Annotated in this window: 60 protein-coding genes (1 of these 60 only partly in view); 35 read left to right on the forward strand and 25 right to left on the reverse strand. The window is 61.4% G+C overall.

The genetic code is table 11. The features are described from left to right. Window positions 1-841: 841 nt before the first annotated feature. The 4 genes from Q0L30_RS25825 (at window position 842) to Q0L30_RS24685 (ending at window position 3125) form a co-directional block, all read left to right on the forward strand. Window positions 842-1270, forward strand: a complete 429-nt coding sequence (locus Q0L30_RS25825) for a hypothetical protein (RefSeq protein ID WP_367277864.1) — start codon at window positions 842-844, stop codon at window positions 1268-1270. Window positions 1271-1435: 165 nt separating this feature from the next. Further along, the gene (locus tag Q0L30_RS24675) at window positions 1436-2143 is read left to right on the forward strand and encodes a succinate dehydrogenase/fumarate reductase iron-sulfur subunit (protein WP_296663211.1); all 708 of its coding nucleotides are present in this window, start codon (window positions 1436-1438) and stop codon (window positions 2141-2143) included. 69 nt (window positions 2144-2212) lie between these two features. Next, complete coding sequence (locus Q0L30_RS24680) at window positions 2213-2566, forward strand: carboxymuconolactone decarboxylase family protein (RefSeq protein WP_296663213.1); 354 nt, start codon at window positions 2213-2215, stop codon at window positions 2564-2566. Beyond that, the gene (locus Q0L30_RS24685) at window positions 2550-3125 is read left to right on the forward strand and encodes a hemerythrin domain-containing protein (RefSeq protein ID WP_296663216.1); all 576 of its coding nucleotides are present in this window, start codon (window positions 2550-2552) and stop codon (window positions 3123-3125) included. The genes Q0L30_RS24680 and Q0L30_RS24685 overlap by 17 nt, the downstream gene beginning before the upstream one ends. Before the next feature lie 168 nt (window positions 3126-3293). Here Q0L30_RS24685 and Q0L30_RS24690 read toward each other — a convergent pair whose 3' ends face one another. The 5 genes from Q0L30_RS24690 to Q0L30_RS24710 are packed head-to-tail and all read right to left on the reverse strand — an operon-like array spanning window position 3294 to window position 7786. After that, window positions 3294-4043 (reverse strand): ABC transporter ATP-binding protein, encoded by a 750-nt coding sequence (locus Q0L30_RS24690; RefSeq protein WP_296663218.1) that lies wholly within the window; start codon window positions 4041-4043, stop codon window positions 3294-3296. Further along, window positions 4040-4777 carry an ABC transporter ATP-binding protein gene (locus Q0L30_RS24695; protein WP_296663221.1) on the reverse strand — a complete coding sequence of 246 codons (738 nt, stop codon included), beginning with the start codon at window positions 4775-4777 and terminating at the stop codon, window positions 4040-4042. The genes Q0L30_RS24690 and Q0L30_RS24695 overlap by 4 nt, the downstream gene beginning before the upstream one ends. 7 nt (window positions 4778-4784) lie before the next feature. Beyond that, window positions 4785-5720 carry a branched-chain amino acid ABC transporter permease gene (locus Q0L30_RS24700; protein WP_296663224.1) on the reverse strand — a complete coding sequence of 312 codons (936 nt, stop codon included), beginning with the start codon at window positions 5718-5720 and terminating at the stop codon, window positions 4785-4787. An 8-nt stretch (window positions 5721-5728) separates the two neighbouring features. Beyond that, window positions 5729-6592, reverse strand: coding sequence for a branched-chain amino acid ABC transporter permease (locus Q0L30_RS24705; RefSeq protein ID WP_296663226.1), 864 nt, complete (start codon window positions 6590-6592; stop codon window positions 5729-5731). A 51-nt stretch (window positions 6593-6643) separates the two neighbouring features. Further along, window positions 6644-7786, reverse strand: a complete 1143-nt coding sequence (locus Q0L30_RS24710) for an amino acid ABC transporter substrate-binding protein (RefSeq protein WP_296663229.1) — start codon at window positions 7784-7786, stop codon at window positions 6644-6646. On the opposite strand from Q0L30_RS24710, the gene Q0L30_RS24715 reads away from it, so the two are divergent. From Q0L30_RS24715 to Q0L30_RS24730, 4 genes are all read left to right on the forward strand, one after another. Continuing rightward, a complete protein-coding gene (locus Q0L30_RS24715) occupies window positions 7785-8006 on the forward strand; it encodes a hypothetical protein (protein ID WP_296663232.1) in 222 nt (73 codons plus the stop codon). The two genes, Q0L30_RS24710 and Q0L30_RS24715, sit on opposite strands and share 2 nt — an antisense overlap. 204 nt (window positions 8007-8210) lie before the next feature. Further along, window positions 8211-8579, forward strand: a complete 369-nt coding sequence (locus Q0L30_RS24720; RefSeq protein WP_296663236.1) for a cupin domain-containing protein — start codon at window positions 8211-8213, stop codon at window positions 8577-8579. 191 nt (window positions 8580-8770) lie between these two features. Next, window positions 8771-9649 carry an ADP-polyphosphate phosphotransferase gene (locus Q0L30_RS24725; protein ID WP_296663688.1) on the forward strand — a complete coding sequence of 293 codons (879 nt, stop codon included), beginning with the start codon at window positions 8771-8773 and terminating at the stop codon, window positions 9647-9649. A gap of 173 nt (window positions 9650-9822) precedes the next feature. Then, complete coding sequence (locus tag Q0L30_RS24730; protein WP_296663238.1) at window positions 9823-10530, forward strand: SDR family oxidoreductase; 708 nt, start codon at window positions 9823-9825, stop codon at window positions 10528-10530. Window positions 10531-10593: 63 nt separating this feature from the next. On the opposite strand, the gene Q0L30_RS24735 is transcribed toward Q0L30_RS24730, so the two are convergent. Continuing rightward, window positions 10594-11547, reverse strand: coding sequence for a LysR family transcriptional regulator (locus Q0L30_RS24735; protein WP_296663241.1), 954 nt, complete (start codon window positions 11545-11547; stop codon window positions 10594-10596). A gap of 204 nt (window positions 11548-11751) precedes the next feature. On the opposite strand from Q0L30_RS24735, the gene Q0L30_RS24740 reads away from it, so the two are divergent. Further along, a complete protein-coding gene (locus Q0L30_RS24740; protein WP_296663244.1) occupies window positions 11752-12216 on the forward strand; it encodes a RidA family protein in 465 nt (154 codons plus the stop codon). 139 nt (window positions 12217-12355) lie between these two features. Here Q0L30_RS24740 and Q0L30_RS24745 read toward each other — a convergent pair whose 3' ends face one another. From Q0L30_RS24745 to Q0L30_RS24760, 4 genes are all read right to left on the reverse strand, one after another. Next, on the reverse strand, window positions 12356-13453 hold the full coding sequence (locus tag Q0L30_RS24745; protein ID WP_296663247.1) for a nitronate monooxygenase family protein: 1098 nt from the start codon (window positions 13451-13453) through the stop codon (window positions 12356-12358). A 44-nt stretch (window positions 13454-13497) separates the two neighbouring features. After that, window positions 13498-13737 carry a hypothetical protein gene (locus Q0L30_RS24750; protein ID WP_296663716.1) on the reverse strand — a complete coding sequence of 80 codons (240 nt, stop codon included), beginning with the start codon at window positions 13735-13737 and terminating at the stop codon, window positions 13498-13500. Further along, window positions 13734-14942: a YbfB/YjiJ family MFS transporter gene (locus Q0L30_RS24755; RefSeq protein ID WP_296663249.1), complete on the reverse strand. Its 1209-nt coding sequence runs from the start codon at window positions 14940-14942 to the stop codon at window positions 13734-13736. The genes Q0L30_RS24750 and Q0L30_RS24755 overlap by 4 nt, the downstream gene beginning before the upstream one ends. A gap of 119 nt (window positions 14943-15061) precedes the next feature. Beyond that, complete coding sequence (locus Q0L30_RS24760) at window positions 15062-15988, reverse strand: LysR family transcriptional regulator (RefSeq protein ID WP_296663252.1); 927 nt, start codon at window positions 15986-15988, stop codon at window positions 15062-15064. Between the two features lie 775 nt (window positions 15989-16763). On the opposite strand from Q0L30_RS24760, the gene Q0L30_RS24765 reads away from it, so the two are divergent. From Q0L30_RS24765 to Q0L30_RS24795, 7 genes are all read left to right on the forward strand, one after another. Further along, a complete protein-coding gene (locus Q0L30_RS24765; protein ID WP_296663690.1) occupies window positions 16764-17438 on the forward strand; it encodes a c-type cytochrome in 675 nt (224 codons plus the stop codon). Between the two features lie 14 nt (window positions 17439-17452). Continuing rightward, entirely contained in the window at window positions 17453-18733 is a 1281-nt protein-coding gene (locus Q0L30_RS24770; protein ID WP_367277865.1) for a cytochrome c, read from the forward strand. 10 nt (window positions 18734-18743) lie between these two features. Continuing rightward, on the forward strand, window positions 18744-18926 hold the full coding sequence (locus Q0L30_RS24775; RefSeq protein WP_296663254.1) for a hypothetical protein: 183 nt from the start codon (window positions 18744-18746) through the stop codon (window positions 18924-18926). Window positions 18927-18940: 14 nt separating this feature from the next. Then, window positions 18941-19513 (forward strand): cytochrome C oxidase subunit II, encoded by a 573-nt coding sequence (locus Q0L30_RS24780; RefSeq protein ID WP_296663257.1) that lies wholly within the window; start codon window positions 18941-18943, stop codon window positions 19511-19513. Continuing rightward, window positions 19503-21128, forward strand: a complete 1626-nt coding sequence (locus tag Q0L30_RS24785) for a cbb3-type cytochrome c oxidase subunit I (RefSeq protein WP_296663259.1) — start codon at window positions 19503-19505, stop codon at window positions 21126-21128. The genes Q0L30_RS24780 and Q0L30_RS24785 overlap by 11 nt, the downstream gene beginning before the upstream one ends. Further along, entirely contained in the window at window positions 21125-21913 is a 789-nt protein-coding gene (locus Q0L30_RS24790; RefSeq protein WP_296663262.1) for a c-type cytochrome, read from the forward strand. The genes Q0L30_RS24785 and Q0L30_RS24790 overlap by 4 nt, the downstream gene beginning before the upstream one ends. 318 nt (window positions 21914-22231) lie before the next feature. Continuing rightward, entirely contained in the window at window positions 22232-22570 is a 339-nt protein-coding gene (locus Q0L30_RS24795) for a cupin domain-containing protein (protein WP_296663264.1), read from the forward strand. Between the two features lie 574 nt (window positions 22571-23144). On the opposite strand, the gene Q0L30_RS24800 is transcribed toward Q0L30_RS24795, so the two are convergent. Both Q0L30_RS24800 and Q0L30_RS24805 read right to left on the reverse strand, forming a co-directional pair. Further along, window positions 23145-23285, reverse strand: coding sequence for a hypothetical protein (locus Q0L30_RS24800; RefSeq protein ID WP_296663266.1), 141 nt, complete (start codon window positions 23283-23285; stop codon window positions 23145-23147). A gap of 96 nt (window positions 23286-23381) precedes the next feature. Continuing rightward, the gene (locus Q0L30_RS24805; RefSeq protein ID WP_296663268.1) at window positions 23382-23786 is read right to left on the reverse strand and encodes a DUF302 domain-containing protein; all 405 of its coding nucleotides are present in this window, start codon (window positions 23784-23786) and stop codon (window positions 23382-23384) included. A 247-nt stretch (window positions 23787-24033) separates the two neighbouring features. Between Q0L30_RS24805 and Q0L30_RS24810 the strand changes: the two genes are divergently transcribed. Continuing rightward, a complete protein-coding gene (locus tag Q0L30_RS24810; protein WP_296663270.1) occupies window positions 24034-24651 on the forward strand; it encodes a LysE family translocator in 618 nt (205 codons plus the stop codon). Between the two features lie 6 nt (window positions 24652-24657). Here the strand turns inward: Q0L30_RS24810 and Q0L30_RS24815 are convergent, their stop codons facing one another. Beyond that, complete coding sequence (locus tag Q0L30_RS24815; protein WP_296663272.1) at window positions 24658-26061, reverse strand: PLP-dependent aminotransferase family protein; 1404 nt, start codon at window positions 26059-26061, stop codon at window positions 24658-24660. 149 nt (window positions 26062-26210) lie between these two features. On the opposite strand from Q0L30_RS24815, the gene Q0L30_RS24820 reads away from it, so the two are divergent. The 3 genes from Q0L30_RS24820 (at window position 26211) to Q0L30_RS24830 (ending at window position 29282) form a co-directional block, all read left to right on the forward strand. Next, window positions 26211-27539 carry an aspartate aminotransferase family protein gene (locus Q0L30_RS24820; protein WP_296663274.1) on the forward strand — a complete coding sequence of 443 codons (1329 nt, stop codon included), beginning with the start codon at window positions 26211-26213 and terminating at the stop codon, window positions 27537-27539. Window positions 27540-27777: 238 nt separating this feature from the next. After that, on the forward strand, window positions 27778-28026 hold the full coding sequence (locus Q0L30_RS24825) for a hypothetical protein (protein WP_296663277.1): 249 nt from the start codon (window positions 27778-27780) through the stop codon (window positions 28024-28026). 164 nt (window positions 28027-28190) lie between these two features. Then, the gene (locus Q0L30_RS24830) at window positions 28191-29282 is read left to right on the forward strand and encodes an NAD(P)/FAD-dependent oxidoreductase (protein WP_296663280.1); all 1092 of its coding nucleotides are present in this window, start codon (window positions 28191-28193) and stop codon (window positions 29280-29282) included. A gap of 70 nt (window positions 29283-29352) precedes the next feature. Here Q0L30_RS24830 and pcaD read toward each other — a convergent pair whose 3' ends face one another. From pcaD to Q0L30_RS24845, 3 genes are all read right to left on the reverse strand, one after another. Beyond that, window positions 29353-30144: a 3-oxoadipate enol-lactonase gene (gene pcaD / locus Q0L30_RS24835; RefSeq protein WP_296663281.1), complete on the reverse strand. Its 792-nt coding sequence runs from the start codon at window positions 30142-30144 to the stop codon at window positions 29353-29355. 221 nt (window positions 30145-30365) lie between these two features. Further along, a complete protein-coding gene (locus Q0L30_RS24840) occupies window positions 30366-31025 on the reverse strand; it encodes a 3-oxoacid CoA-transferase subunit B (RefSeq protein ID WP_296663284.1) in 660 nt (219 codons plus the stop codon). Between the two features lie 13 nt (window positions 31026-31038). Continuing rightward, window positions 31039-31740 carry a 3-oxoacid CoA-transferase subunit A gene (locus Q0L30_RS24845; protein WP_296663287.1) on the reverse strand — a complete coding sequence of 234 codons (702 nt, stop codon included), beginning with the start codon at window positions 31738-31740 and terminating at the stop codon, window positions 31039-31041. On the opposite strand from Q0L30_RS24845, the gene Q0L30_RS24850 reads away from it, so the two are divergent. Together Q0L30_RS24850 and folE are read left to right on the forward strand one after the other, a co-directional pair. Continuing rightward, window positions 31730-31996 (forward strand): hypothetical protein, encoded by a 267-nt coding sequence (locus tag Q0L30_RS24850; RefSeq protein ID WP_296663289.1) that lies wholly within the window; start codon window positions 31730-31732, stop codon window positions 31994-31996. The genes Q0L30_RS24845 and Q0L30_RS24850 overlap by 11 nt on opposite strands. 61 nt (window positions 31997-32057) lie before the next feature. Then, on the forward strand, window positions 32058-32717 hold the full coding sequence (gene folE / locus Q0L30_RS24855) for a GTP cyclohydrolase I FolE (protein WP_296663291.1): 660 nt from the start codon (window positions 32058-32060) through the stop codon (window positions 32715-32717). Between the two features lie 60 nt (window positions 32718-32777). On the opposite strand, the gene epsC is transcribed toward folE, so the two are convergent. Next, window positions 32778-33707, reverse strand: coding sequence for a serine O-acetyltransferase EpsC (gene epsC / locus Q0L30_RS24860; RefSeq protein WP_296663293.1), 930 nt, complete (start codon window positions 33705-33707; stop codon window positions 32778-32780). Window positions 33708-33874: 167 nt separating this feature from the next. Beyond that, window positions 33875-34108 carry a hypothetical protein gene (locus Q0L30_RS24865; protein WP_296663295.1) on the reverse strand — a complete coding sequence of 78 codons (234 nt, stop codon included), beginning with the start codon at window positions 34106-34108 and terminating at the stop codon, window positions 33875-33877. 292 nt (window positions 34109-34400) lie between these two features. Here Q0L30_RS24865 and Q0L30_RS24870 point away from each other — a divergent pair, with 292 nt between their 5' ends. Beyond that, entirely contained in the window at window positions 34401-34763 is a 363-nt protein-coding gene (locus Q0L30_RS24870) for a DUF3005 domain-containing protein (protein WP_296663297.1), read from the forward strand. 538 nt (window positions 34764-35301) lie between these two features. Further along, a complete protein-coding gene (locus Q0L30_RS24875; protein WP_296663301.1) occupies window positions 35302-36006 on the forward strand; it encodes a LuxR family transcriptional regulator in 705 nt (234 codons plus the stop codon). Here the strand turns inward: Q0L30_RS24875 and Q0L30_RS24880 are convergent. Next, window positions 35990-36310 (reverse strand): helix-turn-helix transcriptional regulator, encoded by a 321-nt coding sequence (locus tag Q0L30_RS24880; protein ID WP_296663304.1) that lies wholly within the window; start codon window positions 36308-36310, stop codon window positions 35990-35992. The genes Q0L30_RS24875 and Q0L30_RS24880 overlap by 17 nt on opposite strands. A gap of 168 nt (window positions 36311-36478) precedes the next feature. Here Q0L30_RS24880 and Q0L30_RS24885 point away from each other — a divergent pair, with 168 nt between their 5' ends. Next, complete coding sequence (locus tag Q0L30_RS24885) at window positions 36479-37069, forward strand: acyl-homoserine-lactone synthase (RefSeq protein ID WP_296663307.1); 591 nt, start codon at window positions 36479-36481, stop codon at window positions 37067-37069. A gap of 219 nt (window positions 37070-37288) precedes the next feature. Here the strand turns inward: Q0L30_RS24885 and Q0L30_RS24890 are convergent, their stop codons facing one another. Further along, window positions 37289-38818, reverse strand: a complete 1530-nt coding sequence (locus tag Q0L30_RS24890) for an MFS transporter (protein WP_296663694.1) — start codon at window positions 38816-38818, stop codon at window positions 37289-37291. A gap of 449 nt (window positions 38819-39267) precedes the next feature. Here Q0L30_RS24890 and Q0L30_RS24895 point away from each other — a divergent pair, with 449 nt between their 5' ends. The 4 genes from Q0L30_RS24895 (at window position 39268) to Q0L30_RS24910 (ending at window position 45166) form a co-directional block, all read left to right on the forward strand. After that, a complete protein-coding gene (locus Q0L30_RS24895) occupies window positions 39268-39735 on the forward strand; it encodes a universal stress protein (RefSeq protein WP_296663309.1) in 468 nt (155 codons plus the stop codon). A gap of 170 nt (window positions 39736-39905) precedes the next feature. Next, a complete protein-coding gene (locus tag Q0L30_RS24900) occupies window positions 39906-40661 on the forward strand; it encodes a helix-turn-helix domain-containing protein (protein WP_296663312.1) in 756 nt (251 codons plus the stop codon). A 156-nt stretch (window positions 40662-40817) separates the two neighbouring features. Continuing rightward, the gene (locus tag Q0L30_RS24905) at window positions 40818-42095 is read left to right on the forward strand and encodes an SUMF1/EgtB/PvdO family nonheme iron enzyme (protein ID WP_296663314.1); all 1278 of its coding nucleotides are present in this window, start codon (window positions 40818-40820) and stop codon (window positions 42093-42095) included. Between the two features lie 401 nt (window positions 42096-42496). After that, window positions 42497-45166: an alkaline phosphatase D family protein gene (locus tag Q0L30_RS24910; protein WP_296663317.1), complete on the forward strand. Its 2670-nt coding sequence runs from the start codon at window positions 42497-42499 to the stop codon at window positions 45164-45166. A 240-nt stretch (window positions 45167-45406) separates the two neighbouring features. Here the strand turns inward: Q0L30_RS24910 and Q0L30_RS24915 are convergent, their stop codons facing one another. Further along, the gene (locus Q0L30_RS24915) at window positions 45407-46153 is read right to left on the reverse strand and encodes a glutamine amidotransferase (RefSeq protein WP_296663320.1); all 747 of its coding nucleotides are present in this window, start codon (window positions 46151-46153) and stop codon (window positions 45407-45409) included. 285 nt (window positions 46154-46438) lie between these two features. Beyond that, window positions 46439-47356 (reverse strand): LysR family transcriptional regulator, encoded by a 918-nt coding sequence (locus Q0L30_RS24920; protein WP_296663322.1) that lies wholly within the window; start codon window positions 47354-47356, stop codon window positions 46439-46441. A 79-nt stretch (window positions 47357-47435) separates the two neighbouring features. On the opposite strand from Q0L30_RS24920, the gene Q0L30_RS24925 reads away from it, so the two are divergent. The 3 genes from Q0L30_RS24925 to Q0L30_RS24935 are packed head-to-tail and all read left to right on the forward strand — an operon-like array spanning window position 47436 to window position 49394. Beyond that, window positions 47436-48359, forward strand: coding sequence for a carbon-nitrogen hydrolase family protein (locus Q0L30_RS24925; protein WP_296663325.1), 924 nt, complete (start codon window positions 47436-47438; stop codon window positions 48357-48359). Between the two features lie 23 nt (window positions 48360-48382). After that, window positions 48383-48973: a pyridoxamine 5'-phosphate oxidase family protein gene (locus tag Q0L30_RS24930; RefSeq protein WP_296663329.1), complete on the forward strand. Its 591-nt coding sequence runs from the start codon at window positions 48383-48385 to the stop codon at window positions 48971-48973. Between the two features lie 37 nt (window positions 48974-49010). Next, window positions 49011-49394, forward strand: a complete 384-nt coding sequence (locus tag Q0L30_RS24935) for a nuclear transport factor 2 family protein (protein ID WP_296663331.1) — start codon at window positions 49011-49013, stop codon at window positions 49392-49394. Window positions 49395-49495: 101 nt separating this feature from the next. Here Q0L30_RS24935 and Q0L30_RS24940 read toward each other — a convergent pair whose 3' ends face one another. From Q0L30_RS24940 to Q0L30_RS24950, 3 genes are all read right to left on the reverse strand, one after another. Then, on the reverse strand, window positions 49496-51112 hold the full coding sequence (locus Q0L30_RS24940) for an alkaline phosphatase D family protein (protein WP_296663333.1): 1617 nt from the start codon (window positions 51110-51112) through the stop codon (window positions 49496-49498). Between the two features lie 46 nt (window positions 51113-51158). Next, a complete protein-coding gene (locus Q0L30_RS24945; protein ID WP_296663336.1) occupies window positions 51159-52304 on the reverse strand; it encodes a glycerophosphodiester phosphodiesterase in 1146 nt (381 codons plus the stop codon). 394 nt (window positions 52305-52698) lie between these two features. Beyond that, on the reverse strand, window positions 52699-53337 hold the full coding sequence (locus Q0L30_RS24950) for a hydrolase (protein ID WP_296663696.1): 639 nt from the start codon (window positions 53335-53337) through the stop codon (window positions 52699-52701). A 257-nt stretch (window positions 53338-53594) separates the two neighbouring features. On the opposite strand from Q0L30_RS24950, the gene Q0L30_RS24955 reads away from it, so the two are divergent. The 3 genes from Q0L30_RS24955 to Q0L30_RS24965 form a co-directional block, all read left to right on the forward strand. Then, window positions 53595-54488: a LysR substrate-binding domain-containing protein gene (locus Q0L30_RS24955; RefSeq protein ID WP_296663341.1), complete on the forward strand. Its 894-nt coding sequence runs from the start codon at window positions 53595-53597 to the stop codon at window positions 54486-54488. Window position 54489: 1 nt separating this feature from the next. Next, the gene (locus tag Q0L30_RS24960; protein WP_296663344.1) at window positions 54490-55266 is read left to right on the forward strand and encodes a hypothetical protein; all 777 of its coding nucleotides are present in this window, start codon (window positions 54490-54492) and stop codon (window positions 55264-55266) included. Window positions 55267-55557: 291 nt separating this feature from the next. Next, a protein-coding gene (locus Q0L30_RS24965) for an EAL domain-containing protein (RefSeq protein WP_296663348.1) crosses the window boundary here: on the forward strand, window positions 55558-55560 show its 5' portion. The gene runs 1260 nt beyond the window's last position; 3 of the gene's 1263 nt are visible here — the first part of the coding sequence; the start codon lies at window positions 55558-55560; its stop codon lies beyond the right edge, outside the window.

A 55560-nucleotide genomic window follows, 5' to 3' on the forward strand; every position in this document is an offset into this window, starting at 1 on the left:
TACGGCTGGGACATGCTGGTGGTCGCGCTTGTCGCACTCGCTTTCTACTACTGGGGCGTCAGCTCGGGCTACCGCACGCCGTACCTCAAGGAACGCGAGGAACACGACGAAGTGCTCGAAGGCATTGCCATGCACTGAGCGCCGACGATCGGCATTCTGCGAATGCCTGGTCACATCGTGAAACACGAGTGAGCCGCGTCAGCTTCGCAACGCTTTTCGATCTCCGATACAACGGAGAATTGGAACTTCGGCGTTGCAAGCTGGCGCGTTTCGCATTGGTGGAAACGTGCGGAGGCCAAGCCGAATTGATCGCACCGGCGACAACGACTCTCCCCCTTCACGCTCACACCGCGTTCAAGCAGCAACGCCTCGAAATCACGCAGGCGGAAGTTGAAGCGAAAGCTCCAGCGAACGGCTCAACTGATAATCGCCGCCGGATACCAGTACCCCTGGCAGGGCGATTTCACCCTCTTCATATCCACGTCTTCCGTCGCCGCTTCGCCAACGTAACAGTGTCCCACCGGGCGAAACGCCCGCTGACCGGCCAGCGGCGCATATACGGGTGTTCAAGCAGCGTTACCGCGGATTATCGGCCGATGTTCCGCCTCTAGGCACATTCATCACGGTGTGATATATGTTGACGCACCGAAGAACACGCTCATCGTCTCGAAGTTGTGCGAGGAGGCTATTGCGCCGCGCCGCATCAGACGAAACACACCATGGCTTCCGTCATGCCCGGCCGGCTTTCGCTGCGCCCTTCCATCGCTTCGATCAGGTCATCAGCGGGTTGTTTTGACCTTCAGGCAACCAGTGTTCTGGATGACCTCCCAAGGGGGATCAAATGCGGAGCGCAACTCAAGAGTCGTCGAGCGACCGGGAAGTCCACCCCCACTTTTTTCCCGTTTACCGAATTGGCACGCGCGATGCCACGCCTAGTTTCGCAGTGCGATATTCAACCGCAATCCGTCAACAGCAATGCGTCAACAGCATCGCGGCAAAGATTCTCGATAACGGCACACACGCAACAACTGCACTGAACGTTCACGCCATTTCCTGGAATGGAGGATCGATGAAATTTGACATACTCGAAAAGCTCGACGACGGCGACATACTTAAAATATCGAAGGCCGTCATTTCCGTTGACCCTGACGCCAAGGTGGATACGGATATGCGAGAGAATACGGTGAACGTAGAGTCATGGCTTTACCCTGAGGAATTCCTCGTTGCCTTTTACGAGGTCGGATATGACGTTCGAATAGCTCGACGCTAGCACCGCAGTGTTCGCTTACGTGCCGCGCGGCGACGGTTGGCTTGCTCGCCGGCGGGGCTTTCTCAACGCGATCGCTCATCCTCATGTCTATGATCGAGGGGAGTAGATCGACGCAGGGAACAGCGTGCACCAAAAGCGAAATCTCTTCCACTGAGGAGGTACATCGTGAGTGGTACAAGAATTTTCGAAATCTTCCGCTACGATCCCGACCGGGACTCCGCGCCGTACATGCAAAAGTACGAGATGGAGATCACCTCGGATGACCGGATGTTGCTTGACGTGCTTGTCCGGCTCAAGGCCCAGGACGAAACACTCAGTTTCCGGCGTTCGTGTCGTGAAGGCGTATGCGGCTCGGATGCGATGAACATCAACGGCAAGAACGGGCTCGCCTGCATCACCAACCTCAACGACGTTCCCCGCCATATCGTCCTGCGGCCGCTACCCGGCTTGCCCGTCGTTCGCGACCTGATCGTGGACATGACCGCGTTCTTCAAGCAGTACCACTCGATCAAACCCTACCTGATCAACAACACGCCCCCACCCGAGCGTGAAAGGCGCCAGACGCCAGAGGAACGCGATCAGCTCGACGGCCTCTACGAATGTATCCTGTGCTCGTGCTGTTCCAGCGCATGCCCCTCGTTCTGGTGGAATCCGGATAAATATGTCGGCCCTGCGGGCCTCCTTCAGGCCTACCGGTTTCTGGTCGATACCCGCGACGAGGCGACCGGCGAGCGACTCGACAACCTCGAAGATCCGTACCGCCTCTTTCGGTGCCGTTCAATACTGAACTGCGCGGACGTCTGCCCTAAAGGCCTGAATCCGGCCAGGGCGATAGGGCAAATCAAGACCATGCTTGCGCGCCGGACGATCTGAGTACGGCGTGCGAGGATATCGATTGCTAACGTTCGCATTTTTCGCAGAAGGTGAATGATGGAAAACTCAATGTATCCGCAACCAGGCCCGGAAATTGCGAAACGACGCCGGGAACTCGCACCAGAACCGCTCGCTGCATTCAGGGCTTTCAGTAGCAGCGTATTTGCAGACGGCGAGCTGCCGGTGAAGACAAAACAGCTCATCGCCGTGGCCGTCGCGCACGTGACGCAGTGCCCCTGGTGCATTCGTGGTCACACGAAAGAAGCCCTGAAAGCCGGCGCATCGGAGAAAGAAATCATGGAAGCGATCTGGGTCGCGGCCGAGATGCGTGCGGGCGCAGCTTACGCACATTCGGCGCTCGCACTCGATGTCATGAAAGAAGAGGCGCAATCGCGCGAGGCCAACCATGGCGAGCATCGTTGACAACCTGATCGCCGAGCACCGTCGTCTGGAGCGACTGGTTTGCCTGCTCGAGCGCCAATCGATACTTCGCGACGAACGGGCCGCGACGAACAGCGCACTGCTCGTGGATGCCCTGTATTACCTGACGCGCTTTCCCGATGTGAACCACCATGCCCTGGAGGACCGCATTATCGGCAAGCTGCTCGAAAAGCAGGCGCTGGATCCACAACTGGGCAACGAGCTGTCCGCCCAGCACGCGACACTGGCGCTTCTGGGGAACGAGTTGATTCGAGACCTCGAATCGATGGTGCGTGATGAAAATATGTCCAGAGACCTTCTGGAGTTTCGTATCCGGCTGTACGCGGAACGGCTGCGGCATAACATGGCGTTCGAAGAACTCACGATATTCCCGGCTGCGACGCGCCATCTGGATGCCGATGACTGGTCTTCAATTCGGCAGGCAAGCCCGGACCGGCCCGCCGACCCGCTTTTTCAGACACCGGTAAATGAGCGCTTCGTGCAGTTGCATCGCGTAATTGCGACCGAAGCCGATTGCGGATGCGAGGAAGGCGACGTGTAGAGCCCTGACTGCGAAGGCGGGACAGCATGCAGCCTGCGCGATCCCGCTTCAAGCCATGATCTATCTTTGAGCGCTTCTTGTTGCCGAATATCGATTAGCGGCCGGAAGAACACCCGTGCGAAGTTGGGTGGATAGTTGCGTGGATAGATGCGTGGACAGATACGCCCATCAAACACCGAGATACGCCGCCTGGATTTCCGGGTTGTTGAGCAGCGTCCCCGCCGGCCCTTCAAGCACAATGCGCCCCGTTTCGAGCACATAACCGCGATCGGCGTGCTCGAGCGCCAGGTGGACGTCCTGTTCGATCAGCAACACCGTCACACCGCTCGTGCGCACCTGTTGCAAAATCTCCATGAGCTGCAGCACCACGACCGGCGCAAGGCCGAGGCTCATCTCATCGACCATCAGCACGCGCGGCGAAGACATCAGCGCACGCGCCATCGCACACATCTGCTGTTCGCCACCCGACATGGTGCCGGCGATCTGGCGGCGACGTTCCTTCAAACGCGGGAACATCGCGTACATGCGCTCCAGATCGGTGGCAATTGCGCCCCGGTCGTTGCGCAGATTCGCGCCCATGAGCAGGTTGTCCTCGACCGTCATCTGGTCGAACAGCTGCCGCCCCTCGGGTAGCTGGGTGAGGCCGGCGCGAAAAATCTGGTCGCTCGTTGAGCCCGCAACGGACACGCCGTTGAACACGATGTCCCCTGAGCCGACCGGAATCAAGCCCGAGAGCGCGCGCAGCAGCGTGGTCTTGCCCGCGCCGTTACTGCCCACGAGTGCGACGAGTTCGCCAGCGTGCACGTCGAGCGACACGCCCGCGAGCACAGGCGCCTCGCCGTAACCCGCACTCAGATCCGTCACATGAAGCAGCGGCATCGCGCCCGTTGCACGGCTGTCGGCCACGATCGCATTCATGATTTGCGCTTCCCCAGATAAGCCTCGATCACCGCCGGATCGCTCAGTACGGCATCGCTCGTCCCTTCCGCGATGCGCTCACCGTGGTGCAACACCATCACACGATCGCTCAGGCTGCGTACCGCCTTCATGACGTGCTCGATCACGAGGATGCTCAAACCCTCGCCACGCAGCGACCGGATGACATCGATCACTTCATCGATCTCGACCAGATTCAGCCCCGCCATTACCTCATCGAGCAGCAACATGCGCGGCGACATGGCGAGCGCCTTGGCCAGTTCGAGCCGCTTGCGATCGGGGCCGCCGAGATCGTCGGCACGCTGGTCGACGCGCTTTGCCAGGCCCACGCGGTCAAGGCAGGCACGCGCTGCCTCGCGTGCCTGCGCGAGCACCTTCGTGTTCGTGCGGCCGAACAGCGCGCCAATCGCCACGTTATCGAGCACCGACAATCCGGGAAAGGGCCGCATGATCTGGAAGGTACGGCCAATTCCCTGGTGTGCGCGCCGGAATGCCGGGAGATGAACGATACTGCGCCCCTCGAAAACGATACTGCCCTCGCTGGGTGCGATCGTGCCCGAGATCATGCTCAACAACGTGGTCTTGCCTGCACCGTTGGGGCCGATGAGCCCGAGCACTTCGCCGTGCCCGAGCGTGAAGCTCACGTCCTTCACCGCCGTCAGGCCTGCGAAACGGCGCGTGAGGTTGCGCACTTCGAGAATAGGTTCGCCGCTCATGACGCACTCACAGTTTGTTGCGGCGGATGTTGTCCGCGAAATAGCCGAGACCGAGGCGCGCAATGCGCTGACGCAGATCCGCGAGACCGCGCGGCATCGCCACCACCGCGAGAACGATGACGACGCCGAAAAACAGTGCCGCGATGCTCGTGACCTTGGCGGCAAGCACCTCCGAAATGGCGGACAGCAGGAAAGCGCCGACCACCGGCCCGAACACGGTTCCCGGCCCGCCGAACACGGTCATGATGATCATCTTCACGTTGAGCGTGAGATCGAATGCACCGGCGGGATCGAGGAAGGTAATCCAGTACGCGTGCACACCGCCCGCGAGACCGGCGAATACCCCTGCGATCACGAAGGCCAGCACCTTGTACAACGTGGTGTTGATGCCCATAACCGCCGCGGCGCCCTCATTCTCGCGGATCGCGATCAGGCCATAACCGAAGCGGCTGCGCGAGAGCCACCACACCGTCGCCGTCGCCGCGACCAGCAGGCCCAGGGCAGTTTCGTAGAACAGCAGATTATTGTTCAGCATCGGCAACACCAGGCCGATATTGGCGCCGGCGAAGCCGATATTCGAGACGATTGCGCCCGCAACCTGTGCGAGCCCGAGCGTTGCAATGGCGAAGTAGTGACCCTTCAGGCGCAACACGGGAACGCCAATCAGCAATGCGAACGCCACGCAGAACACCACGCCGAGCGCCATGCCCGCCACGAAAGGCAGATTCAGTTGCACCATGGCGATCGCCACGCCATACGCGCCCAATCCGTAAAAGGCCGATTGCCCGAACGACGCGTAGCCTGTGTAGCCGCCGAGGATATTCCAGCTCTGCGCGAGTGTGGCGAGCAGTAACGCATCGATCCCGAATTGCAGCAGAATGTCGGATCCCCACCAGGGCAGCGCGATCAGTGCGACCAGCAGCACCGGCCACAGCCACTTCATCAACATCCTCATACCGTCCGCCCCAGCAGCCCCGTGGGCCGCACAATCAGAACCAGCACCAGCAAACCGAAGCTCACCGCATCGACGAAGGTCGACCCCAGCCACAGCGACGTAAACGCCTCGACGATACCGAGCACCAGCCCGCCGACGATCACGCCGAGCGGAGACTCGAGACCGCCAATGATCGAAATGGCAAAGCACTTGGCGGTGAGCGTCGCGCCGATATAGGGATTGAGCTGCGAGACCATGCCGTACAAGCCGCCGGCCACCCCGGCGAGCGCCGCGCCCATGGCGAAGGTCAGTGCATAGAGATTGCGCGGCTCGACACCATAGAGACGCGCTGCCACGAGGTTTTGTGCCGTGGCCCGGATGCGCCGGCCCATGCGCGTTTGCAACAGCAGCGCCCAGATTCCGAGCGTCAATGCAATGGCGATGACGAAGGCGCTCAGGTTCACCAACGGCAGCGTGACCCCGGCGAATGCCACGTTGCGGCCGGCGTAAGACGGATTGATCGTGCGAAAATCCGCGCTGAAAATGATTTGCGCGAGATAGGTCAGCACCACGTTGAGACCAAAGGTGATCAGCAGCGTATTGAACATCGGCCCGCGAATCACGAGGTTCAGTATCCCTCGCTGGATCGCGTAGCCGATGACGAACAATACCAGTGCCGCCACCGGCAACAGCACGAACGGATCGATGCCCGTCTGCGTATAGAGCACCCACACCACGTAACCGCCCAGCATGATGAAAGCGCCGTGTGCAAGGTTGACAATGTTGAGCACGCCCCATACGAGCGACAGCCCCAGTGCCATCAGCGCAAACAGACCTCCTTGCAGCACCCCGTTAAGCAATACTTGAAACAGCAGTTGCATCGATCCCTCTCGGTGGCAGACCGGGTATAAGCGCGGGTATTGGCGAGGGTATTAGCGTTTGTCCCACGGCTGCATCGGATAGAGCGGCTGCGCGAGGAACTTGTTGGAGTAGATCGCTTTCACCCCGCCGTTCTGCACCTGAATGACCTGTTGCGGCAGGCTGATCTGGCCGTTGTCGGCGAACTTGATCTGACCGTAAAGGCTGGGGAAATCCACCTTGGCCAGTGCATCGCGCACCTTCTTCGGTTCGACGGAACCAGCCGCTTCGATTGCATGGACCAGCGCCTCCACGTCGGCCACACCACTGGCAGCGTGATAGTCGGGCTCGTAGTTGTACTTTGCCTTCCATGCCTTCGCGAACTGATCCGCGTCACCGAACCAGGCGTCCTTTTGCTGTGCCGAAGGCATCCACGAGGTCATACCGAACGCGTAATTGGCATCGGCGCCAATCGACTTGCGAAAATCCGCGCTGGGTACGCCAACGGTGAAGGAATACAGCATCGGCGAGTAATTCAGGCTCTTGGCCTGGCGGATGAAGTTCAGAACCTCCGTTTCGTGGCCTGCCACAAGCACGGATTGCACCTGCTTGTCCTTCAACTGCGCGATGATCGAACCAAAATCCGATGAATTCGATGCGTATTTTTGCTCGAAGACCAGATCGAGACCGCCCTGCTTCAGTTGCGGCCGCGTACCGTTGGCCACCGAAACGTCGAAGGCATCGTCGGCGAACAGCAACGCGACCTTGGTCGGCACCGGCTTGAGTTCCTTGAGCATCGCGATCGTCGAGCCGAAATAGTCGCTCGCGGCGGGCAGCGTGCCGAATACGTACTTGAATTTGCGCGCAAAGATCTGGTCGGAAGCGCCGCCGCCCTGCACCATCGGCACTTCGTATTTCTCGGAGACCGCCGAGTCAGCAAGCGCGAAATTGCTCGCGAATGGCCCGAGCAGCAGATTGACCTTGTCCTGGCTGACGAGCTGCACATACTGGCGCACGCTGAGATTCAGATCCGACTGATTGTCGTAAACCTTGAGCGCGAGCTTCTCCTTTTTGCCGCCTACATTCACGCCGCCGGCGGCGTTGATCTTGTCGATCGCGAAATTGTAGGCATCGACGTAATAGCGGCCCGTATTGGCGTCCGATCCCGTTTGCTGTACCGACGCACCCAGCACGATATCGGCACGGGCCTGCATCATGCTGAAACAGCAAAGGGCAGCTGCGCTGGCGACCTTGAAGTTCATTGTCTCGTCTCCTCGTTTATCCGAATTCGAGGCCCCGCTCGCTGATTTTAATCAAATACGACTTCGCGAGATGGATCGCCTCGTTTCAGAACGTATCCCGGTTACGTTCCGCACCTGCTGCAGGGTGACCGGTGCGATGACGCGGGCTGTCGCGATCCAGATCAACCTTATTTGAAGTGGTTAATTCATGTTGGGATGGAGGTTACGAAGATGGAACGGCAACAGCTAGCCAGGACAATTACCTGGGTCGAGGTGTCACACATGAGACAAACATCTGTCACGCTCCAGCGGAGCCTGGCTCGACGCTGCGCGGGGTTCGGGACTAGCATGAGAAACCGGCAATCGCGAACGTACGCGAAACGTCCCGAGGAGGTGCCTCATGAAATGTCTGCGCATCTACGCCGACGCCAATGGCGAGTCCCATTTCGAGGATCGGGATATTCCGCTCACGCCGCTCGAATTGTTTCCCGGCATCCCGCCAATTTATCTGTCGGCATGGGAACCGGCGAAATCAGTGCGATTCGGCTGGGTGCCTGCCGGCCTGAAAGTGGCGGACTGGCATACCACGCCGGTCCGTCAATTCGTCATCTGGCTGACGGGCTGGGTCGAGTTCGAGACGAGCGATGGTGACTGCCGACACTGCGAGCCTGGCACGGTCGTGCTCGTGGAGGACACAATCGGCAAAGGCCATCGCTCGCGGCATTCCGACGAGGGGCAGTTCAACGTGTTCATCCCGCTCGGGGATTGATCGCGGTTGCAGCGTTAAGCGCCGCCATGCTGCCCCGGCGTCTTTCAGGTTCCGGTTGCACCGCCGGACATAAGGCGCCCTTCAGGGCCGGCTCAGATCAACCGGTTTCGGATCAACGCCTCGAACGTCGAATGATGCTAGGCTTAAAAGCCTGTTCCCGCTCGCAACGATGTCACCCTCGAAGAGGCTTCATGAAAATTCATTCCGATGATTTCCGGGTACGCGAAGGTCAAACCATCGAACTCAAGAAATGGCCGACACGCATCAAGCCCCTGTGCGAATCGAAGGATGAGTATCGAACGTCAATGGCCGAGCACGTCAAAAAGCTGAGTGAACATCAACAGAAACTTTATGCCGACAATCGCTTCGCGGTGCTGTTTGTTTTTCAGGCGATGGATGCCGCCGGCAAAGATGGTTGCATCAAACACGTCATGTCCGGCGTCAATCCGCAAGGATGCCAGGTGTTCAGCTTCAAGCATCCGAGCGCGCAGGAGCTTCAGCACGATTTCCTTTGGCGCACCGCCCGCGACCTGCCGGAGCGCGGCCGTATCGGCATCTTCAACCGCTCGTATTACGAGGAAGTGCTGGTCGTACGCGTCCATCCGGACATACTGAGCGGCGAAGGCCTGTCGCCCGAAGCCGGATCGGGTAAATCCCTCTGGAACGGACGCTATCGTTCGATCTCCGAGTTCGAAGCGCATCTTTACCGCAACGACACGCGTATCGTGAAGTTTTTTCTTCACCTGTCGAAGGAAGAGCAGCGCAAGCGTTTCATCGAACGCATCGACGATCCGAACAAGAACTGGAAGTTCAGTGCATTCGACATGGAAGAACGGAAGTATTGGGCGAACTACGTGGACGCCTACGAAAGATGTCTCTCCACAACCAGCACGGAGCAGTCGCCCTGGTACATCGTCCCTGCGGACGACAAGGATGACGCCCGGCTAATCGTTTCCCAGATCATCCTCGATACGCTCGGCGCGCTGAAACTGAGCTACCCGGATACCACCGCGGACCGGCATGCGGAGCTGCTGAAGATCCGCGAGCAATTGATGAACGAGACAACGTAGCGCCAACCGCGTTGCGGTCCATGGCGTGCGGCGCTCAATTGTTCCTGTAGCGCAAGACTCTTTGTCCATGGTGGGTGTTCGAAGTCGCAAGGGATGCGTCTAGAGTGGCTCTCCATCGAATCCGTCGATTCGACCGGCCGCGAAGCCGGGTCACTCACTCTGCGAGACACATCATGAGCACTTCCAGGGTCATCATCGTCACGGGCGCGTCGCAAGGCATCGGCGCGGAAACCGTCAAGGCGTTTCGCGCGCAAGGTCATCGCGTTGTCGCGACCGCGCGTTCGATTACGCCGACGATCGAATCCGATTACATCGCCATCGCAGGCGATATCGCCGATCCGGCCACCGCACGCCGCGTGGTCAATGCCGCAGTCGAACATTTCGGTCGCGTCGACACGCTCGTCAACAACGCGGGCGTCTTCATCGCCAAACCTTTCACGCAATACACCGCTGAGGATTACGCGGCCATCACGAGCGTCAATCTGAACGGCTTCTTCTACATCACGCAGTCTGCCATTGCTGCGATGCAGAAGCACGGCAGCGGCCACGTCGTCTCCGTGACGACGACGCTTGCCGAGCAGGCGAACAGCAATGTGCCTTCGGTGCTCGCCTCGCTCACCAAGGGCGGTTTGAATGCGGCCACGAAATCGCTGGCGATCGAATACGCCCGCGCCGGCATTCGCGCCAACGTCGTTTCGCCGGGCATCATCAAGTCGCCGATGCATCCGGTCGCAGCGCACGAAACGCTCGCGGCGCTGCATCCGGTTGGCCGCATGGGCGAGATGAGCGATATCGTCAACGCGATCCTTTATCTTGACGCGGCACCGTTCGTGACGGGCGAAATCCTGCACGTCGACGGCGGCCAGAGCGCCGGTCACTGAGCCAGTCGGCAGGCACGCGCACCATCGCGCCCCGCCGCCGCAACGGCGGCGAGGCGCGTACGGTCATGCACGCTTGCGCGGCGCCCGGGGCGCCAGCTTGCCAGCGGGTTGCACCAGTTGCTCGACGAGAAAGTCCACGAATGCCCTCACCCGCGACGATAAATAACGTCCGTGCGGATACAACAGGATGAACGGCCGCGAACGCCCGCCGTGTTCGCCCAGCACTTCGACTAGCCGTCCCTCGCGCAAATCCTCTTCCACGATAAAGCGATACGTCTGGAACAATCCCGCACCGCTGCGCGCGAGCGTGACGCCTGCGAGCGCGTCGCCCGAGGTTCCGAAACTGCCTTTGGTCACGACGTCGATTTCGCCGGAAGCGTCGGCGAACGTCCATGCAAGGTTGCGTCCGCTGCTCGGCAATTCGAACTGGATGCATTCGTGCGCGGCGAGATCATCGAGGGATTGGGGAACGCCCGCGCGTTTCAGGTAAGCCGGTGCCGCCACAACGATCATTTCGGCGTCTTCGAGCTTGCGCGCGATAAGGTTCGAATCATCGGGCGCACGGCCACGTATCGCGAGATCGAAACCCTCGTCCGCGAAGTCGATGTTGCGATTGCTCAGATGCGCCTCGACCTGCACCTTCGGAAAACGCTCGCGAAACGCGGGCAAAAGCGGCAACACGCGGTAGTGGCCGTAGGGTGTCGGCATGCTGATCCGCAGCACGCCTGCGGGCGTCGTCTGCTGGCCCGTCACCTCGCGTTCAGCGTCGACAAGCTGCGAGAGCGCCTGGCGGCACTGTTCGAAGTAGCGCTGTCCCGCGTCGGTCAGGCGGATTTGACGCGTCGTGCGCACGAAGAGCCGTGCGCCCAGGCGCTCCTCCAGCCGCGCAACCGAGCGGCTCACCGCAGCCGGAGTGACGCTCGCCGCATTCGCCGCCAGCGTGAAGCTGCCCAGTTCCGCCGCAAGGCAAAAGAGTTCGATGCTGCCCAGCAGCAAGTCGTCGAATTTTCGTTGCATGCTGCGTCCTCCCCCTCTTCTTCTCACGCCATCGCGCAGCCTGGTGAGTCAGCCTGAAGCACCGCGCCGCATTCGTTACATCGTGTCGCGACAGATTCGCAGCAATGCCATTTACCTGCGTCCGTCGCGTGCGTACATTGGCTATCGGGCAATGCGGCACGCCATTCACTTCACGCTCACGACAGCATCGTCAAGGAGTACACCATGTCCATCGAACAGAAACTCGCCGACCTCGGCCTCACCTTGCCCGTCCCGCCGCAACCGCTCGGCAGCTATACGGCGACGAGCGAAGCCGGCAATCTGCTCTTCATCTCCGGCCAGGTGCCGCTCGTCGACGGCAAGCTGGCCTATACGGGACGCGTCGGCGAAGCCTTGACGGTCGAAGACGGCAAGCTCGCCGCCCGCATCACCGCGCTCAACGTGCTCGCGCAAATCAAGAAGCACCTGGGCGGTTTCGAGCGGCTGCATCACATTGTCCGAGTCGAAGGTCACGTGAGCAACGTCGACGGCTTCTACGACCAGCCTGCCGTACTCGACGGCGCATCGGATCTCTTCGCAGCGGTGCTCGGCGATAAGGCAGGCCACGCACGCTCAGCGTTCTCGCACACCCAGTTGCCCGCCAACGTGCCCGTCGAACTCGTCGTCATCGCGCAGATCCTGCCGCGATAACACCCAGGCTGCCGTCGGCCGGCCCGGCCCGGCGACGGCCTTGCGTACTTGCCCACCACAGCCAAAACCGCGCGTTCGATCCCATCGATGATTGGATGGACTCAAACGCGCGGGCGCGTCGCAAGACACACGCGACACGCTAGATCACGATCTCACGCATCTCGTTCACGCACGCGCGCATCTCTTCGTCGAGCTTCGCGACCAGCTCCGCCGCAGGCAACGCGCGCGAAAGCGCCGCAGCCTGCCCGGCCCATTGTGCGCCGTAGCCGAATTCGCCCTTCGCCTTGGCCGCCGCAATGAGCGCCTTGCCGATGTCGTAGGCAATCGGATACGCCGGAGTTTGCGGCGCGCGCGGATCGTCGCCGAGTTGGGTGAAGCGGTTCACGACGCTGCGTGCGGCCCGCCCGGAGATGGCCTTCGTGAAGGTCGTGTGCCGTGCCGAGTCGCCCAGCAGCGCCCGGCGATATCCCTCGTCGATCGGCGACTCCGCGGACGCGACGAACGCGGTTCCGAGCTGCGCGGCCTGCGCGCCGAGCGCGAGCACCGCAACGATGCCCGCGCCGTCCATGATGCCGCCCGCCGAGATGATGGGCAGATGAGACGAGCGAACGAGCAGCCGCGTGAGCGCGAACGTGCCGAGCCGGTCGTCGGCATCCGGATTGAAGACGCCGCGATGGCCGCCCGCCTCGATGCCCTGCGCGACGATCGCATCGACACCCGCTGCTTCCACCTGTCGGGCTTCATCGAGGTTCGTTGCGCCTGCAAACAGCGTGATGCCCGCCTGCTTGAGTTCGGCGATCACGTTGGCCGGCGGCAGCCCGAAGTGGAAGCTGACCACCGCGGGCTTCTCCTCGATCAGCACTTTCTGCATCTCGCGGTCCACGAGGAAGCTCTGATTGATTTCAGCCATCGCGGCGGGCGGCGTCGCGCCGTATTTCTCGAACACGGGCGCGAGCCAGTTCGTCCATGCGCGCTCGACTGCCTCGTTCGCTTGCGCGGGCTGATGGCAGAAAACGTTGACGTTGAATGGCTTGTCGGTCAGCGCACGCGTCGCGCGAATGGCCGTGCGCGCACGCTCGGCATTACTGCCACCGAAGCCGAGCGAGCCGAGCCCGCCCGCGTTCGAGACGGCCGCCGCCAGCTCGGGCGTGCTTACGCCCGCCATGGGCGCCTGAATAATCGGCTTCTCGATGCCCAGCAGAGTCAGCAAGGTTCGCTTGCCGGATGATTGGCTCATTTGTCCTTCTCCTCGAATAAAGGTCCGCTTTTCACTGGCAGCGGCTACCGTCCGCGCGCCCACTGCGCGAGTCCGGCACACGCAACGAGTCGCGCAGCCGTGACGAAAAACACCGAATGCAAGCCGAGATGCACGCCGCGATTCACGCCGCGATTCACGCCGATCACGCCGCCCGCGAGCGGCATCCGTGCGGCGATTATCGCCTTCGACGCCGACGCATAGCCGCCCACGAGTCCGGCGTTGAGTGCATATCCGGCCGACGACGCAGAGGCCGGCGTGTTCATTCGGCCCTCAACGCGCCGAACAGATCGACGGCCAGTGCGACGACCAGCGCAACCGCACCGATGACGAACAGCATCGTGTAATCGCCGCCGGTTTTGGAGAACACGAACGAGAGGCCGTAGGCGGCGACCGCCTGCATGATGGCGAAGCTCGTCGTCGCGCGGCTCCAGGCGGCCTTGATCTCGGACGGGTGATGCATGAGCAGCTCGTTTGCGCGGCCAAGCGCGAGCGGGACGATGCCCGGCGTGAACGCGCCGACCACAACACTCGATACCATGAGTCCGACCGGCCCGAGGCCAAGCGCGGGAATCGCAACCGCCGCGGCCTGCAAGAGCCAGGCGGCGCGCAGCGCGGCGCGAAAACCCGCACGATCGGCGAGATGGCCGCACGCGAGCGGCCCGATGATCGCGCCGATTCCATACAAGACCCAGTACTGCGCGCCTGCGTCGACACCCTTGCCGAGTCCGCGCGCCACGTAGTCCACGAGAAAGATCATGTGCGGCACGAGACCCACGGCGTTCAGACCGTACTCGATATAGAGCAGGCGGACGCCCTTCGCGGGAAACGTTCGCGCATGAGCATGCGCGTGGTGCGCCGCCGCCGCGTGAACCGGTGCGTCGGCTTCCGGCCAGCCGTTCCAGGCGACCATCGTCAGCAGCAGCGAAACGACGGCGAGGCCCAGCCAGGTCGCGGTCAGTCCGTGGCGCAGCAGAATCGGTACGATGGTTCCCGATGCCGCAATGCCTAGCCCGATCCCCGTGAAGATCCCGCCGCTCGCGAAGCCGCGGCGCGACGGCGGCACGTGGGCGAGGATCGTCGGCGCAGCCAGCACCATCAGCGCGCCGCCCGATACGCCCGAAACGAAGCGCCAGAGAAAGAACCACAAGAACGAAACGGGCGCGGCGCACGCGACGAAAGCAATCGTCGCGAGCAGCATCAGCGCGCGCAGCACCGTCGCGGGCTTCGCCCAGCGAGCCAGTTGTCCGGCCACGAGCGCACCGGCCAGATAACCGCCGAGGTTCGCCGCGCCCAGATACGCCGCTGTCGTCGCGGGAAACCAGTGCGCGCCGATGATCGCGGGCAAAAGCGGCGTATACGCAAACCGCGCGAGGCCGATGCCGATCAGACTCGCCCCGGCGCCGGAAACGGTGGCGCGCCAGACGTTGAAAGGCGTCGCTGCGCGTGATGGGATTGCTGCGGGCTGCATGTGGCTCTCCGTGCCATTGGCGCCGCTCGGGGCGCTCGTCGTCGATGAGACCGAGTCTAGATTGGTGCTGGAATAGGGGGAATCCCCGCTATCCGGAAGCCATTCTTCCGCGCGGCGGTTCAATCGCGGTTGGTGACGCGCTGCAATTCAGCGAAGTGCGCGCGCAGGCGCGGCGTCGCAAAATCGACGAACGCGCGCACCTTCGGCACAGCAAGCCGGCCGAACGGTGTCAGCAGATGAATCGGCAAAGGCGCGTGCTCGCTGTCGCGCAGGACGATCTTGAGCGCACCCGTCCGCACGTGTTCGGCGACGTGATAGGAAAAGACGCGCGTGACGCCCTGACCGGCCACGGCCGAAGCCAACGCACCGCGGATCGTGTTGACGATGAAGCGCGGCGCGAACTGGACGACCTGCGGAATCGCCGCGCGGCCCTCGGTCGGAAAGCTCCACGAATCCAGCCCGAAGTGCGTCATGGAGATGATCCGGTGCTCGGCGAGATCGGCGGGCTCGTGGATGGCGGGATGGGTGGCCAGATAGCCGGGCGACGCCACCACCACGCGCCGCACTTCGCCGATGGGAACCGCCACCAGCGTCGAATCGGTGAGATGCGCGAAGCGCAGGGCCACGTCGATGCCCTCGTCGATCAGGCTCACTGGACGGTCGAGCAGTTGCAGACGGATCGACACCTCCGGGTGGCGGTCGATGAATTCGTCGAGCAGCGGGCGCAGCACGTCTTCACCGGCGGCGACCGGCGCGGTCACGTTGAGGAGGCCGCGCGGCGCGGAGCGCTCGTCCGCCACCAGCATGTCGGCTTCTTCGAGATCCGCGAGGATGCGCCGGCAGGCCAGCGCGTAACGCTCGCCCGCCTCGCTGAGCTTGATCGTGCGCGTCGTGCGATAGAGCAGCGGCGTGCCGGTATGCGCTTCGAGGAACGCGATGGCCCGGCTCACCGCCGCGGGCGAGCGGCCCAGCCGTCGGCCAGCGCCCGCAAGACTGTTTTCGTCCAGTGCGGCGATGAATACCTTCATCGCATCGATTCGATCCATATTGTGTCGTCGCTGACAGGGCCCGATGGAGTCTAACCCAAGGCGAACCCGCACCCCACCGCTGCCCCTGGCGAACGTGTGGTCGGCATTTGTCAGATGTATGGCGAATGTATGGCCGATTATTTGACGGATATCACGCTTTTCAGGTCTGGCATTACAAATAACAAACTGTCTGGCGACGTCGATGCGTAATACCTAACATGACCAATAAGTCCATAGCCCGGTCGCAGCCGGTTGACAGGTTCCCTGAGTCAAATACGTGTAACACTGATATGAATGCAGTGAGCATTTGGCTGATCGGGCAATTTTCAGCGCAAGAAGCCGGATTTTTTGCGCCGACATGCATGCTGCAAGGCAGCGTCAACAATCTGTTAACTATGCGGTTGGGATGCGGCGGATCAATGCCGGTAACGGGTGCGCAGGGTGCGGCAAATAGTTGCATCGCAATAAACGGCCCATTTCGGCGAAACTCGCACACGGCGTCCGGTACACAACTAATACGTAAGCGAACGTTTCTGGGTACGCTATATAGTGTTTGCAAACATAAAGCGATGATCTACCGCACGGCGATAGCGTTTTGTCTTTTTCGCATTACGTTCTACCGCTAAATGTCAAATTTCTCGGATAATGTTTCACAGCAAACACGCAACAAAAACGGAACTAAACACATAGCGTGATGGGGCGCAGCGCTTCTTCGAAACGCGGTTGCATCAGGCTTTGTGCCATCACAACCCTTGCGAGGGCATCTTTGAGAAAACAAATCAGCCTGTTAGTCATGGCGCTGCTTGGTCCGTGCGCGCCGCTCCTCGCGGCGCAACCGCCTACGGAGCGCGCACCTGACACGATGCAGGCACGCGTGCTCGGATGTGCCGCCTGTCATGGCGAGCATGGCGAGGGCACCGATAACGACTACTTCCCCCGTCTCGCCGGCAAGCCCGCGGGATACCTCTACAACCAGCTGATCGCGTTCCGCGACGGTGGACGCAGTTATCCGCCGATGAATTATCTGCTCGCGTATCTGCCCGACGACTACCTCAAGTCCGTCGCCGAGCACTTCGCGCAGGAGCGCCCGCCCTACCCGGCGCCCGCCCAGCCGAAGGTCGATGCAGCGACGCTCGCACTCGGCGAGCAGCTCGTGAAGCACGGCGCACCGGATCGCAAGATACCGGCCTGCGCAGCCTGCCACGGCGACACGCTCACGGGTATGCGTCCGGCGATTCCGGGCCTCGTTGGCCTGCATGCTGATTACATCAGCGCACAACTGGGCGCATTCCGGTTCGGCACGCGCCGCACCGCAAGCCCCAACTGTATGCACGACATCACCTCGCACCTCGCGGACCGCGAAATCACGGCGATCTCAGCATGGCTCGCCGCCCAGCCCGCACCTGCGGATCCGACGCCTGCGGCGCCTTCGCACCTGCCGCTCGAATGCGGCAGCGTTCCTAACTAAGCCGAGGCCTCGACGTGCGAAAACTTCGATCCCTCATCCCGTTCGTCCTCGCAACGCTGTGCGCGAGCACGGCGCCCGTGCACGCCCAGCCCGCCGCACCCGCCGCGTCCACCACCGGCAGCCACGCTGAAGTCATCGCGCGCGGCGAGTACCTCGCCCGCGCGGGCGACTGTATCGCGTGTCACACGGTCCCCGGCCAGAAGCTGTTCGGCGGCGGCCGCGCGATGGAAACGCCGTTCGGCACGCTGTACACGCCGAACATCTCGTCGGACAAGACGAACGGCATCGGTGCCTGGAGCGCCAACGACTTCTACACCATGCTGCACGACGGCAAGTCGCGCGACGGCTCGCTGCTTTATCCGGCCATGCCCTTCGCGTCGTACACGAAGGTCACCCGTGCCGACTCCGATGCGATCTACGCGTATCTGATGTCGACCGCGCCGGTGAGCCAGCCGAACCGCGAGCACGACATGCGCTTCCCGTATAACGAGCGCTCCCTGCTGCTCGGCTGGCGCACGCTGTTCTTCCGGCCCGGCGAATACAAGGCCGATCCCACGCAGTCGGTGGAATGGAACCGCGGCGCTTACCTCGTCGAAGGCCTCGGGCACTGCACGATGTGCCACACGGCCATCAACGCGCTCGGCGGCAATTCGCCGTCGAAGCGGTTCGAGGGCGGCCTGATCCCGATGCAGAACTGGTACGCACCGTCGCTCACGTCGAACAAGGAAGCGGGCCTCGGCGAGTGGAGCATCGACGACATCGTCGGACTGCTGCACGCCGGCGTGTCGAGTCGCGGCGCCGTGTACGGGCCGATGGCGGAAGTCGTCTACGACAGCTTCCAGTACCTCTCCGAAGACGACGTGCGCGCTGTCGCGGTCTATCTGAAGTCGCTGCCGGGTCACTCGGGCGAAGTCGATACGTCGCCGCGCAGCAGCTTCGTCACCGAAGAAGCGAACCGCCTCGCGCCGCTCGGCAAGAAGATCTACGACGCGCAATGCGCGGCCTGCCACGCGACGGACGGCCGGGGCAAGCCGCCGAGCTTCCCGCCGCTCGCAGCCAACCAGTCGATTCAGATGAATTCGGCCGTGAACCCGATCCGCATGGTGCTCAACGGCGGCTATCCGCCCGGCACCCACAAGAACCCGACGCCCTATGGCATGCCGCCGTTCGCCCAGTTGCTCTCCGATGAGGAAGTCGCAGCCGTGGTGACGTACATCCGCACGGCATGGGGAAATTACGGCACGCCGGTATCCGACCGCGAAGTCAACGCGTTGCGCTCGGCGCCGCTCTTCTGAGGCATTCACGATGATCGAAACTCCTGTACCAGAAATTCCGGGCGGTCCTCCCCAGGACCAGCGCGTCGATGAAATCGTGCAGCGCGGGCCGGGCGGCGCGCTCGCCCTCGCCGGTATCGCGACGGCCATCGTGTTCGCACTCTGGTTTATTTTCTATTTCGTCATTTTCTTGCCTCGCGGCATTATTCAATAACCTGAGCCGGGTCCATGTCGAACCAAATCGATTCCCACGCCAGCGCCGAAGTCGCGGCCCGCGTGGAGCGCCGCTGGGCGGTGCTCATGGTCGCGCTTGTGTGCGTGCTCATCGCGATGACGGTCTTTACCGGCCTGCATTGGGCGATGATGCCGCCCTCGCGCGTCGAAACCATTAACCCGGCCACGCTGCACGTGTCGGGCGAGTTTGTCGAATCGAACCTCGGTAGCGCAGTCGAAACCGACGGTTCGGTCACGGTGCGTCTCATCGCCCAGCAATACTCGTTCACGCCGCAATGTCTGGTTGTGCCCGCGGGCGTGCCGGTCACGTTTCGCGCAACGAGCGCCGACGTCGTGCACGGCTTTCTCATTACCGATACCAACCTGAACTCGATGGTCGAACCCGGCTACGTATCCACGTTCCGCACGGAATTCAGCCAGCCCGCCGATCACCTCATGCCCTGCCACGAGTATTGCGGCACGGGACACCAGGGCATGTGGGCGCACGTCAAGGTCATCGACAAGGACACATTCATGAAGATGGCAACCCAGGCCGGAAACGCGCGGAGACTCAGCTGTGTTAAATAACAAGCGACTCATACTGTCTCACTTCTGGCTCGCGTTCATCGTATTCGGCGTTGCGCTCCTGCTCGGCGCGTGGCAGATGTATGTCCGCAGCCCGCTGCATCCGTGGATCCATGACCCCGAGCTGTACTACCGCTCGGTCACCGAACACGGCACCGTGATGGGCTACGCGTTTCCGACGCTGATCGCGATGGGCTTCGGCTACGCCGTCACCGAACTCGCGCTCAAGCGGCCGCTCATCGGCGTGGGCTGGGCATGGCTCGGCTTCATCCTGCTCGCGCTCGGCGCCGTCACGGCGACCGTGCCGGTCTCGCTGGGCCTCGCTTCCGTGCTCTACACGTTCTATCCGCCGATGATCGGCAACGTGTTCTACTACCTCGGCGTCGTGCTCGTGGTGGTGGGCTCGTGGATCTGGGTTGCGCTGATGGGCGTGAACTTCTCCGCATGGAAGCGCGACAACCCGGGCAAGCCGGTGCCGCTCGCCATGTTCGCCACCACCGCGGGCGCGTTCCTGTGGGGCTGGACGGCCGTCGGCGCCGCGCTCGAAGTGCTGTTCCAGATCCTGCCGGTGGCATTCGGCTGGCGCACGACCATCGACGCGGGTCTGGCACGCGTGTTCTTCTCCTGGACGCTGCACGCGATCGTCTACTTCTGGCTGATGCCCGCGTACATCGCGTACTACACGATCGTGCCGCGTGCGATCGGCGGCCGGCTGTACAGCGATTCGATGGCGCGCATCTCGTTCGTCATGTTCCTCGTCATCGCGATGCCGATCGGCATGCACCACCTGTTCGCCGATCCGCAAGTGGGTTCGGGCTTCAAGTTCGTGCAGTCGGTGTTCACGGCGCTCGTTTCGGTGCCGACGCTGCTGACCGTCTTCACGATCTGCGCTTCCGTCGAAATCGCGGGACGCCTGCGCGGCGGCAAGGGCACCTTCGGCTGGATCGCGAAGCTGCCCTGGAAAAACCCGCAGATGCTGGCTGTGGCGCTCTCGTTCGTCATGCTCGGCTTCGGCGGCGCCGGCGGCCTCATCAACATGAGCTACCAGCTCGACCAGCCGATCCACAACACGCAGTGGATCACGGGCCACTTCCACCTGATCTACGGCGGCGCGATCGTCATCATGTACTTCGCGATCGCCTACGATCTGTGGCCGCACCTGACGGGCCGCGCGCTCGCCAACTGGCGCCTCATGCGCTGGCAGCTGTGGCTGTGGTTCATCGGCATGATCGTCACGACGTTCCCGTGGCACCTCGTGGGCCTGATGGGTATGCCGCGCCGCATGGCCTATTTCGACTACACGAACCCGGCCATCGCGCCGCAGGCCATCCTTGTGGTGATGTCGGTGTTCGGCGGACTGATCCTCGTGGCCTCGGCAATCCTGTTCTTCGTCGTGCTGATTCAGGGCCACCGCAGCCCGAAGGTGGAACACGAGGAATACCGCTTCAGCACGCCGGTTCACGAATCGCCGAAGTTGCCTGTCGCACTTAACAGCGTCGCACTGTGGATCGTGCTCATGATCGCGCTGACCGTTACCAACTATGGGTTCCCGATCGCTCAGCTGCTCTCGCACGGCGATACGAACGTGCCCGCTATCCGGATTGGAGCGCAACGATGAATGAAGAATCGCTGTTCTCCCTGAAGAACGCGTGGTTCCGCGCGGCGGTCGGTTTGACGATCGTGTGCTTCGTCATCTCGGCACTGATCGGCTTTGTGTGGCTGCCTTCCGTGAAGAGCGATCCGCAGTTCCAGGGCATCTGGAACGCGATCTGCAGCGCGGCAGGCGTACCGCGCCAGTGGCACCCGGTCGAATCGGCAGTCCCGCCGACCGTCAAGCTGAGCCGCGTCGAACTCGAGTCGCATCTGTTCGACGACGCCTCGGGCCTGTCGATCGGACGCGGCGCGACGCTCGCGCTGCGCTGCACGATGTGCCACGGTCCGCACGGCATTAGCGAAGCGAATTCGCCGAATCTTGCCGGACAGTCCGCCACCGTCGTGTACAAGCAGTTGCAGGACTTCCAGAGCGGCGCGCGCGTCAGCGCCGTCATGTCGCCGATGTCACGCGACCTCTCCGATCAGGACATGCGCGACATCGCCGTCTACTACGCGTCGCTGAAGCCCGCTGCGCCCGTGCGCGGCGATGCGCCCGCGATCGTCGCGGTCGGTGCGCCGCTGCGCAACATCCCGGCGTGCGCGTCGTGTCACGGCGGCGTCGATCACAAGATCGGCAGCCCGTGGCTCGACGGACTGCCCGCGGCCTATGTCAAGGCACAGCTGGCGGCGTTCGCCGACGGCTCGCGGCACAACGATATCTCCGAGCAAATGCGCAATATCGCGCGCAACATGACGCCCGAAGAGATCGCCGCGGCAGCGGCCTGGTACGCCGGGCAGCCGCACCCCTGATCCCGCGCGGCATGCCGCGCCGGTATCGAGGATGAGCAGGGCACGATTTCCACACAGAACAGCGTGACTGGAATCGTGCCCTGCTGTTTTATCTTTCGCTTTACGCCTCGCTTCGCCTCTCGGTTTATCTCCCGACATCCGGCACATCCCGCACATCCGGCAAGAAGCAAATCCGACTCACGTTGCAGCGCTTCGCAAACAACGCGAAGATCACACTTACCGCTACACTTGTTTCGTGCGCGCGCAACGCGCTGTTTTTTTTGCCGGCCATCGGTGCGCACAGCACAACAGGCCGGTGTCATCCAATGAGAGACTCTTATGGCCATTCCGCATGCAACACCTGGCGAGCCGTTCGATGTGCGGCCGCTCGGCAACGCGCTTAAAGACGCGAAGTCCACAACGCTGATCCGTGGCAACCAGCTCGAAGTCATCCGGCTCGTGCTGCCCGCAGGCAAGCACGTCTCCGAGCACCAGGCGCCCGGGGAAGTCACCGTGCAATGTGTGGAGGGTTTGGTGCGCTTCATCGTGAAGGGTGAACCGCGCACGATCCACGCAGGCGACATGCTGCTGCTCGAAGCAGGAACGCCGCATGCGCTGGAGGCGCTCGACAGCGCGTCGCTGATCGTGACGATCCGTCTCGCAACCGACAAGGCCTAAATCCGATCGCAGCCTGCGGTCTGCGTTTTGTGTGAGTTTCGTGCGCGTTTTGTGCACATTCGATCCGCCTGTCACGCGAACAGATGGCGAAGCGGGCTTCGCCGTCGTCGCAATTCCGGAGCCGCTGGCCCGCCCGGCACGGCTATTGCACTCTCTCGCGCACGAGCTATAACAGAATCGGCAGTTCGGACATTCTCTGCGTGCTCCGCCCCTCCTCCTTTTGCCGCGCCGCGCTGTGCCGCCCACGTTGCGTGGGCGCATCCCCGTGAAGCAGTTGGCTAACACGTTCGGCAGCCGTGCCGCCGAGCCGGCATCCCGACATTTCTTTCGAATGCGCGAGGCACTGTGGCGCGTGCCTCGCGCGCGCCGGCCGGTGCCGCCCGCACGGGCGACGCGTCCGGTCGCATGCGGCGCGTTGAAGAAGGAGTGTGAAGATGAATACCCGTTTGGCGTTGACCGCCTTGTGCGTCGCCGCTCTGGCAAGCGGGACGCCCGACACCGCTCATTCCCGGGGTAAATGGGCTCCGCAACCGCAGGCGCGCCAGGCCATGACGAACGACGCGGACGCATCGGCTCAGTCCAGCACCGACATGTCGTATGGCGGCACAGCCGAAACCCACAGCGTGTCCGGGCCATCGCGCACGGGCAAGGTGTGCTGGCCGCAGTCGAAGTGCCCGATTCCCGTCACCCATTGAGGCACGGTCGTCTGCCACATCGGTCATGTCCGTCACGTCTTTCACCGATGGCGGTCACGCTCGTGCGTGCCGCTATCGGGCGAGGCGCTGCCTGACGCTCTCCCGAGCGCCGTGAATTACTGCAACGCTTCCTGCAGCAACGTGGGCACGTGCAGCAGAGGTGCAACCACACCGGTCGGGATACCGTAAAGCCCGGTGAGCGGCCGTGCGACGTCGTAATAGTCCACGTGCGTGCGCCGCTCGTCATCCTCCCAGACCACCAGACGCAACGGCAATTCGAGCGCCGCATGCGGGTTCGCGGCCATCACCGGCGTGCCCGCCTTCGGATTGCCGAACAGGATGAACCGGGTGCGGCGCAACTGGAGCCCGACTTGCGCCGCGGCGGCGCGCTGGTCGACGTCGGCAAACACGACGGCGCCTGCCGTCGTCAGCGCGGTCTTGAGCTTCGCGAGCGTCGTGTCGACATCGTAGGCGCTCACGAACGTCAAGACGGATGCTGGGAATTGCTCGTGACCGGTCATGGCGAAGATCCTTCGTAGGGGCACGCGTGCGCCCGGCACGGGTGGTAGATGAACAGATATGCGACTGCCGCGCTTCGCGGCGCCGCTTCAGACGGGACTTTATCCCAAAACGCGCACCCGATGGCCCGCGCTGCGACACCCCGTCACCGCCCCGATCCGTACTGCAACAAACCCTGTGAACTGTACCGGTACTGTACTGAAAACAGCAGATAGACTGGCTCGAAATCGTTACCCGGAGCCGCGGATCATGTTGCCTGAATTCCTGAGTGCCCTCCCTGCGGGCATGCTTTTCGCCCTCGTCACGTCCATCACGCCTGGCCCGAATAACACCATGCTGCTCGCTTCCGGCGTCAACTTCGGCTTTCGACGCACCGTGCCGCACATTCTCGGCATCAGCGCCGGGGTTGTCGTCTTGATGCTTTCGGTGGGACTCGGCCTCGGCGAAGCTTTCCGGCACTTTCCGGCGCTCTACACCGTGCTGGAAGTCGTCAGCGTGGCCTATCTGCTGTATCTGGCGTGGAAAATCGGCACATCGGGCGAGCTCGCCGTGCGTCAGGGCGAGCATCGGCCGATGCGCTTCTACGAAGCCATCGCGTTTCAGTGGGTCAATCCGAAGGCGTGGATGATGGTCCTCACGGCGGCCAGCACGATCCGGCTGTCCGGCGATTTCGGCATCAATGCCGTCATCATGGCCGCGTTGTTCTACGTGGTCGGCCTGCCGTGCATCTGCATCTGGGCCGCGTTCGGCACCGGCGTGCGGCGCTTTCTCTCGAATCCGCTGCGGCTGCGCGCGTTCAACATCGCCATGGCGCTATCGCTCGTGCTGTCGATGTACCCGCTGTTCGCACACCTCGGCCGACATTGATTGCGTTCAACACACGCCGCCAATGAATCGCCAGAGCGCGTCATCCGTCGAGTACGGCGCGTTGAAGCGAAACCATGCGCTGGGTTCGTCGTCGGGCCGGAAATACGAGCCCGGCGCGAGCCAGATGCCGTCGCGCAACGCAGCCGTGGCGATCGCAGCCGCACGCTCGGCTTCGACACTCAGGCGCGCCCAGACGAAGAGGCCCGCGCGCGGTCGATGGAAAATGTCGAGGCCCAGCGCGTCGAGCCGCTCCTCCACCACAGCGTGCGCGGCTTTCAGGCGCTCATTCACAAGTTCGACGTGGCGCGCGTAGCGCCCCTCGAGCAGCACCTTGTCGACAATGCGCTCGATCGTCTCCGACGACGTCAGCCCCACCGCCATCTTCGCGCGCGCCAGCTCACGCAGTACGTCGCGCTCGGCGACCACGTAGCCGCAGCGTAGCGAAGGCGTGACGGTCTTCGAAAAACCACCCACGTAGAGCACGCGCGCGAGTCCGGCCATCGCGGCAAGAATCGGCGCACCTGCGGGCGCGAGTTCGCGGCTCACATCGTCCTCGACCACCCACATCTGATGCCGCTCGGCAATCTGCAGCAGGCGGAACGCGTTCGCCATGGTGAACGTCGCGCCCGTGGGGTTTTGCAGCGTCGTGTTCACGAAGATGGCCTTGGGCCGATGCGTGGCGGCCTGATGCTCCAGCGCCTCGATGTCGATCCCGGCAGGCGTGCGCGGCACGCCGTGAACCGTCAGCCCCGCGAGCTTGAGAATCTGCAGGAGGTTGCAGTATCCGGGGTCTTCGACGAGCACCGCATCGCCGGGACGCAGCAAGGTGCGCACGATGAGATCGAGCCCCTGCGTAGCGCCCTGGGTCAGGAGCACGTTGTTCACTTCGGCAGGCAGGCCGTGGCGGTCGAGTTGCGCGGCGATGCGTTCGCGCAGCGGCGCGAAACCGTATGGATGGCCGTAATCGCCCAGGCGCGCGGCGGGCACCCGGCTCATCGCGCGCAGCGCATGATGCAGTCCGCTTTCGTTGATCCACTCGCTCGGCATCCACCCGCAGCCGGCCTTGATCGGCACGGAGTGATCGGCGAAGACATCCGAAAGCAGCCAGGTCGCCGTGAGCGTGGGCGGCTGCCAGCGGGCCGGGCTCGCCTGCGCGGACTGTGCACGCGACACGACGCGATAACCCGAACCGCGCCGGGCCACGACGAGCCCCATCGAGACGAGCCGGTTATAAGCTTCAGAGACTGTATAGGTCGAGAGATCGTGCGACTGCGCGAGTTGGCGCACCGACGGCAGTTGCGCGCCCGCGCGCAGCGACTGCCCTTCGATCGCCCCGGCGAAGGCGTTCACGACTTGCTCGACGAGCGTGGCGGCGGCGCGGCGGCCGCGCTCCAGTTCGAATTCAATCATGGGGAAATAGCCGCGCCACAGGCGCGCAGCGACCAATACAGTTGACGGGATTGATCCAGCACGGTTAGCGACTCAGTATAGAGACTGTATATGCCGCCGTTCAAGTTGCGACGCTACAGTTTCACGTACCAACCTCAGGAGAAGACGGAATGACTTCGCGCCCCGCCATCGACGATCTGTCGTCGTTCTGGATGCCGTTTACGGCCAACCGCCAGTTCAAGGCGGCGCCGCGCCTGCTCGAATCGGCTAAAGGCATGTATTACCGCACCACCGATGACCGCGAGCTGCTCGACGGCAGCGCGGGCCTGTGGTGCGTGAACGCCGGCCACGCGCGCGACGAGATCGTCGCCGCAATCGCCCGGCAAGCGGCCACGCTCGATTACGCGCCGACCTTCCAGATGGGCCATCCGCTGGCATTCGAGGCAGCAGCCAAGGTCGCGGAACTGATGCCGGCCGGGCTCGACCGCATCTTTTTCACGAACTCGGGTTCGGAGTCGGTGGACACGGCGCTGAAGATCGCCATTGCCTACCACCGCGCGCGCGGCGAAGGCCAGCGCACGAAGCTGATCGGCCGCGAGCGCGGCTATCACGGCGTGGGTTTCGGCGGCATCTCGGTTGGCGGCATCGTCTCGAACCGCAAGGCGTTCTCGGGCCAGTTGCTGCCCGCGGTCGATCACCTGCCGCACACGCACAACCTCGAACACAACGCCTTTTCGAAGGGGCAGCCCGCCTGGGGCGCGCATCTCGCGGACGAACTCGAACGCATCGTCGCGCTGCACGATGCTTCAACTATTGCCGCCGTCATCGTCGAACCGGTGGCGGGTTCGACCGGCGTGCTGATCCCGCCTCAAGGCTATCTCCAGCGTCTGCGCGAGATCTGCACGAAGCACGGCATCCTGCTGATTTTCGACGAGGTCATCACGGGTTTCGGGCGCCTCGGCAAAGCGACGGCCAGCGAGTATTTCGGCGTGACGCCCGACATCATCACGATGGCGAAGGCGATCAACAACGCCGCCGTGCCGATGGGCGGCGTGGCGGCAAGCCGCACGATCCACGATGCGATCGTGAACAGCGGCGCGCCCGGCGCGATCGAACTCTTCCACGGCTATACGTACTCGGCGCACCCGCTCGCCGCGGCGGCCTGCGTGGCGACGCTCGACCTCTATCGCCGCGAGGGTCTCTTCGAACGCGCGCACGCGCTCGCACCGAAGTTCGAAGCAGCCGCGCATGCGCTGCGCGACGCAAAGCACGTGAAAGACATTCGCAATCTCGGTCTCGTCGCGGGCATCGAGCTCGAATCGCGCGATGGTGCGCCCGGCGCACGCGCTTACGAGGTCTTCCTCAAGTGCTTCGAAGCCGGCGTGCTGATCCGTTTCACTGGCGACATTCTTGCGTTCTCGCCGCCGCTGATCGTCAGCGAAGAAGAGATCGAGCGTATCTTCGGCACCGTGCGCACCGTGCTGGCCTCGGTTCAGTAAAGCCCGTGCTGGCGGGATGTCGCGCGTGAGCGCGACGCCGCCCGCCGGAATCATCGAGGCGACAACGTACCCCCTGGCGGCCCCGAAACGGGCCGCCTTTTCTTTGATGGCCGGATTCCACGGCGCCGATTCCCGCGCGCACTTATACCCATAATCAAAGCGCGAGGCACGTCATGGGCGTATCGTTTGACTATCGCCGATGCAACGCCGCCGTCGCGCGGCTCGTGGAGGGAGTCGAATGAAATCGCCAATCCGCGTAGGGACGCACATCGAGGGCGTTCACTGGGTAGCCGAATACACCGAAAACACAGGCCAGATCCGCGTGTTTCGCAACGGCCAGGAAGTCGAAACGTTCGATGCGCCTGCTTCGATGTTCGGCGAGGAGCGTGAAGCGGGCTCGGCGAGCGACGCCGCCAGCCGCGCCGAGGAAGCCGCACTGCTCGCCACGCTGCGCCGCTACGTTGCAGAGGGCGAGCCGGAAGAGTAAGGCTGCCGGGGGGCACCGAGGCGCACGCGCGGCGCGTGCGTCGTGCTCCCGCCTGCGCTACGCGCTCACACAGCCCGCACCAGCCGGAACAAGCCAACACAACCCGTCTTGAAACCAAATTCGCCGACATTAGCCGACATAAGCCGCCTCCAGGGAGTCCATGTATGAACGACACCACGATTCGTCCGCTGCAGTTCGCCACGCCCGCAGAAACCTCAGGACCCATCGAAACCGATGCGCTGATTATCGGCGCGGGTCCGATCGGCCTCTTTCAGGTGTTCGAACTCGGGTTGCTGGAGATTCACGCGCACGTCGTGGATTCGCTTCCCGTGGTGGGCGGACAATGCGCCGAACTGTATCCGGACAAGCCGATTTACGATATCCCGGCGATTCAGGTCTGCACCGGCCGCGAGCTCGTGCAGGCGCTCCTGAAGCAGATCGCGCCATTCACGCCGACGTTCCATCTGGGCGAGGAAGTGCAGGTGGTGGAGCGGCGCGCCGACAAGCGCTTCTACGTGCAGACGAGTAAAGGCACGCAATTTCTTGCGAAGACCATCTTCATCGCAGCCGGTGTCGGTTCATTCCAGCCGCGCACGCTCAAGGTAAGCGGCATCGAAGCGTATCGCGACAAGCAACTGTTTTATCGCGTGCGCGATCCGGAAATGTTCCGCGACAAGAACATCGTGATTTGCGGTGGCGGCGATTCGGCGCTCGACTGGGCGCTCCAGCTCGTCGACGTCGCACAGAGCGTGATCCTGCTGCACCGTCGCGATGAATTTCGCGCCGCGCCGGCCTCAGTGGCGAAAATGCAGGCGCTTTGCGATGAACTGCGCATGCAGTTTATCGTCGGTCAGATCACCGGTTTCGACGAAGAAGGCGGCAAGCTTGCACGCATCAAGGTTGCGGGCAGCGACGGCGTGACACGCTCGCTGGAACTCGATTGCCTGCTCGTGTTTTACGGCCTCTCGCCGCAACTGGGGCCCATCGCACAATGGGGCATGGAAATCGAGCGCAGGCAATTGCCCGTCGATACCGCGCGCTTCGAAACCAGCGTGCCCGGCATCTTCGCCGTGGGCGACATCAGCACCTATCCCGGCAAAAAGAAGCTCATTCTGTCCGGCTTCCACGAAACCGCACTCGCCGCCTTTGGCGCGGCGAATTACGTGTTTCCGGAGAAGAAGATCCAGTTGCAGTACACGACATCGAGCACGCGCCTGCACGAGGTGCTCGGTGTCGCATCGCCCGCATCCGACTAGGCGGCCGAAGACACGCGCTTCAGGGATTCGGGCCGCATGCCGCGGCCCGCTTTGCCTCGCCCGTCGCCGGTTAGCGCGATTCGAGGAGAAAATCGACCACCGTCTTCGTGAACCGGTCCGCCTGTTCGATGTTCGAGATGTGCGCCGAATCGAGTTCGACATAGCGCGCACCCCGGACCGACTCCGCAAGTTCGCGACCCTGCGCCGGCGTTGCAGCGACATCGTGCGTGCTCGCGATCACCAGCGTCGGCGCGGTAATCGAGCGCGCCTCGACGCGCAGATCCGCCGTGTTGAGGGCGTCGCAATTCGATGCATAGCCTTCGCTGTCCGTATGCACGAACACGTCGCGCACCTGCGCAAATACAAGCGGATTGCGCGCGATGAACTCCGCCGTGAACCAGCGCGGCAGCACGGCGTGTGCGAGCACGGTCATGCCTTCGTTGCGCGCGCACGCAGCACGCGGCTCCCATACCTCGGGCGAGCCGAGCTTCGCGGCCGTGTTGCACAGCACGAGGCGGTCGATACGGCTCGCGTAGCGTGCGCCGAGGCCCACGCCGGTCAGGCCGCCCATCGACAGCCCCGCGAAGTGCGCACGTTCGATGCCGAGATGATCGAGCAGGCCGATCACATCGCCCGTCAATTGCCCGATTGTGTACGGTCCGTGCGGAACGTCGGAGCGGCCATGGCCGCGCGTGTCGTAGCGCAGTAGCCGGAAGTGCTTCGAGAACGCGGCGATTTGCGGTGCCCACATCGAAACGTTGCTACCAAGCGAGTGCGACAGCACGAGCCACGGTGCGGCGCGGTTCGTCGCTCCGTCGACGCGGTAAAACAGCTTGGTGTCGTTGACGGCTGCATGGGGCATTCGAACTACTCCTCGTGAATCTGCGAAAAATTGGGGAGAGCCTACCGCAAATACGGCGGCAGATACGGCGCAAGTATTGCGTCGGCGAACGCTTAGGCCACACGCGTCAAATCATGTTGCGATTGCAACGAGCCAGCCTGCCCGCTTCAAAACGCCGATGGCGCGGCGCCGGCGACGCATGCCGCCCGACGCCGCGCCATCGCGGCCATGCCCGGGCCTGCTCAAGCCGCGCGCCGCATCTGCGTGGCATCGACGAGCGGTACGCCAGTCAAATCGCGCAGCGCATCGATGCCGATATCCGTATAGATCTCGCGCACGGCCAACCCGACGGGCGTCACGTCGAACGCAGCGACGTCGGTATACACGCGAGCCACGCACTGCACGCCGGTCACGGGATACGAACACTCGGCGACCAGCTTGCTTTCGCCCTGCTTCGTGAGCAGTTCCATCATGACGAAGACCTGCTTGGCGCCGATCGCGAGATCCATCGCGCCGCCCACGGCGGGAATGGCATCCGGTGCGCCGGTATGCCAGTTTGCGAGATCGCCCTTCACCGAAACCTGAAACGCGCCGAGCACGCAATAGTCGAGATGGCCGCCGCGCATCATCGCGAAAGAATCCGCGTGATGAAAATACGCACCGCCGCTGAGCAGCGTGACGTGCTGCTTGCCCGCGTTGATCAAGTCGTCGTCTTCCTCGCCCGGCGCAGGCGCGGAGCCCATGCCCAGCAGGCCGTTTTCGCTGTGCAGGAAGATCTCCCTGGCCGGATCGAGGTGATTGGCCACCAGTGTCGGCACGCCGATGCCGAGATTCACATACGCGCCTTCGGGAATGTCACGGGCCACCCGCTGGGCCATCTCGTCGCGATTCAACCGGTTCATTGTCTTGTCTCCCTCAGGCTGCGTGGCCGCTTTGCTGCGCTTGACGAGTCGCCTGCGGCACTTCGATCACGCGCTGCACGAAAATCCCGGGCGTCACGATCACTTCGGGATCGAGACTGCCGAGCGGCACGACTTCCGAAACCTGGGCGATGGCGACCTTCGCCGCGCTCGCCATGATCGGGCCGAAGTTGCGCGCCGTCTTGCGGTAGACGAGGTTACCCCAGCGGTCGCCCTGATACGCCTTGATGAGCGCGAAGTCGGCGTGCAACGGCGATTCGAGCACGTAGTGACGGCCATCGATGACACGCGTCTCCTTGCCTTCGGCCAGCCTCGTGCCGTACGCGGTCGGCGTGAAAAAACCGCCTATGCCCGCACCGGCTGCGCGAATGCGCTCGGCCAGATTGCCCTGCGGCACGAGCTCGAGTTCGATCTCGCCCGAACGATAAAGCGCATCGAAGACGTATGAATCGGTCTGGCGCGGAAACGAGCAGACGATCTTGCGTACGCGCCTGCTCTTGAGAAGCGAGGCCAGCCCGACCTCGCCATTGCCCGCGTTGTTGTTGACGATCGTGAGTTCGCGCGCACCTTGCTCGATGAGCGCGTCGATCAGTTCCGCCGGCATGCCGGCCGCACCGAAGCCGCCGATCATCACCGTGGCGCCGTCGTGTATATCGGCGACAGCGGCTTGAAGCGAGTCGAAAATCTTGTTGATCATGCCTGTTCCTGAACGCGACGGGCGCGACGGCCAAGCTAGCCGCTCGGTGGAAAATGTTCGATATTCGAACTGCAGCTTCAATTGGCGAACATTTTCGGCATTATCGAAGCCGAAACGGCGGGTTGTCAAGGCACGCCTGCTGCCAGGAAGCGGGCTGGAAGCGGGCTGGAAGCCGCCGAAAAATGAGTCGGCCGCGGCCTCGGCGATTGGTGAAGGTAAATTAACCGCGCGCTGCACGAGCCCTAAAGAAACATGAAACAATGCGCGTTCGTGGTGCGCGCCGTGCAGACGGCCAGCCACATGACAGGAGGTAAGGCATGAGCGACGCGAAAAGCGCGGGAAAGGCGAAAAAGCAGAAGACACAATCCCACCCGGTTGCAGTGAAGCGCCCGTCGCGAACCGAGGCCGAAGATGCCGTGCGTGTGCTCTTGCGCTGGGCCGGCGACGACCCGACGCGCGAAGGCCTGATCGATACGCCTGCGCGCGTCATACGCGCCTACGACGAGTTCTTTGCAGGCTATAAGGTGGACCCGCGCGAGATCCTGTCACGCACGTTTTCGGAAGTGGATGGATACGACGAAATGATCGTGCTGAAGGGCATCCGCTTCGAGAGCTACTGCGAACATCACATGGTGCCGATCATCGGCCGGGCGCACGTCGCGTATTTGCCCGAGCATCGCGTGGTCGGCATTTCGAAGCTCGCGCGGCTCGTAAATGCCTTCGCGAAACGTTTGCAGATTCAGGAAAAAATGACGGCGCAGATCGCCGATACGCTCAATGAAGTGCTTCAGCCGAAAGGCGTGGGCGTAATACTCGAAGCCGCCCATCAATGCATGTCGACGCGCGGCGTGCACAAGGCAGGCGTGGAGATGGTCACATCACGCATGCTCGGCACCTTCCGGACCGACCCATCCACGCGGCGCGAATTTCTCGCCATCGTCGGCAATTCGGCGCCCTTGAACGTTCCGAACACCTGAGGCAAATGCGCGTGGCGGGCGCAGGCGGCGCAACACAGCCGCCCTCGCCCGTGCAAGCTTTTACTTGAGCTTGTCTTCGTCGCCGCGTTCGATCTCGCGGACCTTGCCCTGACGCACGCTGCTGCCTGGCGGCACGCTGTGCGTCAACCACACATTCCCGCCGATCACGGAACCGCGCCCGATTGTCACCCGGCCGAGAATCGTTGCGCCCGCATAGATGACCACATCGTCCTCGACGATCGGATGACGCGCATTGCCTTTCACGAGCGTGCCGTCGAGATCGGCAGCAAAGCTCTTCGCACCGAGCGTCACGGTCTGATAGATGCGCACGCGCTCGCCGATAATCGCCGTCTCGCCGATCACGACGCCCGTGCCGTGATCGATGAAAAAGCTCGAACCGATCTGCGCGCCCGGGTGAATGTCGATGCCGGTGGCCGAATGGGCGATCTCGTTGATGAAGCGTGCAAGCAGGGGCACGCCGAGCCGGTGCAAGGCATGTGCCAGCCGATGATGCGTCATGGCCCAGACGCCCGGGTAGCACAAAAGTATCTCGGTAATGTGCTGCGCGGCCGGATCGCCCGTGAAAGCGGCCTGAATATCGCTCACAAGCAACGCGCGAATGGCGGGCAATTGCGTGCCGAACGCGCGTGCTATCGCAAATGCATGGGTGCGCAGCGCTTCGTCCGTCGCCCCGGCATTTTCGGGCAGGAAGCGCAGCGCACGCCGGATCTGTTCCGCCAGCAAACGTAACGTGCTTTCGAGCGTGTGTCCGACGTAATAGTCGACGCTCTCATCGGTCAGATCGGGTGCGCCGTAGTGCGTGGGGAACAGCGCCGCGCGCAGCCCCGCCACAATGTTGATCACGGCGTCGCGCGAAGGCAACTCGCGGATGCCGAGTGGATGGCGCGTACGATGCAGTTCTTCGCGCGACGCGCGCAGATCGGAAACGATCTGCTCAAGACCCCAGTCGGGGTGAGCGGCATTTGACATGGTGAAGCTGTAGCGGCGTTGCGAACCGCATGGGAGTGTACAGATCGGGGAGATTACCGCGTTTTGCATGAATTCGCCGAACCTCCCTCGGTGCGAAGGGCCAATCGGCGCAACAGCGGTCAATCAAGGGCTATTAAAGGCGGCCGGCACGCGCGGCTGGCGCGGCGCTAGCGCGTGACGCTGCTCGCATCGATCCAGCGCACCGCCCAGTCGCGCGCATGCGCAATGGCGGTTGCTTCGTCGGGAAAACGCAGATCGGCAGGGAAAAAACGGTTAGCGACCAGTTCGCCGTCGCTGGAACGGGAGATCACCACATAAGGTTGCCAGCTACCGTCGCCGACACGCGCCGGTGCGCAATTGAGCAAGTAGCCGCGATGCGTGAATGCAGCGTCGAAGTGCATGTGTCTCGTCCGCCCCCTGACTGCCCCGTCCATATTGGCAGGCGCGTCCAGGTTCGTGCCGCAAGGCCACGGCACGGCCTGCTGCTCGGGCCGTTGGTCGACAGCGCGCCAACTCGTTGAAAGAGGATCATACTCCGAGGAAAAACGGCGATCCAACGAAAAAAAGCAAAATCGCCGAGGTGGTTCTCCTGGCGAACGGCCTTGCATTCCAGCCCGATCCACAGGGTGTGAGGCGCGTCGCGCAACAGGACTTGCCGCTTTCCGGGCGTATCCGTCCCCTGGAGGAAATACCATGAACAGCAGCGCCGATATCTTCAGCATGCAACGCGAGAACGATAAAAACACCGCCAGTGCGAACATGAGTCCCGACGAAGAGACCACGAGCGATGCATCGCTCGACACGAGCGTCCCCGAGGCCACGGACGGATTCGCCGGATTCGATAGCCGCAGCGGCGGACATCATCTCCTGTTCGCGCTGCAACCCGGCTATGAAGTGGTCGACAAGGGCATGGCCGAACCGTCGATGCCCTATGACTTCGACTGGCAGTTCGTCGATCCGCGCGCGCGAGGCGCCAGGGTCAACCGGGGGCGGCTCCACTACTCGCTCAACCACCTTCGACCATCACGCATCGTCGAGCTGCAGCGCAAGAACTGAAGTGCGCCTGCAGGAACGATGCACGTCCATGTTCGGTACGCGCGCTGGCGTGAACGCCAGCGCCGGCTGTGTACATGCCCACGGCAGTTCATATCCGACAGACTTCCCGAATAGCAATTTTGCCGGCGGCGCGATAAGAACTAATTCGCCAGATTTTTGAAGGCAAAATGAAAATCTGATTTATGCTCAATTGAAAAACTCGCTTAAGTCATGAGCTCTCCGGCATTTAAGCGAATCGGTTTTTCGGCTCAGCCCCGCTCAGTCCGTTATGCTCCAGCCGCCCCGAAACACAAGTCGCAGCGCCAGCAGCCGCTGCATATTGGCGCAGGGGGAACCCGTATAGGCTGGAATTACCGGAATATGGCGTAAAAAGCCGAATCATCGCGTCTGTCATAGACCCTGATAAAAGATCGCAACGAGAATTAGTGATAAATTGTTACATCACAAGAAGCGAACCACCCTCTGGTTCGCGCTTTGCTTGCGATCTGGTTTACCGCCGCTGGAGAGTGTTGACGTGCCTCTACATTACATTGAGCAGATGTCCACCGTGCTCGACGCGCCTGACGAGAAGGCGTGGTTCGAGGCGGTGGCTCAGCTCGCCAGTTCGTGGGGGTTCAACCGGGTAATGATGGCAATCGTGCCGCGCCCCGGGATGCGGTTCGAAGACGCGTTCATCCGGACGAACTATCCGTCCGCGTGGCGCGAAACGTACAACGTGCACAACATGGTCTATTTTGACCCGACGGTCGCACATTGCACGACGCGGTCATCGCCGCTCATCTGGTCGCCGGAGCTGTTCGCCACGGAGCAGCAGCAGTCGATGTATGAAGAAGCCCGTTCGTACGGGCTGCGTGCGGGCGTCACGCTGCCGATCCACGGCCCGCGCCAGGAAATCGGCATGTTGTGTTTCGTCAACGACATGAACCCGGCCGAAAGTTTCTGGCGTGACGTCAATCACGCGCTGCCGAATTTCGTGCTGTTACGCGATCTCGTTCTTGACACGAGTCAACGCCACCTGAACAGTCATGTCCAGTCGCTCATTCCAAAGCTGACGCCACGCGAAAAGGAATGCCTCAAGTGGACCGCCCTTGGCAAGTCCACTTGGGAAATATCACACATATTGAATTGCTCGGAAGCCGTGGTGAACTTTCACATGAAGAACATCCGTGGAAAGTTCGGCGTGAATTCACGGCGCGCGGCAGCCGTGATCGCCACTCAGATGGGTCTTATTGACCCTGGCTAAGCAGCATCGGCGCGTCAGAGCGGCGCAGTACGCGCTCTGCACGGCCCAGATCGCCGTCCGAAATCGTCTTGTTGAAGTACAGCCCCAGCAGGATCGATACCGGCGGCGGAATTTCCGCGCCCGATTCGAACCGGCTGCCGCGCGACTGGGTAACCCCGAAACGGGCCCAGAAGCGACGCTGGCTCTCCCTCCTTTTCTTGCGATACGCAATGATCGAGATGCGGTCGATCACCGACGACAGATCCCCAGTCGGAAGGGATTGCATATGTGAACCCACGTGCCACTGATTATCAAGAAGTTCCATGGTGTATCTCGCTGTCCGTTATGCCTGGTGAGTGACTGCCGCTCGACCAATTCTCCAGGACTGCGCCTCCCTCTGCACCTACCCACCTGGGTAGGTGTTTTTTGTATCTATAACGCATAGCTTTCCGATCGTATCGACGCCGTTTCACTCGCATACGGGAGAATCGCCATGCAAGCAACAATTCGTATCGGACTCAGGCAGGAATTCGATAACGACGATATCAACGAGATGTACCGCCTCCGGGCACGCGTGTTCTGCGACCGGATGGGCTGGAACATTCCCACCATCGCCGGGATGGAAGTGGACGGCTACGACGCACTCGGCCCGCACTACATGCTGATCCAGGAGCCCGCGGGCCGCGTACGCGGCTGCTGGCGCTTGATGTCCACGGAAGGCCCGAACATGCTGCGCGACACGTTCCCGCAGCTGTTGCAAGGCGTGAGCGCGCCTTCGGACCGCCAGACCTGGGAGTTGAGCCGGTTTGCGATCGAGTCGGACAACAATCAGGCGTTCGGCTTCGCCAATCTGACCACGCAAGCGATCCGCTCGGCGATCACCTTCGCGGGCCGCATGGGCATCGCGCGCTACGTCACCGTGACCACCACGGCGATGGAGCGCATCCTGCGCCGCACCGGCATGGAGATTGCACGACTCGGGCCGCCGCAGCGGATTGGCGTCGAGAACGCTGTCGCACTCGATATCGCCATGAGTGCGCAGACCCGCACAGCCATGTTCGGCGCAGTGGCGACCGCCGCCTGAGCGTCCGGCAATTCGCGCCGGTCATAGCTGTCGAGCCGGCGTCGTCGTCGAGTGTCGTGCGCCAGGGGTGACTGCCACACCCATGCCATGCGGCGTGCGACGTGACGACAAGGTTCGCAGCGTGTAGCCGGCTCATGGCGCGCCCGCGCATGCAAGCCCGATCGCGCGAGACAGCGCCACGGCCGCCGGCCTGCTGAAGTTTTGAGGCCGGCGGCAGACTCAACCGGATTTGGGCGTGCCGCCCGCCCGGCCGAAGCGGATGTGCGAAATGCGCCGCACAAGCAGCGCCGCCGCGAGCGCGGCCACGCCCGTGAGCCCGACGCCAAGGTGGATCGCGTCGACGAGCACATGCCGCACGGCCTCGATGAGACCCGCTCCGTCGAGTCCTGCAACCTTCAGTTGCGCCACCACGCTCGCGCGCAGCACCGGATCGATCAGCACGCGCGGATCGGCGAGTTGCGGCAGCCAGCGTGCCTGCTGCGGCGCGCCGAGCACCGCCAGCGCATCGCCGACGCCCGCCGCGTAGCGGTGATTGACGATCGTCGCCACGATGCTGGTGCCGAGCATGCCGCCCACCATGCGCGTCGACTGCAGCAGCGCGGTCGTGATGCCAAAGCGCTCGCGTCCGGCGATCTCCTGGCCGAACACATTCAGATTGTTCAGGATGAAGCCGAGGCCCACGCCGACCGCCGACATCGCCAGTTCCAGCCAGAGATGCGGCGTACGCCGCGTCGCGAAGACGAGGCTCACCGAGGCGATCACGAGCAGGCCGAAGCCAACCGTGAGAATCGCGGTCGGTTTCGGCAGACGAATCACGATGCGCGTGTTGATCATGCTGCCAAGCGCGATGCAGGCCGCAATCGGCGTCGCGAGCAGGCCGGCCTGTTGCGGCGACAACCCGAAGCCGCCTTGCAGCAGGAGCGGCGCGAAGAAGATCAGCGAGAACATCACGAAGCCGGAGAGCGTCGAGAGCAGAAACAGCGTGACGAGCTGCGGATCGCGAAAGAGATCGAGCGGAATGATCGGGTGCGTCGCTCGCCGCTCGCAGGCCAGCAACACCGCGGCACCCGCCACAACCAGTGCCGCGAGCACCAGGTTCGCAGCGGTCAGGCCATCCTTCGGCACGGCCTCGATCAGCATCTGGAAGCTACCGAGCACGAGCGCAACGAGCGCCGCGCCGGTCCAGTCGATACGCACTTCACCCGCGCGCGCACGACGATACGCCGGCAGATGCGCCCAGATGAAATACAGCGCAAGCGCGCCGACCGGCAGATTGACCAGGAACGTCGAGCGCCAGCCGAAATGCTCGCTCAGCCAGCCGCCGAGCGATGGCCCCGCCGCCGTGCCGATCCCGTAGGCGGCCGCCATCACGACCTGCCACCGCACCCGCGCGCGCGGATCGGGAAAGAGATCCGGAATCGATGCGAACGCCGTGCCCACCATCATCCCGCCGCCGACGCCCTGCAGCGCGCGCGCCACAGCAAGAAACCGCATGCCGGTTGCGAGGCCGCACAGCACCGACGCGGCCGTAAACACGATCACCGCGGCAATCACGAAGCGCTTGCGCCCGAAGTAGTCGCCGAGGCGCCCGAATACCGGCACGGTCACCACCGAAGCCAGCAGATAGGCGCTGGCGATCCAGGCGTAAAACTCGAAGCCATGCAGCTCGGCGACGATGGAAGGCAAAGCGGTACTGACGACGGTCTGGTCGAGTGCGACCAGCATGTTGACGAGACCGATGCCGAGCATGGCCAGCAATGCGTCGCGAAACGGCAGGGGCGAGGAAGAGGAAGTCACCGGGGCATTACGGCGTGGTTAAGGCGTGGTTACGGCGTGAAGCGCGACTGCGTGGTGCAGTGCCGCAGTGCCGCGAAAAAAGACGCCACGATAGCGTGGACGGCGCTTCACGCGCAAGCTTTGATGCGGCAAACCGCCGCATATTGAGCGTAAAGGCGGGCAAGCTTGCGGCGGTGCTTCGGACCTCGTTTACCGGCCCCGCCCTCCGGCCGGCGTGGCGCAGGGGCCAGATCACCAACCCTTGACCTTCCTTCCTGCCCCTTCCATCTTTCTGCTATGTAATACGCCCGTCTGTCAGCGATCATTTATGCTCATCACCGTCACAGACATCAAGGCGTATGGCCCGGCGCAGCATCGACCCACGGCCGTGCGCATACCGATCACACCCAAGCGGAGGTTCCATGTACAAAAGCATCCTCGTCGCTGTCGACGGCAGCGATACTTCGCGCCGCGCATTCGAAGCCGCGCTCGCCCTTGCGAAGGCCATGGGCGCGAAGCTGCAGCCCTACTATGTGATCGAAAACACGCCGATGTACTTCGACGCTCCGGGCTATGATCCGTCGATCCTGCGCAACCAGATGATTGCCCAGGGCAACGAACTCGCCCTGGAGATGGACAAGGCCATCCGCGAACACGGCGTCGAAGGCGAAATGGTGATGGGCGAAGCGTCGTCGCTCGACGACGTGCCGTCGCTGGTGCTGAACGCCGCCAAGTCTGCGGGCGTCGACCTGATCGTGATGGGCACGCACGGGCGCCGAGGCTTCCAGCGGCTCATTCTCGGCAGCGTCGCGGAACGTTGCGTGCGCCAGTCGACGCTCCCGGTTCTGCTGATTCCGACCGCTGCGGGCGCAACTGTTGCCGCGGAATAACAGGTTAACACCCTGGTCTTGACAAGAGGCCGCCTGCGCGTTCCCATCAGCGCACACGGCCTCTGACAACGCGCAAACCCTCGGACCCCAGATGCGCGTCGTTTTGTCGCCGATCAAAGCTTCGAGCCCAGTGGGACAATGCTCCAGAACAAGTGCACAGGAGCAGGCAGATGCTTACCCCGAACGTCGTCTCTCATACCACCGTACGCCGCAGCAACCTGGCGACCGCGCCGAATCCCCGCACTTCGGCGCGCTGCTCCAGTTGTGCAATGCGCCATCTCTGCATGCCGCAGGGCCTCGCCACCGACGATATGCCGAAGCTCGAAGCGCTCATCTGCTCGGCGCGCAGCGTGCGTCGCGGCGAAGCGCTCTACCGCGCGGGCGACCCGTTCGACAATCTGTATGCCGTTCGCTCGGGCTCGCTGAAGACCGTCATGGCGCACCGCGACGGGCGCGAGCAGGTCACCGGCCTGCGCCTCGCGGGCGACCCGCTCGGTCTCGACGGCATCAGCACCGACACGCACAGCTGCACCTCGATCGCACTTGAAGACAGCTCGGTATGCATCGTCCCCTACGCTGCGCTCAAGCACATGTGCCGCGAATCGGGCACGATGCAGGACCGCCTGCACCGCCTGATGAGCGAGCAGTTGATCCGCGAATCGTCGCAGATGATGGTGCTCGGCTCGCTGTCCGCCGACGAACGCGTCGCCGCCTTCCTGCTCGACGTATCCGACCGCAACGGCCAGCGCGGCTATTCGCACGCGGAATTCAACCTGCGCATGACGCGCGAGGACATGGGCAGCTATCTCGGCATGACCCTCGAAACGGTGAGCCGCACGCTGTCGCGTTTCCAGAAGCGCGGCTTGATCGACGCGCAAGGCAAGCTCATCCGCATCATCGACCTCGAAGGCCTGCGCCACCTCTAAGCGCAGCGTCACCCGGCCCGCACGCGCCTGCTACGGCGGCGTGCGGCGCCCTGCTCCGGCACAGTGCCCATCCCGCGCCTCCTACGTGGATGTAGGCACAACTCCTGCGGCAGCGGTAGAGTTACGTTCACCGCCTGCGCCAGGAGAATCGCCGAAATGCCTCTCTTGCCTTCGCCCACGCTAGCCGGCCGGCTGGCCAGTGCACGCGCCGCCAGCGACGCGCTCTTCGACCTCGTCAAGACCGACTTCCTTTACGAACGCCCAATCCGCGAGCGTCACCGCATCGTGTTCTACATCGGTCATCTCGAAGCGTTCGACCGCAATCTGTTCGACCAGCGTCTGTTCGATCTGCCGTCCCGCGATCCGCAACTCGACCGGTTATTCGCGTTCGGCATCGATCCGGTGGACGGCGGGCTGCCCAACGACCTGCCCGCCGACTGGCCGAGCCTCGCTGAAATCCGCGCGTATGGGCACGACACCCGCACGCGAATCGACGCGCAACTCGCGGCACGCGATCTGCCGGCGAATACTCCGGCTCACGATACGGCCGCCCAGTTGCTCAACGTCGCGATCGAGCATCGGCTCATGCACGTCGAAACGCTCAGCTACATGCTCCATCAATTGCCGTTCGAGCAGAAACACGCGCCGGACGCGACGCACGCCCTGCCCGACGATCGCAGCATCGTGGCGCATTCGATGGTGCCGGTTCCGGCCGGACGCGCGGAGCTCGGCATGATGAAGGATCGCGGCGTGTTCGGCTGGGACAACGAGTTCGGCGCGGAGCAGATCGACATCCCCGCATTCGAGATCGACCGATTCATGGTGACGAACGGCGCGTTCCTCGAATTTATCGAGGACGGCGGCTACGCGGACAAGACCTGGTGGAGCGACGTGAACTGGGCGTGGAAGGAAGCGCAAGGTATTGCACATCCGGTGTTCTGGATGCGCGGCGAGGACGACTGGCGGCTGCGAACCATGTTCGAGGACATCCCGCTCCCGCTCGCGTGGCCGGTCTATGCGAGCCATGCCGAAGCGAGCGCCTTCGCACGCTGGCGCGGCGCACGATTGCCGAGCGAGGCGCAGTGGCAACGCGCGGCACACGGCGCGCTGCCGGGCGACGCGGACAACTTCGATTTCCGCAACTGGAATCCGGTGGCCGTGGATACGACGCCGGACAGCGCCAGTACGTGGGGCGTGGAAGGGCTGTACGGCAACGGCTGGGAATGGACCTCGACGGTTTTCGGGCCGCTATCCGGTTTCAAGACCTTCCCGTTCTACGAAGGCTATTCGGCGAATTTCTTCGACGGTCAGCACTACGCGATGAAGGGCGGCTCCGCACGAACAGCCCGATGCATGCTGAGGCCGACTTTCCGCAACTGGTTTCAGCCGCGCTATCCGTATGTTTACGCGGGATTCCGGTGCGTGCGTGAGTGAGTGAGGAATCAGGCGATAGCTGATGCCGTGATTCAGCTATCGCTTTAAACACCCGCTACCACTTCAGGCGGTGCAACCAGGCACCCGTGCGCTCGACCACCCGCCTATACCGCCTGAGACTCTCCTCTTGCTTTCGACGCCGTGACGGGCGCTACGGGCAGTAATGCCGCGCTGTCTCAGGTCACGCCGACAGCAAACAAATTCATCCCCCTGCTCATGTTCACGCAACCGGCGAAGGCCGGAGATCGCGCTCCGGACCATCCCATTATTAACCTTTCATAGAGCTTACTTACTCCACAGATAACGTGGATGCACTACCTATAACAAAAAATACGAAACGAGTTGCTAACCCACCAGTTGCTAACCCATTCGCTATTCGAATTTTAGGAGTGCTTCAAATAATGGCTGACCTGAAGAATCGCAGGGATTTTCTCAAGCTTACAGGGTTTCTAACAGTTTCCTGCGTGGGAGCAATCCTCGCTGGCTGTGGCGAAGGAGGCTCGTCGTTACCGGCCGCGCTCCCTGGCAGAACACCCTCGCCGTCCGGTACGTTTAGTTTTCCTGCGGGAATTGCCTCCGGTGATCCAAGGGAGAGCAGCATTGTGCTCTGGACCAAACTCGGGGTGAATGACGCCGCTATGGGAGAGGATATCCCCATAATCGTGCAGGTAGCCTCAGTGCCGTTCGATTCGAAGAATTTTAACCAGGAAAATATCCTAGTGTCGGTGCCCCTACAAGCCTATTCGCGTTACGCGCATACGGTGCATCATCGAGTGGAAGGTCTGGCGGCCGGTACCTATTACTGGTATCGCTTTGTGGCGGACAACGATATATCCGTGCAGGGACGAACCAAAACGGCTCCCGCGCAAGCTTCGGAAACGCCAGTGAATTTCGCTTATGTCTCATGCCAGGATTGGGCGGCGAACCACTGGGCCGCATATCAACTTCTTGCTGAAGAGCGTTATGAAAATCTGGATTTTATTGTCCATCTGGGTGACTACATTTATGAAACCGCCGATGATGGGGCGTTTCAAAATGGCGGCGTAGAGCCATCGCACGCGAAAAATCCGCTATATGCAGAAAAGTTGTCAGGGGTAACGGGGGGTGGCGTACGTTATGCCAACTCACTTGACGACTATCGTTACCTGTACTCGGTTTACCGCAGCGATCCTCGTATTCAGGCTATTCACGCGAAATTCCCGATGATTGCCATATGGGACGATCACGAATTCACAAACGACGCCTGGGGAGATCACGAGACGTATTCTGACAATAATTTTTCGCAATTTGATCGTCGGCGAGCGGCCAATCAAGCATGGTTTGAATACATGCCAGTCACGCTGGAGGATGTTTCCTTTTCCCCCGAGCGAACGGGTACGTATGAAAATATCAGAATTTATCGTGAATTTGCTTTTGGCAAGGTTATGCAACTTGTCATGACAGACGAGCGGCTTTATCGCGCCGATCACGCCGTACCAGAAGGCGCAGGCGAGGAAGTGGTTCTTGAGTATTTCTCGCGAATATTGGGCGAGCTTGGAGATCTTGGGTCAACAAGAGGCTTGTACCATTTCCTCAATGGAACCAAGGTTATGGCCTTCACCCTTGAAAGACTTCTTAATGATGCAATTAATAAGGGACAAATATTATTCGTCACTGTCGAAGGGCTGAAGAAAATCAAACCGATGCTGGTTTCGATGCTCAATGAGTTAGCCGGTTTGAACCTATCCGTGAACGACGAGCTCAAAGTAGACAAGATTCTCACTATCGTTGGAACACTTAACGGCTCCAAAATATGGGAGCAGTTGACAGGCCGATTTGGAATGCGCGGCTTTGGGTCTCGCTATGCAGCGTTTGGCGAGGTTCTGAAGAGGTTTGTTGCGCGAAATGCCGAGAGTCATTACGCGATGCTGGGCCGCCAGCAGACGGACTGGTGGGCTTCGAGCATGTCAGCCGCTCACGCTCGGGGAGCCGTCTGGAAAATATGGGGCAATGAAGTTTGTTTCGTGAAAATGGATCTCGATGTGAATCGCCTTAGCAATAAGGAATTCACATTTAACGTGGGCGCGGATCTCGCGAACTTCCAACTGGCCATTAACGCCGCAGCGAAAATACTTCCAGCCTTTGTCGGGGTGCTGAAGTACCTGTTGACCAGCCCCGAGATACGCAGCTCGCTGTCGAGCGGGGATTACATCGGAGATGGATCGCCCGATACACCACAAGGTCAGGATGTCGCCGTATTTGCGGATAGCTGGGATGGCTATCCAGACTCTCGCGACTATCTCACCAATTACCTGCATAAAAACAACATTAATAACGTCATCGCGATTACAGGAGACCTCCATACATTCATTGCAGGTCAGGTTGTTGATCGGGATAGCGATAATCCCGTCATGCTGGATTTTGCCGGCGCAGGTGTAAGCAGCAATTCATTTGGTGGCGTAATAGGCTCCTCATTTGACCTTTCCTCGCTATCAAACAATAGTATGACTGCCGGGATCCTGCCTCTGCTGAAAGGCCGGGGGAATGCTAGTGGCGTATTGTTTGAGATTATCGATCAGTTGCTTCGTCGCCCGGATAAACCGGGAGATGGCCGGGACATCTTCTCGCGTTTACTGACGCATTTCAGCGATGAAGTCCAATGGGCGGAAGGTGTTGCGAATGGATTCGTAACCGTGACGGCAGACACGAGTAAGGCAACCTTTACCTACCATAATCTGAGGGTGGAGCGCGACGAAGCCGGCAATGTGCTAGACCCGGCGACATACATCACCCGCGATGACATGAATAGTGCTTACGAACGCCGAACTTCATTTACCGTGTATGCGTCCGGGGGCGCTGCCGACATCCCCGGTGCCAGTGTTGCGGTATGGCCAAAATTCCCGTCTCGCCTGATCGAATACGAAATTCCCGCGGCCATCCCTGAAAATCAAGAAGCAGCTAAAAGTGCGATGCGCGCCGCACTGCCTCCGAGTGAGGGGTTGGAAAAATTGCGTGATGGCGTTGCCGAATATATTCGGAACAATCCAGATAACCCCTATGCGAATATCTTTATGCAGGGTATCCGCCTATAGTCCATCGATTGATACACAACGCTGCCCGTCGCTCAAGCGTTCGGCGCAAGTCGTTTGAGATCAATGAGACAGGCAGGGACTTGCAAGCTTTCGGCGCTTCGCGTTTGCTTTTGCTTTTTGCGTGAACGCCGGGGCTTTGGAAGCCCCCTGCCTGGCGCATTTTTCGAGGATATGTTGCTCGAGGACGAGCACTATCGCTGAATCATCCAAATGATGAGTTAATCCCAACGGATTCAATGCCTATGAAGGCGCGTAGCAAAACGAATCAACGAACCGTCGAAGCAGCCTCGTAGCTTCGTGTGTTTCTTCGAGGGCGCGCAGCATCGCTTCAGGATCTTTGCCCTCCCCACGCAAGAGATCGACACTCCGATTGATACAGGCCGCCGATATCTCCGGCGTGAACTCCGGATGAAATTGCGTCGAGACAGCGTTAGGGCCATAGCGGACAATTTGATGCGGGTCGTGGTCGGAATAGGCGAGAACCCGCGCGCCCGGTGGCAACTCGATAACGCTCTGCTCATGAGTGAGATGTGCCGGAAAGGTCGAGGGCCAACCCTCCAGGAGCGCATCGCTTTCAGCCTCTGGCAGCAGGCGAATGGTTCTGCATCCCACTTCGCGTCCCAGTGCGTGATAGTCGACTCGGCCACCCAGGGCGTGAGCCATGAGTTGGTGCCCGTAGCACACGCCGAAGAGCGGCATCTGGACTTCCATCGCGTCACGAATCCACTGCGCCGTCGCTTCGCTCCACGGATGCAAATCCGTGACCATCGACCACGAACCGGTAATGATCGCGACCCGGCTGGCATCCGGCGGCGGTAACGCTTCTCCTTCGAAGACCCGTACGACAGTGACCGAATCCCGCGGTCGCTGCAGCGCGCGACAGTACCAGTCCGGCAGGTCGCCAAATGGATGGCGAATTACGTCGGGCGGTGTGCCGACCTGGACGATGAGTAACGGAGAAAGCGGAGAAAGCGGAGGAAATGCCATGTCTCGGGAAACGAAGGGGAATGAGCGGCACGCCGCGTGCGGACGCGGGCAACAAAGCGTAAGTCGAGCACGTTATCACGATTTCAACGTCGGGGAGGAAAGCGCCCGTCCTTGACGAGAACAATGAAGCGGTGCGGAAAGGTGCGAGATGGGCAAAGATGGATCGCATCTGTGCCACCGCGACCGGACCGTGCCATTGCGCTCCATTACGTTCGATGCCTCATACCGTTGGCAACATCCATGTCGTCATCCTCGCCGTAGAAAGCAACGAGGCGATCTGGAACACTAACCCGCGCACGCGAACGATTCCATTACCGCTTGTCGAACGGCTGCGACACCCGTATCGCGCGCCTTGGTGGTACGCCATCCAAGCTCAATCGAATACCGCGGCAAATCAATTGGACACTGCAGCAGACACAAGCCCGTCAATCGCGATATCGCTGCCGCTGCGTGTCCTGGAATCGTTGCGACGGCATCCGATCCGTGAAGCAGAAAAGGCAACGCGGCGAAATGCGTCGTCGATGCGCAGATCTGCCTCTTGCGACCGACGTTCGCAAGCGCTTCGTCAACAATGCCTACGACGCCACCCGACGATACGAGAATATGCGGACGGGTCACGTACGCATCCAGCGTCAGTTTCCGTTGCTTGCCTAAGAGTGTTCTGGAATCCACCAAACACGCATAGCCGCCTTCGCCGAGGATTTGCCGGCTCAGCCCGCGCGACGAGAAACCTCCTGAAACAATCGCGAGATCCATTTGTCCGCTAAGCAGTGCATCGGTAACGATTTGACTGTGCGTTTGCCTGAAGATCAAGCGCAGGCCCGGTGCCGCTTTCTTGACGACATCCATGATCTGATGACCAAAACCTATTTCGAAGTCATCGGACAATCCGATCGACACAGAGCGCCCTCGAAAATCATTCGAGTCGCCTGCTGTCATGGCGAGCGACAGCCGGCATCGATCAAGCGCCTCAGTGATCACCGGTTTCAATTCATGGGCACGGGCAGTCGGCGACAGACCACGGCCCGTGCGCGTAAACAGCGGGTTCTCGTATACCCGGCGTAACCGGCTCAGTGCCGCGCTGACCGCGGACTGCGTGAGCTCAAGCCGAATCGCAGCCCTCCCCGCCCCACCTTCCTCGTACAAGGCCTCGAAGACTTTCAGTAGATTCAGATCGACTCTGGCGATATCAATGGTGTTCATATCACATATGGTCAGCGCGTAATTGCTTCATTTCAGTAATCTGCCATGATTCAGACTCGTTGCAAAGAGAGAGCCCATCATGTCCAAATCGATCGTCGCCGCCCTTCAACTTGGTGCGTCTCCCTCGGGGAAGGCCGATACACTCGCGCAGATTCTCGCGTACGAAAAGCCAATCATCGACGCAGGTGCACAACTGGTCGTCATGCCTGAAGCGCTGCTGGGTGGATATCCGAAAGGCGAAATCTTCGGAGCGCGACTGGGCTACCGGCTTCCTGAAGGTCGCGAGGCATTCGCACGCTACTACGCCAACGCCATCGACGTTCCGGGTGCGGAAACCGACGCATTAGCCGATTTGTCCAGACGGACCAACGCTGGCCTGGTCGTGGGCGTTATCGAACGTGCGGGCAGCACGCTCTTCTGCACGGCGCTGTTTTTCGATCCGCAGAACGGCCTGGTTGCGAAACACAGAAAGCTGATGCCGACCGGCACGGAGAGGCTTATCTGGGGACAAGGGGATGGATCGACATTGCCCGTAGTCGAGATGGCCGCCGGTCGTGTGGGTGCTGCCATCTGCTGGGAAAACCATATGCCCTTGCTGCGCATGGCAATGTACGCAAAGAACGTGGAAATCTGGTGTGCACCGACCGTTGACGAGCGTGACGTGTGGCAAGCATCAATGCGGCACATTGCGCATGAAGGACGTTGCTTTGTGATCAGCGCATGCCAGGTTCAGCCGACACCGCGCGCTTTGGGCATCGAGGTACCCGGCTGGGACGACGATCGTCCACTGATTCGTGGCGGAAGCGTGATTGCGGGGCCGCTCGGGGAAGTTCTCGCGGGGCCGATGCTCAACGAACCCGGACTTCTTGTCGCCACCATCGACACCGATACGTTGCCGCAAGCGCGTTTCGATTTCGACGTTGTCGGTCACTATGCGCGCCCTGATGTGTTCTCGCTGCAGGTCGATGAGCGCGCCAAACGCACCGTTGAGTTTACAAGCTGATCGTTACTGGAGCCGGAGGACTAGTGGACTTCTATCACGAAGGGAGCGTCGACTTTCAGCAGCGGTTCGACGGAACTCGCCTCGCGAAACGTCTGGAGGAGATTCGCGTACATAAGGCATTCTGGCCCGACGAAATCGACCAGATCAACGGCGCGCATTTCTTTTTCCTTGCGACGGCCTATGGCGATACCGTCGACTGTTCCTATAAAGGTGGAGAACCCGGCTTTGTGCGCGTTATCGGGCCTGCTACCCTCGAATGGCCCGATTACGATGGCAATTCGATGTATCGCTCGCTCGGCAACATCAAACTGAATCCCAATGTAGGTTTGCTGTTCGTACCGTTCGACGCTGTATCGGCACGGCTGCGCATCAACGGAAAAGCGAGCCTCATGTCTGATCGGGACAGGCTGGCGCTTTATCCCGGCGCGAAAGTGATCGTCCAGGTCGAATGCCGTTTCATCTACAAGAACTGCAATCGCTACATACCGCGGATGGAACTCCAGGAGACGTCGGCATTTTCTCCCAAGAACGGTTATAGCCCGCCCGAACCCGAATGGAAGTCGCGCGATTACGCGCATGACGTGCTGCCTTCCCCGGAACGCTTCAAGAAATGAAGTCGACTATCAACCCTTAAATTATCGGAACATCACCATGGCTATCGAGAAAATTCCGGCACTTGTCAAAGCTGTCGATCTCTACTTCCAGGCATTGCACGAATGCGATCTGGAAAAATTCGACCGGGTATTCCACCCGAGCTGCAGCCTGTTTGACACGGATGAAGCCAAACTGACGGTCGTTCCGATTGCCAAGTATCGCAGCGTCATTGCGGAGCGGGTCTCGCCACTGAGCAAGGGTCAGCCGCGTGATGATTTGCTGATTTCGATCGATTTCCTCTCCGACGATATCGCGGTGACCAAGGTTCGCCTGCGTATTCACGACAAAGTCTTCATTGATCACCTGAACTGGGCCTGCATCGACGGCAACTTTGCGATCGTCGCCAAGCTGTGGCACGACTTCTCACCTGTGGCTGCATGATCCATCCGGCGCCGCGGATGCCGCACCAGATTTCGAGGTAGCCGACACGAGCGGTACCAGGATGCTGCGGGGGCAGAGAACGCCCCCGCTAAGAGTCCGCATCAGACTGATGCAGGATTGATCACTTTCGAAAATTGACTCTTGCCGTCGATGTCACGCAAATCGACGGTCAGTGCTTTCGTTTTGGGATCGATGTTGACCTCCCCGAAAAATTGATAGCCAGAGAACGGGGAGAGATTGACCTGGCCGGCTGGAGGAACCTTCTGGAACACGAGTTGAGGGCCAAAGGTTGCGTCGAGTTCGTTCGGGCCGAACGTACCTGCGTTGAGCGGTCCGGCGACGAACTCCCAGAACGGTGAAAAATCGGTGAATTGCGCCTTGCCCGGATCATAATAATGCGCGGCGCAATAGTGCACATCGGCAGTCAGCCAGACAACATTCGAGACGGCTTTAATGCTGCGCAACAGGCCTGCCATTTCCAGTTCGCGCCCGAGCGGCACGCCGTCATTGCCGTTCGCGATCGCCTCCCATCGATCTTGCCCGCTCGCAGTCTTGCCGTCTGGAACACAAAGACCAATCGGCATATCCGCTGCGACGATTTTCCAGGTGGCCTGCGACGCCAGTAATTCCTTCTTCAGCCATTCGACCTGGGCCTTGCCGAGGAAAGCCGTATCGCCACTTTCGACGGTTTCGAGGTTGGTTCCGTTGGGTCCGCGATAGGAACGCATGTCCAGGACAAAAACGTCAAGCAACGGGCCATAAGGAATCTTCCGGTAAATGCGCTGCGTGTCCGGTGTCGTTCCCCATCGCATCGGCGAATATTCCAGAAAGGCACGCGTTGCCCGCGGAAGGATGGCAAGCAGACTTCCTTCGCTATACCGGGTATCGGCACTGAGATCTTTCGACGGCGACCAGTTGTTGACGACTTCGTGATCGTCCCACTGCCAGATCTGGGGCACTTCGGCCGAAAATCGCTGGACGTTTACGTCCATCAGGTTGTAGCGATAGCGGCCACGGAACTCGTCCAATGTCTCGGCCACTTTACTGACTTCGGGCGTGACGATGTTTTTCCAGATACGGCCGTTTTCAGCCTTGACCTCCGGAGCAATCGGGCCATCGGCATAGATCGTATCGCCGTTGTGAATAAAGAAATCCGGTTGCCGTTGCCGCATGGCTTCGTAAATCTTCATCCCGCCAAAATCCGGATTGATGCCCCAACCCTGCCCTGCTACATCAGCGCCCCAAACGAATCGAATCGGCGCGTCCCCGTTCTGAATTCTCGCCGTACGAAACCGGCCGATAACCGGCTCACTGACCGCGCGTGCATTGTCGGGGTCTTCGTACGAGACACGCAGAAAGACTGTTTGCCCCTCAGGCAGATTCGTCAGCGTGATACGCCCTGTATAGTCGCTGGCTTCAGTCACGGTCGGCCCAACAGCCAGACGACTGTTTCTGAAAGCGTCCGTTGTGTCGTACTCCACGCGCAACTTTGCGACGCGATCGGCGCGCGCCCAAACGACGGCCTGACCGTTGGTCACGTCGCCGATCTGGATGCCCGACGTGATTTTGGGGCGTGCGCTATCGCCGACTCCAATGGCCGGCGCCGCCGCTTCATTTCCCCCGCAAGCTGACAAACCGAGCGCAGTCGATCCCAGTCCAATGCCTAACGAGCTGGATTGAATCAAAAAACGGCGGCGATTGTAAGTGAAATTGGCCATGGTTTGCGTCGACCCGAATCGGAAAGATTGATAGCTTCAGTGGCGTTTAGCGTACGAACGTATCGACCGCGATGCGGCCGATGGCCGGATCGTCGGTAAAGAATCCATCGATGCCCGCGCGCAGGTACGCCTGGATCTCGCGCACGGAGCCTGCTGTGTTGCGCGCACCCGGCGTGCCGCCGTCCTTCAACGACGCGGGCAGGAAGTAGTTTTCCGGACGGAACGTATACGGATGCACGACGAGACCCGCTTCGTGTGCGTAGCGCACGTACTGTGTCGGCCGCTGCAGCGTGCCATCGGCGGCGACGGGGATGATCGACGTCTTGTACGGCCCGACGCCATTCGCGTAGGTTGCGATCTCGCGCATGCCGTCGCGCGTCGACATGTCACCGTACGTGCGCTTGTCATTCGCCTTCACGAAGTCGTACGGGCGTTGACCGGCGTCGCCCATTAGTTGCACGAGCCTCCAGTTCGGCTGGCTCGTTTTGATCCGGTTGCGGATCGTCTTCAAGTTTGCGACTTCGAACGACTGGAGATAGACGGTTGCCGTGCGCGATGTGTACGGATCTTTCAGCAATGCATCGACAAGCCGATCCTCAAGCGGCAAACCGATCGACTGAAAGTAGGTCGGATGCTTGGTTTCGGGGTACAGGTGGATCGTCCGGCCGGTTTGCGCCGACATCTGCTTCGCGAGCGCGACGATCTCGTCGAACGTCGGCACCTCGAACTGGTCGTTGTACGCGGTGTTCTCCGGGCGAAGCTGAGGAATGCGTTCGCGGGCACGCAATGTCTTCAGCTCTGCGAGCGTGAAATCCTCCGTGAACCAACCGGTCAACTCCATGCCGTCGATCGTTTTGGTGGTCTTGCGGTTCGCGAACCGCGGCAGCCCCGACACGTTCGTTGTGCCCGAGATCTCATTCTCGTGGCGCGCGACGAGCACACCATCGCGAGTCGCGACGAGATCGGGCTCGATGACGTCCGCACCGTCCTCGATCGCCTTGCGGTACGCCGCAAGCGTGTGTTCGGGACGCAATGCGCTCGCACCGCGATGGCCGATCACCTGAACCTTTGCGGAAATCGGCCGCGTGGAATCGGACGTTCGAGTGTCGTCGCCTCCGCACGCAGCGAGCAGGAACGTGGCGGCACAAGCGATCAGAGCATGGTGCGAGGCGCGGGGGAACTTGAAAAGCATGGAGTGAACCTTGGAGCGAGAACAGGAAGTTGAATGAAGCCTGTGCGCTATTCTCCGGCCACATTATTACAATACCATTTAGCATTACTGATATCGCCAAATCCGCTTCATCGATAAAACAATGTCAAATTCCCACGACGAACCTGCCGTCGCGCCTTAATTCGCAGGACTCCATTTTTTTGATACTCAGACGTGGCAATACGCTGCCCGAGCAGGCGGAAGGGATTTTTCGCTTCGCTGGATTTCGCTACACCACTCCCGGATTCAAGCGCCGAGAGGTAGAGCACCGCCGTGGCAGGCACTGCATCTGTGACGCCGCGTGCCGCCGCCGGGTCTTGAGTGAACGTGAGAGTGCGCGCGGACGGATACCACAATCGGCCGCGCGCGGCCCACGTCAGTTCTTGTCGTACGAGAACTGGATGCCGGCCGTACCGCCGGTTTCGATGAACAGGTTAATAAACGCCGGAACGGTTTCGCTCCGTGCCCAGTCGCGTTGCAGCTCGCAGAACAGCTGGGCGACACTGATCATCTTGCCGCCTGCCTGCTCGATGCGGCGCAATGCGGCCTCGTGCGCTGCGACGGACGTGCCGCCGACCGCATCGACGACGACGTATACCTCGTAGCCGGCTTTCAATGCGTCCAGCGCGGGAAACGTGAGGCAGGCTTCCGTCCAGAGTGCGGTCATGATCAATTTCTTGCGACCGGTTGCCTCGACGGCCTTGCGGAATTCAACGTCTTCCCACGAGTTGATGCTCGTGCGGTCGATGGTCGGATAGTCGCCGAGCACCGCGCGCAGTTGCGGGATGGGCGGCTTGTTCAGGCCGGTCTTCACGTTGACCGTCGAATGAATGATCGGCAACTTGTATGCGACTGCTGCCTTAGCGGTCCCCACAATGTTATTGACCAGCAGCTGGCGATCCATCGACGCGATGGAATTCACCTGAACCGGCTGGTAATCAATGACGATGAATGCCGCGTTCTGCGGGGTGAGCAGGTGATCGTTCGCGGGGTCGCGAATGGGTTCGCTTGCCATGGTTGTCTCCAGAAACAGTGCGGGAAGTGAATAAAGCGCCCCGATAATCGATGCCTGTGTGTTCGCAACGTCGGGACAAGCGCTGCGGTTTGTGAACTTCAACTGCCGCAAATATTGCGCGGTTGATCGAATCGCATCGACAGGTTGCATCCGGCGTGGTCTGGAATCATGTCGTGCGTGAACCAAAATATTATTCGTGCAACAAACCCGTTTCCAGTCTCGTAAAATGCCATCAGTGTTCTATGAATGGAACAATCATGGATGACCTGAACGATCTCTACTATTTTGTGAAGGTGGTCGATCACGGGGGCTTCACTCAGGCAGGGCGTGCGCTGGACATACCAAAATCGACGCTGAGCCGGCGAATCGCAGAGCTGGAGGCGAAATACGACGTGCGGCTGTTGCAGCGAACAACACGCCATTTCACCGTCACGGAAACCGGGCGCGAATTTTATGATCGCTGCCTCGGCGTACTGGTAGAAGCCGAGGCAGCGCGTGAAGTTGTAGAGCGCAAGCGCGCCGAGCCGCAGGGCATCGTTCGCGTCAGTTGTCCAACGGCGCTGCTCGAGTATCGCGTCAGCAATCTCGTGGCGCAATTCATGGCTATTCACCCCAAAGTGCAGGTGCATCTGGAAGCCACGAACCGCCGCGTCGATCTGTTGAGCGAGGGTTTCGACCTCGCACTGCGCGTGCGCTTTCCGCCCCTGGAAGACAGTGGCCTTGTCATGCGGAACCTCGGTGACAGCCCACAGCGACTGGTGGCCGCTCCTCATTTGCTGAAAGGCCGCGATCCGCCGGCGGACCCCGGTGATCTTGCCGGTGTCCCGAGCCTCGATTGGGGACCGGCACGAAACCATATCTGGCAATTGGTGGGGCCAGGAGGTGTGGAGGCGCAGTTGCGCCATTACCCTCGTTTCATCACCGACGACATGCACGCGCTACGCGATGCAGCCATACATGGCGTCGGCATCGCACAACTTCCCTGCATGGTGGTTGAGGATGACTTGCGCAATGGAACCCTTGTCGACGCTCTGCCGGGCTGGACTCCAAAAGGAGGCGTGATCCACGCCGTGTTTCCGTCACGGCGAGGTCTTCTGCCGCGTGTGCGCTTGCTGATCGATTTTCTGGCGATCCATATTCAGAAAGACTGAGATGAATCTTCTTGTTTTTAAACTCATCGTCACGCCGCTTTTGTTGCTGATCGCCACGATGGCCGTGCGGCGCTGGGGCGAAGCGATTGGGGGCTTTTTCATCAGTTTGCCGCTCACATCGGGGCCGATTCTGGTGTTCCTTGCTCTAGAGCGCGGCCCCGAATTCGCCGCGCAGGCGACAGCAGGATCGCTCGTAGCGATGGCCGCGCAAGCGGGCTTCGGTCTGGCTTTTTACCGCCTCGCGGCGTCCGGGTGGCCGGTCGCTCTCACAATCGCCAGCGCCGCGTTTTGCGTCGTGGCCGGCGTGCTCCAGTGGGGTGCGCCGTCGCAGACGGGGCTCTTGCTGATCGTCCTTGCGGTGATCGCGTTCGCGCTTCGCTTCATGCCCGAAGTACGGACGACGGGTGAAAGGTCCGATCCGCCATGGTGGGATTTGCCTGCGCGCATGGTGTTCGTAGCCGGTCTCGTGGTTGGCGTGACACTGATCGCGCCGCATGTCGGACCCGCAGCGAGCGGCGTGCTCGCATCTTTTCCTTTCATGGCGGCCATTCTCACGGTGTTCGCCCATCGCATGAGCGGTCACTGTTCAGCACAACAGGTGGTGCGCGGCCTCGTAATGGGACTGCCGGGCATCACTGTGTTTTTCTATGTGCTGGGACTGACGTTGGCGCAGTGGCATTTGCTCGCCGCCTTCGGTGTCGCAATGGCCTGCACGCTGCTCATTCACGCGATTTCCCTTTCCCGCATGCGTTTTCCGGTCGCGGATTCCCTCGAATAGCCGGGACTGCGAGCGCTGCAACCGGGTCTTCATAAACCAATCGCAAACGTTTGCCTTTCCTGCGCCGCGAAAAACTGCGACGTATCGTTAGCTTTGCTCGCAAAATTCGATATAGTCGGTATTCGTATGCTGAAAGCAGCGCGCCGGTGTACGCAGCGGGAACCGGGTATGTTCAGCGTTATGTACTCAATGTTCGTTCGGTGCTGCGGCACGTACAGGCTCGACTGACTCGCGCGCGAGAAATTGCCGAGCAACCAGACCAGTGCGAGAAATTGCACTGGAGGATTCAATATG

The organism is Paraburkholderia sp., assembly GCF_024281035.1.
Lineage (GTDB): Bacteria > Pseudomonadota > Gammaproteobacteria > Burkholderiales > Burkholderiaceae > Paraburkholderia.

Coding starts and splice junctions, on each gene's coding strand:
- Q0L30_RS24870 (WP_296663297.1), top strand. CDS start 34,401: ATGAACAGCAGCGCCGATATCTTCAGCATGCAACGCGAGAACGATAAA.
- Q0L30_RS24945 (WP_296663336.1), bottom strand. CDS start 52,304: ATGCTTTTCAAGTTCCCCCGCGCCTCGCACCATGCTCTGATCGCTTGT.
- Q0L30_RS24755 (WP_296663249.1), bottom strand. CDS start 14,942: ATGCAGCCCGCAGCAATCCCATCACGCGCAGCGACGCCTTTCAACGTC.
- Q0L30_RS24685 (WP_296663216.1), top strand. CDS start 2,550: ATGGCGAGCATCGTTGACAACCTGATCGCCGAGCACCGTCGTCTGGAG.
- Q0L30_RS24705 (WP_296663226.1), bottom strand. CDS start 6,592: ATGCAACTGCTGTTTCAAGTATTGCTTAACGGGGTGCTGCAAGGAGGT.
- Q0L30_RS24760 (WP_296663252.1), bottom strand. CDS start 15,988: ATGGATCGAATCGATGCGATGAAGGTATTCATCGCCGCACTGGACGAA.
- Q0L30_RS24730 (WP_296663238.1), top strand. CDS start 9,823: ATGAGCACTTCCAGGGTCATCATCGTCACGGGCGCGTCGCAAGGCATC.
- Q0L30_RS24810 (WP_296663270.1), top strand. CDS start 24,034: ATGTTGCCTGAATTCCTGAGTGCCCTCCCTGCGGGCATGCTTTTCGCC.
- Q0L30_RS24690 (WP_296663218.1), bottom strand. CDS start 4,043: ATGAATGCGATCGTGGCCGACAGCCGTGCAACGGGCGCGATGCCGCTG.
- Q0L30_RS24775 (WP_296663254.1), top strand. CDS start 18,744: ATGATCGAAACTCCTGTACCAGAAATTCCGGGCGGTCCTCCCCAGGAC.
- Q0L30_RS24865 (WP_296663295.1), bottom strand. CDS start 34,108: ATGCACTTCGACGCTGCATTCACGCATCGCGGCTACTTGCTCAATTGC.
- Q0L30_RS24820 (WP_296663274.1), top strand. CDS start 26,211: ATGACTTCGCGCCCCGCCATCGACGATCTGTCGTCGTTCTGGATGCCG.
- folE (WP_296663291.1), top strand. CDS start 32,058: ATGAGCGACGCGAAAAGCGCGGGAAAGGCGAAAAAGCAGAAGACACAA.
- Q0L30_RS24950 (WP_296663696.1), bottom strand. CDS start 53,337: ATGGCAAGCGAACCCATTCGCGACCCCGCGAACGATCACCTGCTCACC.
- Q0L30_RS24900 (WP_296663312.1), top strand. CDS start 39,906: ATGCTTACCCCGAACGTCGTCTCTCATACCACCGTACGCCGCAGCAAC.
- Q0L30_RS24695 (WP_296663221.1), bottom strand. CDS start 4,777: ATGAGCGGCGAACCTATTCTCGAAGTGCGCAACCTCACGCGCCGTTTC.
- Q0L30_RS24745 (WP_296663247.1), bottom strand. CDS start 13,453: ATGAGCCAATCATCCGGCAAGCGAACCTTGCTGACTCTGCTGGGCATC.
- Q0L30_RS24890 (WP_296663694.1), bottom strand. CDS start 38,818: ATGCTCGGCATCGGTCTCGTCAACATGCTGGTCGCACTCGACCAGACC.
- Q0L30_RS24830 (WP_296663280.1), top strand. CDS start 28,191: ATGAACGACACCACGATTCGTCCGCTGCAGTTCGCCACGCCCGCAGAA.
- Q0L30_RS24935 (WP_296663331.1), top strand. CDS start 49,011: ATGGCTATCGAGAAAATTCCGGCACTTGTCAAAGCTGTCGATCTCTAC.
- Q0L30_RS24790 (WP_296663262.1), top strand. CDS start 21,125: ATGAATGAAGAATCGCTGTTCTCCCTGAAGAACGCGTGGTTCCGCGCG.
- Q0L30_RS24885 (WP_296663307.1), top strand. CDS start 36,479: ATGCAAGCAACAATTCGTATCGGACTCAGGCAGGAATTCGATAACGAC.
- Q0L30_RS24875 (WP_296663301.1), top strand. CDS start 35,302: ATGTCCACCGTGCTCGACGCGCCTGACGAGAAGGCGTGGTTCGAGGCG.
- Q0L30_RS24720 (WP_296663236.1), top strand. CDS start 8,211: ATGAAATGTCTGCGCATCTACGCCGACGCCAATGGCGAGTCCCATTTC.
- Q0L30_RS24910 (WP_296663317.1), top strand. CDS start 42,497: ATGGCTGACCTGAAGAATCGCAGGGATTTTCTCAAGCTTACAGGGTTT.
- Q0L30_RS24940 (WP_296663333.1), bottom strand. CDS start 51,112: ATGGCCAATTTCACTTACAATCGCCGCCGTTTTTTGATTCAATCCAGC.
- Q0L30_RS24740 (WP_296663244.1), top strand. CDS start 11,752: ATGTCCATCGAACAGAAACTCGCCGACCTCGGCCTCACCTTGCCCGTC.
- Q0L30_RS24825 (WP_296663277.1), top strand. CDS start 27,778: ATGAAATCGCCAATCCGCGTAGGGACGCACATCGAGGGCGTTCACTGG.
- Q0L30_RS24700 (WP_296663224.1), bottom strand. CDS start 5,720: ATGAAGTGGCTGTGGCCGGTGCTGCTGGTCGCACTGATCGCGCTGCCC.
- Q0L30_RS24805 (WP_296663268.1), bottom strand. CDS start 23,786: ATGACCGGTCACGAGCAATTCCCAGCATCCGTCTTGACGTTCGTGAGC.
- Q0L30_RS24960 (WP_296663344.1), top strand. CDS start 54,490: ATGAATCTTCTTGTTTTTAAACTCATCGTCACGCCGCTTTTGTTGCTG.
- Q0L30_RS24880 (WP_296663304.1), bottom strand. CDS start 36,310: ATGGAACTTCTTGATAATCAGTGGCACGTGGGTTCACATATGCAATCC.
- Q0L30_RS24715 (WP_296663232.1), top strand. CDS start 7,785: ATGCTGAAACAGCAAAGGGCAGCTGCGCTGGCGACCTTGAAGTTCATT.
- Q0L30_RS24710 (WP_296663229.1), bottom strand. CDS start 7,786: ATGATGCAGGCCCGTGCCGATATCGTGCTGGGTGCGTCGGTACAGCAA.
- Q0L30_RS24895 (WP_296663309.1), top strand. CDS start 39,268: ATGTACAAAAGCATCCTCGTCGCTGTCGACGGCAGCGATACTTCGCGC.
- Q0L30_RS24920 (WP_296663322.1), bottom strand. CDS start 47,356: ATGAACACCATTGATATCGCCAGAGTCGATCTGAATCTACTGAAAGTC.
- Q0L30_RS24925 (WP_296663325.1), top strand. CDS start 47,436: ATGTCCAAATCGATCGTCGCCGCCCTTCAACTTGGTGCGTCTCCCTCG.
- Q0L30_RS24815 (WP_296663272.1), bottom strand. CDS start 26,061: ATGATTGAATTCGAACTGGAGCGCGGCCGCCGCGCCGCCGCCACGCTC.
- pcaD (WP_296663281.1), bottom strand. CDS start 30,144: ATGCCCCATGCAGCCGTCAACGACACCAAGCTGTTTTACCGCGTCGAC.
- Q0L30_RS24800 (WP_296663266.1), bottom strand. CDS start 23,285: ATGTGGCAGACGACCGTGCCTCAATGGGTGACGGGAATCGGGCACTTC.
- Q0L30_RS24915 (WP_296663320.1), bottom strand. CDS start 46,153: ATGGCATTTCCTCCGCTTTCTCCGCTTTCTCCGTTACTCATCGTCCAG.
- Q0L30_RS24735 (WP_296663241.1), bottom strand. CDS start 11,547: ATGCAACGAAAATTCGACGACTTGCTGCTGGGCAGCATCGAACTCTTT.
- Q0L30_RS24795 (WP_296663264.1), top strand. CDS start 22,232: ATGGCCATTCCGCATGCAACACCTGGCGAGCCGTTCGATGTGCGGCCG.
- Q0L30_RS24780 (WP_296663257.1), top strand. CDS start 18,941: ATGTCGAACCAAATCGATTCCCACGCCAGCGCCGAAGTCGCGGCCCGC.
- Q0L30_RS24765 (WP_296663690.1), top strand. CDS start 16,764: ATGGCGCTGCTTGGTCCGTGCGCGCCGCTCCTCGCGGCGCAACCGCCT.
- Q0L30_RS24725 (WP_296663688.1), top strand. CDS start 8,771: ATGAAAATTCATTCCGATGATTTCCGGGTACGCGAAGGTCAAACCATC.
- Q0L30_RS24905 (WP_296663314.1), top strand. CDS start 40,818: ATGCCTCTCTTGCCTTCGCCCACGCTAGCCGGCCGGCTGGCCAGTGCA.
- Q0L30_RS25825 (WP_367277864.1), top strand. CDS start 842: ATGCGGAGCGCAACTCAAGAGTCGTCGAGCGACCGGGAAGTCCACCCC.
- Q0L30_RS24680 (WP_296663213.1), top strand. CDS start 2,213: ATGTATCCGCAACCAGGCCCGGAAATTGCGAAACGACGCCGGGAACTC.
- Q0L30_RS24840 (WP_296663284.1), bottom strand. CDS start 31,025: ATGAACCGGTTGAATCGCGACGAGATGGCCCAGCGGGTGGCCCGTGAC.
- Q0L30_RS24845 (WP_296663287.1), bottom strand. CDS start 31,740: ATGATCAACAAGATTTTCGACTCGCTTCAAGCCGCTGTCGCCGATATA.
- Q0L30_RS24955 (WP_296663341.1), top strand. CDS start 53,595: ATGGATGACCTGAACGATCTCTACTATTTTGTGAAGGTGGTCGATCAC.
- epsC (WP_296663293.1), bottom strand. CDS start 33,707: ATGTCAAATGCCGCTCACCCCGACTGGGGTCTTGAGCAGATCGTTTCC.
- Q0L30_RS24750 (WP_296663716.1), bottom strand. CDS start 13,737: ATGAACACGCCGGCCTCTGCGTCGTCGGCCGGATATGCACTCAACGCC.